Origin of the sequence: Chitinophaga sp. 30R24 (genome assembly GCF_049056765.1) — a bacterium.
GTDB lineage: Bacteria > Bacteroidota > Bacteroidia > Chitinophagales > Chitinophagaceae > Chitinophaga.
This window is the reverse complement of sequence record NZ_JBJGXX010000008.1, coordinates 57,672-115,342: the sequence shown is the minus strand read 5'-3', so window position 1 is coordinate 115,342 and position 57,671 is coordinate 57,672. Positions and strand designations below refer to the sequence as shown.

Here is a 57,671-nt window from a genome sequence, read left to right as displayed (position 1 = left end):
TTGGCAAGTTGGTATACCAATGGCCGGAAGCCCACTCCCTGCACTATTCCATTGATATGTATATGATAGGTATGCAATGTTGAATCTGCTTAACTCATCACGAGGGTATCTTTCTTCGCTTTTGCTTTTCTTAAAACCCAGCTACACCATTCATCCAGCCCCTCATCTTTTAAACTGGAAATTGGGATCACTTCCAGGTTGGGGTTAACATCCTGTGCATCCCGGGTAACGGCATCAACAGAAAATGGTAGATAGGGTAGCAGGTCTGTTTTCGATACCAGCATCAATTCGCTGGTAAGAAACATGCGCGGATATTTTTTGGGTTTATCATCTCCTTCAGTACAGGCAAGCAAGGTTACCCGGTAATCTTCACCCAGATCAAAAGCGGCAGGGCATACCAGGTTACCAACGTTCTCAATAAATAAAACATCTACGTCTGTAAGATTGATATGGTCTAACGCCTGGAATATCATTTGCGCTTCGATATGGCACATGCCACCTGTTACAATTTGCAACGCATTAATACCAACATCTTTCATACGGATGGCATCCCTTTCTGTTTCAGGATCACCAACTAAAACGGCGATCTTTAGTTTATCGTTCAATAATTGAGCGGTTTGCTGTAGTAATGTAGTTTTACCGCTGCCAGGGGAAGAACAGATATTGATCACCAGCACATTCGGTAACCTTTCGCGAATCGCTTGGGCTACAAAATCATTTGCTTTCAAGAGATTTAACGAGGTGTTCTCACAACGTACAGACCCTACAGGGGCATTGTTTGATTTGGGCGCAGTCATTTTATTGATAAATTGTTTTAGGAATAATCAGGTTAAAGTATATTCTTCATCAGCAAATTCTACTTTGCTGATCAATAATTCTTCTCCCTGTACAATATGGTTACTGGGTTTACCACAACTACAGGCAAACTTATAGTGCAATACTTCTGTTGTTGTATTACAATCATCACAATAAATCAATATTGGTAATACTTCTACATGAAGTGAAGTGTTATGGTACACGGGCATATCTTGCAGAACAGCCTGGAATGCATTTTCCATTAAAATTGGTTGTACGTTACTCAATAGCCCCACTCTGAGGTAAATACCCCTTATCATTTGCATCTTTCCGGGAAATGTTGATTCCAGTGTTTTAAAGATATTCCTGACCAAAGAGATCTCATGCATCTTCGAGTGTGTTTATATTTAACCCAATATTGCTCATGTTTTTTTATTGATGAACGCTTGTCTGTATTTGTTTTGCTAGCTCGGCTAATAATTGTTGGTGTTTGTTTGCCTCTTGTATTAATTGTTCATCCTTTGTAAGGGTCTTAATTTCGTTCACTTTTTCTACCATGTCGTTATACCTCAACCAATTAAACGACTCCTCCGGGTTGCCTGCGTTCCAGCTTGCTTCTATATAATTCAACAACGTTGTGGCGCGTTCTTCTGGGTAAGTATCTGCAGAGCGGATTGATAAGGCTTCCCCATAATAGCTCAATGCTCTTTCAAAATTATCATGCTTTCCACCAGCAGGATATTTCGTAAATGCATTGGCGTAGTTATTACAAATCATCCCAAATTCGTAAGGGAAATCTATTTTGGTGTAATAGGCTAATGCTTCATTAAAAGAGCTGGAAGACAGGGCTGCCCATATACCTCTTTTTTTGTTTTCATCCGGCAGGGCTGCATAAATCACTCCTAATTGATGATGGATCTCTGCAAATACATCGGGTGCATCTTCTTTGCTAAAAACAGAAAGTGCTTCCTGGTATGCCTCTAATGCACTGCTGAAAAATTGCGGATTACCGCTCTGAGCCCAGTCATGAAACAAACGGCCACGGACTATTTGTGCCTGTGCCAACATTTCCGGTTGCTTTTCTTCTTTAAAGTATTGAATGGACTTATTGATGTATCCAAGCGATTCGGTATAACTACTGGTAATGGTAGCCACAGTAGCCGCATCCATCCATAATAGACCAGCAATGATTTTGTGTTCATGCCTGTCAAAAAATTGCAGGGCTTCCCACAAGCGATGCTTTAATTGTGTTATGAGCGCAACGTCATAAGATGATTGCAATTGCTTCACCGCTGCCTGGCACCACACACGTTCTATTATAAATTTAGGATATTCTCCGAGAGATTTGAATACCTGTTGATCAATCAACTGCATGGCTGCGGTGTAGTTGCCGCTATCAGTTAAAAAAGTAGCATAATATTTTGTAGTAAAAGCCTTGTAAGATGACTCGAATGCTACCTGCAAAGCATCTTCATAATGTGCGGAAATGGCAGCTGCATTTATCTCATTACTAAATTTTCCATAGTTTAATGCAACTCCTACATTATGATTAAAAATATAATTTTCAAATGGGTGGTTAAAGTTCGTTCTGCCCAAAACCTGTTCTAATGCCGCATCAGCTTCACGTGCATGTATAATGGCATATATCAGATCAAAAGCATACAGCATCGCGGGAAAATCAGTGAAATACTGTGGATATTGCTCTTCATTGCCTAACATCCCGAATACGGTCCCCAGAAAATATCTTCTATTAAAGGGGATTTCCGAATGAAAAAGAATCCCGGGACGATTATCCAGCCAGTCGGGTAAAATATGTATCCGGTTTTCATGTACATACAATGCGTTGGAAATACCGGGATGTATATCTTCGATTAATTGTGTTCCAACCAATTCGTCTAATCTGTTAACCTCCTGAATATACTCATTGATTGTTTGCTCATCTTTTGGATCTTGGTAAAAAACATATAGCAATTTGTCCTGTATACTCATAAGTGTACCTTTAAAATATGTAACGCTTCTTCTGCTAAGAAAGTAAGATCACGGTCGTTTTCTGCAATATCATTGTCCAGTAATATTTCCTGGATTGAAATGGATTTATCACCGGATAAATTTTTGCTTTTCAGCATTTGTTGCTGGACTTTGTGGATATTTTTGAATGATTCCTCGCTGGCCGGCGCCGCCAGAAAGGTTTTATCTTTTGCATAAAAAATGGTAAACACAACCATTTCTGTACGGAAGATTTTTTCCGCCAGACTTCTTTTTATACAAATATGTCCATCTTCCAGATATACCTCCTTTATTGGTATAAACGATTTTTTTTCCGGGACAGCATTCGGTGGAAAGAACATATTACCTGATTTATAAATCTTGTAGAATGGTGGCCACTAATTTATCACCTGCACTTTTTACAATGTTGCCGAGGTTCATATCTATTTTTATTTCTGAGATGGCTATCAGGTAAACTTGTATATGCCCTGCCGGAAATTCATCGCCCATCATTTTTTTTGCGTAACTCAATGCCTGGTCCCATTTCATACCATGCAAAAAAAGTAGGGGGTCGTGCTGGATTTGTGCCTGTATTTCATCAGCGGGTAAGCGGAATAAAGTTCCATCCGGCTCTCCTGAATTAATTACCCCATCTACCAGGATAATTCGGTGATGGCCTTTTAATTTGAATAATACTTCGAAAGCGGAGGTGCCCATATCAAATATACACACGTCTTCACGATCTGTCAGCTTTTGTTGCAATTCATTAGCTACATATACGCCAATAGCATCGTCACTCCTGACCGGGTTTCCAAAACCCAGTATAGCCGTCTTGATGGTATTCATATGTTGATTTACAGTTTTATATACCGGGCTATCGAAGTTGCGCTTGTTATAATTTAAAGCGGGACAGTTCTATACCTGATTTATTATCATATGCATGAACGGTACACACCAGGCAACTATCGAAAGAGCGTGCAACAGTGCCTACTTCAACCGGATCATTTTCATCTTCGATTTCAAGTCCTAGCAAGGCTGATTCTATGGCGCCGGATTTTCCATCTTCATCTTTGGGTCCCACATTCCAGGTCGTTGGCGCTACGATCTGGTAATTTTTGATTACGCCATTTTCAATGTCGATCCAGTGTGCCAATGCACCGCGTATGGCTTCTGTAGCGCCAAATCCCTGACCATCCCTTTCTTGTGGCTTGATATAGAATTCGTCATCTAACCGGATCTGTCCCAGCCATTCCTTGATATGGGTATAATAACCGATCATTTCATGCATACGTGCAAGGCTTCGTACAAAAACGCTGGGTCCAATTTTTCTCATGATGTCGCCGAAAAGCGGGTCCTGTATTTGGTGAGGCAGGTTAGCAGGGTTGGCATTCATCATCACCCTAGCTAAAGGTCCGGCTTCTGCGCACTGGCCCATATAGCGTGGCGCCTTTGCCCAGCTGTATTTTCCATTAAAATCTGATTTTTCCAGAATTTGCGATGGAGTAGGAGTGGGTATGGGTTCATTAAACGGATGTGCAGGGGCAACGTCCTTATACCAGCTGTGTTTAACGTGTTCCAATATATTACTCTGATCAAATACCTGATAATCTTTTCCATCGTAAAACCCACTCGATTGAATCACTGCCTGGTTACGGCTTTCAATCGTTGGGTGGTTGTATTTATCTTTGTGCAGGTAGGTGCCATAGGCAATATATTTTCCTAAACCCTGTCCCATTTTATTGAGGCCAAATTCGATACCCGCCCGGAGGTACAGTCCCAGGTCACTGTTGCGATGGCTTTCATTTTCGTCCAGCCATACCATCATTTCATCCCAGCTCCGGATCTGCATATACCGCTCAATGGTGCATCCCAGCCATATTGGTTCCAGCCATTCATTTTTAAACTGGTTGAGTATACTGTACGCACGTGTGATGTCTTTTAAGGTAGGTGCGCACATAACACCACCCGGAACCATATAGCTGCTATGTGGCCATTGGCCACCAAAAACGGCATATATTTCTACTGGTCGTCCGCTGGCAGTGAGTCCAATCTGGAATGACTTGCCTACATAAGCCGACCAACGTCGTACCACTTCGGCATATAATGGTTTATTAGCATATTTTTTATTGGTAAGATCTGTAGCAAAGATTGCGTAGAACCATCTGGGGGCACTTTGCAGGCTTTCGCTGGCCTGCCCAATGGCCCGCAATAACAAGGCATTCGGTGGTAGTGTTGTTTTCCAGGCCGTATCCAATGCGGAGGACGCGCAATATAGATGTGAGCCTCCGCAAATGCCGCAAGCCCTGGGAGTAACGATCAAGCCTGCCTGAGGGTCTTTGCCCTGTAAAATGATTTCGAAACCACGAAACATGGAAGCCTGTGTATTGGCACGTGTTACCACACCGTTTTCCATATATACATTTATATCAAGATCGCCTTCTACGCGACCTACCGGCGATATATTCAGTTCTTTGGTAGCCATATCAAGTTTTTATTTAGTGGGTCTAAATGTTTTTGCAGGAGATCCAAATACTTTACCAACACCGGCTTTGAAGTAGTAGCTCAATTTGCTATCACCAACAGGCACTTCTTTTGGTAAAAAACCAAGGTATTTCATGGATTTAAAAATACTTCCTTTCACCAGGTCGTGATGAGGGAATCCAGGCTCTGTACAGCCAAGACAAGGGTGGTTAGTCCTTGTTTTTGATGCTTGCCGGTTCCATAATATACGATTACAACTGGCATGCGTTAATGGGCCCCGGCAACCAACTTCATGAAAGAGGCAACCACCACGTACTCCAAAGTTGCCATCTACTTTTTCGCTGAATGCACGTGCATTTGTGCAGCCTGTTTGTACAAACTCACTAAAGAAAGTGGTAGGCCGGTTAAATCCATCTAACAGTACATCACCAATGCGGCCAGTTGAAATGGCCACCAGTATTTGTGTAATCCAATCCGGGTGCGCAGGGCAGCCTGGTATACTGATTACCGGTAGTCCGCCCTTAGAGGTATAACTTGCTCCCAGATAGCCACCCTTTTGCTTTTTATGGAATTGTAGACCAGTGCTTCCTGTAGGATTGGGTGGTACGGCGGGTATGCCTCCCCAGGAGGCACAATCTCCGATGGCAACAACGTAACCGGCTACCTTTGATAATTCACTGACCCAGTCTTTCATTGGGCGATCACAAAAGTTATTCATCGTACCGGTTCCATTTGGACCTTCTATCAGCGTTCCTTCAAATACAAGGATATCCAGTTTTGTTTTGCCGGAGATACAATCGTTCATTAAATCAGCTACCTGGTGGCCTATTTGAAGCCCCATGGATGGGTGCCAGAGGATATTTACGCCGAAATCTACCACCAACTCTACTACGGTGGGCTCCTGGGCGTTTAAGAAAGACATGGTGTTCCCGCTGCAGGCGCCACCTTGTAACCATAGTACGTTAGCCATAGCGATCGTTAGTTTAAGTAAGCGATTAGGAAATTTTTCTAATTTGTAAACAATGGTATTTAGAAATTGTTTACGGATTAGAAATTTCCTCCCAGGCTTTTTTAAATTTTTCTACCTATATAGAGCATATCTATATGCTAGGTTTTACATCATGTGAAGATAATAGCCTGCTATTCCTGAAGGATTTGTTGAAGAATGGTTTTTAATGCCCGGTTAAAAAATGTATTTTCGCTGGTAAACCTAGGCTCCTGCGATAACAGGTATTATGTGTGCTTCCAGGAATGCTTCCTTGTCATAATAAATACTATTTGGATAATGAAAAGAATGCTATCCCTCTTTTTGCTGTTATTCACGCAATTTGTTTATTCGCAAACCAATCCAATTACCGGCACTGTTGTCAATGATAAAACCGGGCAGCCGCTGGAAGGTATCACCGTGCGCTTATTGCCAGCGGGGTCGGTAGCTGTTACCAATGCACAAGGAAAATTTATCTTTAAAAGTACTACAGAAACCGGCAATAATCTGCAGTGTAGTGGTATGGGTTATCAAAACAGTACACTTACGTTAGAGGCTTTACGGCAGCAGCATGGAGTATTTAGCCTGACGCCGGAGGCCATCACCCTCAATGCTATTACGGTAGCGGGGCATACTACTGATCCTTATAAGCCCATCAGCAAAATTGATATCGCTATGCGTGGGGTAAACAATTCACAGGAAGTACTACGAATTGTGCCGGGACTTTTTATTGGGCAACACCAGGGCGGCGGTAAAGCAGAACAGATTTTTCTACGGGGCTTTGATTGTGATCATGGTACAGATATTAGTCTGCAGGTGGATGGTATGCCGGTTAATATGGTGTCACACGCACATGGGCAAGGCTTTGCAGATAGTCACTTTATTATTCCCGAAACTATAGAGGCGGTTAATTTTAAAAAGGGGCCTTACTACGCAGAGAAAGGGGATTTTGCCACTACCGGCTATGTTGATTTTCATACAAGAAATATGCTGCCTCAAAATGAAATAAAGTTGGAAGGAGGAATGTTTAATACCTATCGCGCTTTGGGCATGTTTAACTTACTGTCCAAAAAAGCCAGGGAGAAGCAACAATCATGGTATGTGGCTACAGAGTATCGCTATAGTGATAGTTATTTTGACAATCCACAACATTTCAACCGGTTCAATTTCTTTACCAAATACAATGGCAAACTATCAGATCATACCTCGCTAATCTTTACTGCTTCCACCTTTTACAGCAAATGGAACGCTTCAGGGCAAATACCGGATCGGGCGGTGGCTAATGGCGATATTGGTTTCTATGGTGCCCTTGATCCGAATGAAGGCGGTGTTACCAGTCGTACCAATGCCAATGTAGAATTGCTTACATCTTTACGCAACGGCGACCTGATAAAAAATCAATTCTTTTACACCTACTACACTTTTGATCTGCATACCAACTTTACATTCTTCCTGGTAGATTCCATCAATGGTGATGAAATTCGCCAGCGGGAAAAACGGAACCTCTTTGGTTACAAAGGAAGTTATGAGCATACAGATAATATAGGCAGCGTCAAACTCCTTACTACGGCAGGTGTTCAGGTACGTGCCGATGCCACAAATAATACAGAATTGGCGCACACCAAAGACCGGTACACGCTTTTAGATGACATTAAATTAGGGGATATTACCGAACTAAATGCGGGCGCCTATATAAGTGAAACCTTATTACTCAATGGTCATTTCACATTGAATGCTGGTTTGCGGTTCGATCAATTCTTTTATCGCTATAATAATAAACTGGCTGGGGATACTACCCTGCCCGGTGCCGGTATTTACAAGGCGCATGACCAGGTAGTTAGTCCTAAGTTGAGCCTTTACTACCAGGTAAATACCAATACCGAATTTTATCTTAGCACCGGAAAAGGTTTTCATTCCAATGATGCCCGGGGAGTAGTGGCCAGAAATGGTGTGGAGGTATTGCCAGCCGCTTATGGAGCAGACCTTGGTACTATATTTAAACCTGCGAGGAATTTACTGGTTAATGCTGCCTTGTGGTACATTTACCTGCAACAAGAATTCGTATATGGAGGTGATGGCGGCGCTGTTGAATTTAGCGGGCCAACCCGCAGAACGGGGGTGGATCTGTCTGCGCGATATCAGCCTATTCCCGCTATATATATAGATGCAGATGTAAACTACGCCCATGGCCGGTCTGTAGGTAGTCCTAAAGGCGCTGATTATATTCCGTTGGCCCCGGAATGGTCCAGTACCGGAGGTATCACTTACGTGCTTAAAAATGGACTCAATGGCAGTCTGCGTTATCGCTATCTTGCTGATCGCCCTGCTAATGAAGATTATAGTCTCACCGCCAGTGGGTATTGCGTAACTGATTTTATATTGAACTATACGAAACCTAAATACGAGATTGGATTCACTATCAATAATCTACTCAACACAAAATGGAAGGAAACCCAATTCGATACCGAAACACGGTTAAAGGGTGAAACACATTCAGTAGACGAGATTTGCTTTACACCAGGAACACCTTTCGCAGCAAAAATCAGCTTTGCGTTGTTTTTTTAAAGCAAAGTTATTATTGCGACAAATGATTTTATATTGTTATTCTGTAGGTATTGATAGGCATAGCACCAATCTCTCTATCAGGCCATGGTTTATCCCTATTGCATAGTAATGACTGGTATTTTTTTAAGTAATAAACTTATTAGTAATATTGGTTGTTTGATAAAAATATCTGTTCTCTCGCCTCTCCCCCCAAATCGTTTTACATTTCTTTCCATCATTTGTTAAAAAAATGACATCATGAAACAAAAAGAACAAGCCCCTCAAAATGAAACTTCTATTAGGAAACCGAATCTTCTTTTCATTCTTACTGATCAGGAACGCGCGCTAATGCACTTTCCGCCAGGCTGGGAAGCACAGCATCTTACAGCGATGCCGCGGCTGAGAGAACATGGGATTTCCTTTACCAACGCGTTTTGTAATACTTGCATGTGTTCTCCCAGCAGAGCTACATGGCTTACTGGTCAGTATCCGGCTGAACATGGTGTGATACTTACATTAACAGAGAATATGACTTATTCTGATGTAGAGCCCACCTTATTACCACAAACGCAGAACATGGCCCGTATGCTGTCTGCCGGCGGATATAACGTTACTTATATTGGTAAATGGCACTTATCTAAAGATGCAAATGGTAGTTTTGAAAACCTCACCACTGAAGATCTAGAACAATACGGTTTCATGGGTTGGGTACCACCAGATGCGGGAGAAGATACCGCCCCGGAACATTTTGGTGCAGGGGAAGCAAATAATGATTTGAACTATATTAACCAGGCACTGAATTTTCTCTATACTGTACAGCGTGGAGAGCAGGCACAACCATTTGCACTTTTTCTATCGCTCGTAAATCCACATGATGTGCTGGCCTTTCCCAAAACCTGGCAGGATAATTTTGATATATCTTACCTGAAAGGAGATATACAACTGCCACCTACCATCAACGAGAATTTACACGAAACATTGAAACCAACGGTACAGCAAATGCTACGTCCTTATCTGGATCTGGCGCTGGATCCGCTGCCAGACGACCGGCATAAGCTAGAATACCTCAACTTTTATGGTAATCTGATTGCGCATATAGATGCGCAAATTAATACGGTATTGGATGTATTGAACCAGGAATACGATACTAACAAAAAACTTTCGCTGGCAGAAAATACGATTGTGGTTCGTATATCTGATCATGGTGAAATGGGTTTAACACATGGTGCACTCCGGCAAAAAATGTTCAACATGTATGAAGAAACCATTAGTGTACCGATGGTGATTTCTAACCCTATTTTTTTTCCAAGAGCAGAAGTGAGTAGCCAACTCATTTCACTAGTAGATTTGATGCCAACTATCAATGGTCTGCTTAACCTGGATAATCCGCTTCAATATATTTTTAGAGGAGCCGATCTTTCTCCGGTGATCAAATCTCCGAGAACAGCACCGGAAATACAAGATGCCATCTTGTTCACTTTCGATGATTTCAGAGCGGGAAATGCTAATGCGATAAATCCGCTTCCTGCTGCAAACCGTATCCGTGGTATCAGAGAGAAAAGGTGGAAGTATGCTTACTATTTTTATGTAGCGCCACCTGAACAGGTACCTGCAAAAAGCTATCCGGTAGAATATGAAATGTACGATCTGGAAAACGACCCTCATGAAACCAATAATCTGGCAAATAAGGATAATCCAGATTATAATCATCCCTTTATTGTTGCTCAAAGGGAAAGACTACATAAAAAACTGCTGGCATTGGAAAAGGAGAAATTGGGAAGCATTCGGGATACGGTAACGGCATAACTTTTTAATATGCTACAAAGTAACAGGGGGTTAGCCAAATGGTTAGCCCCCTGTTACTTTGTAGCATATCGATGCTTTTTACTTTTACAGTTTCTTTGGTCCAGTAATCCTGCTGCCCCTAATAGAAAGGCGCCGGTACATACGGAACAAAGGATTACGCCTTTGGGGTGTTGCTCCTGCAACCAGTGCTGGAGCGGCCGGGAGGCACTGATAAAGCTGTTGTCCAATAATAAATTGGCGCTAAGGCCAGGGATCGTAGGCCCGCTAATGTCCAGTAAATGAACATCCGGAGGGAAACGTAAATATTACCTGTCTGGAGATAGAAGGGTGGATTGGCATAATTAAAATTAAGGAATTAGTTGATGCTATAAACAGTTGTAGGGTATGTACTCTTCTCCCTTTATACAAGCAGCTAACAGGTGCTTACCTGGGCTGATACGAGTTGGAAAGATTTCCGGATTGTATTATAAATAAAACGCTTGTATCATGCTTTTGATACAAGCGTTTTATTTATAAATTGTTCTTTGTTATTGCTTGATAAATTTCAATCCCCGTTGTTGTTTTAAACTATTATACACTTGCAACAGGTATAGTCCCGGAGGAAGGCTGGATATGTTGACCTGATAGATTCCTGGTGCTTTTCCGGCTATATCCAGTAGTTGTGTGCTGCGGGTTTTGCCGGAAATGTCTACAATGCTGAGTTGTTTCAGGGCTACATTGCTATATAGTTGTAATTGGTCGCCGGTTACCGGGTTGGGGGTAATGGTAACTGCCCATGTAGCCACAGTATCGATGGGGTGCGTAGCTATACTGTTAGCAAGCCTGGCGCCGGTGGCGGTGCCATATGCTTCGAGTTCGTAGATAGAATACCCGTACGCAGTTACCCGTGATGTCCCATAAATACGCAGGTAGCGTCCGGCGCCGGAAAGGCCAGTATGGTCATTTACCAGGGTGGTATTGTTGGTCACCGACTTTAAGGTGGTCCAATTACTTTGGTCGGCGGAGATTTGTACTTCATAGTTTTTACCAGCTGCCGCTTCCCAGGTGACCTTCACTTCGTTGATATTATATGTGGCGCCCAGGTCTACTGTTATAGACTGGGGATCGGAGAAGGCGCTGGACCAGCGGGTGGTGAGATTGCCATCTACAGCACTGGTGCCTGGCGTACCTACCGCTTCTACTGAGGTAACGGTTACCGGTTTATTTAATGCCAGGTTAGTGGAGGTAGGGGTACTTTCGTTTAGTTGTGTGGTATAGTATACTTCGTCGATATAAAAGCTGGCATCGTTGGCTGGTGCGTCGCCGCTAAAAGTGAAGGCTTGTGAGATGGTAGTAAGATCCAGACCGGTTAGAGTGTTTACTGGTATAATTACCTGGTGCCATTGGCCATCCCTTACCAGCCCCAGTTTTTGCTCAGCTGCTGCAAAGGAAAGGTCATATTGGCCGCTCTGTGAAATAACGCTGAACCGGAAGGAGCCCTGGTAGCTGGTTTTAAACCAAAATTTCAGGTAGCCGTTACTGAAATGAGACAGGTTGCGTATATCGTGCGATACTCCTAACCCGAACCAGTTACCGGCTGTAGCCGTATAGGCTATCACGTTACTACCTGTTTTAGGCATGGCGCCTGCAATGGTAGTGAGATTGTTCCATACATACAGGTTGGCATCTACGCCCAAGGTGAGTTTATTGGTAACAGCGGAAGTATCAGTATAAATGCCATACAGGTCCGACAAGATCTTATTATCCTTTACTGTAAAGGTAACAGGAGAAGACAACGTGCTAAGATTACCATCGTCGTAAGCTTTGGCCTGAATGGTATAGGTGCCTTGGTCAACGTTTGCCCAGGTAAAATTGTAGGGGGCTTTGTCTATAGTACCAATCAGGGTGCTGCCATTATAGAATTCTACTTTATAAATACCGCCGTCGTCGGTGATGTTGGTGGTGATGTTTACCTGGGCGGGCTTCATATAGTTAGCGCTGCCTGTTGGAGCGGTGATGCTGATGGCCGGTGCAGTATTATTAGGTTTGGTAACAAATATCCTTACCGGTTTAGATGTGGTGGTTTTATTTTGATTGTCGGTAGCCTTTGCCGTTAGTACTTGTACACCGGTGGCAGACGTATTCCAGGTATAATTGAATGGAGAAGAGGTAGTAGTGCCGATATAATTATCATTACTATAGAAAGTCACCTTACTGATAGAGCCGTTGGCATCAGTAGCATTGGTATTGATTTGTATGGCGGCAGGGGTTTTATATACGGTATCGCTGGCTGGTTTGGTAAGGCTTATTTTCGGTGCTGGATTGTCTGTAACACCGCCAGTGTAGTAGATGTTGTCCAGATAGAAATCGGCTGCTGCGGCAGGTGCATCGCCGGAGAACATAAATAATTGCGTGGTCTGTGTAAGGTCGGATAATCCAAATTCACTAATAGGTATGGTTACCTCATGCCATTGCCCATCTCTTACCAAGCCATGTTCTCCATTCTGCCTGTTGAACATTACCCAACCTTCTCCGTCGCCGGTGGCAATCCCTATTTTAAAGGGTGTTGTAGAGGTGGTTTTTAACTGGAGTTTTAAGCTACCACCTGCAAAGTTGCTCATGTTTTTGGGGTCATTGGCTATGCCCAGCCCAAACCAGTTGCCGGCATTGGCATGGAAGGCCCATACCTGTGAGCCTTCATATGGAACAGGGGCAGTGATGTTAGTAATATTATTCCAAAGATATAATTGTGCGGCTGTACCAAAGGTAACTTTGTCATTTACAACGGTGTTGTCTGTAAAAATGCCGTAATTGCCTTCTGGTTCATCATCGGTGCCATAGGTCAGGTATTCGTTTTGAGCAACGTCCTGGTAGAGTCGGATATAGTCTACCTGTAACTGTCCGGGTAGTGGAGCGGTAATGCCGCCTGTGGTTAAAATGCCAGGATAGTTGCCGCCTACTGCAAGGTTGAGTACAATGTAAAAAGGATGTTGAAAGGCATCTAATCCATTGCCGCCGGTGGTATTAATGGTGTAGTAAGGAGCATTGTCCAGGAATATAGTAATGGAGGTAGGGTTCCATTCCATTCTGTAGAGATGGAAATCATCGCTGAGGTCTGCTGCTGTACTGGTATCTTTGCCATAAGAGGCGTGGCCGGTATAGCCGCCTGGATTGTCTGTCCACCAGTGTACGGTGGCATTTACCAGCTTATTGGCTTTATTGGCGCTAATGGCGGAGGCAGAGCCCATCTCCAGGATGTCTATTTCGCCATTATGGGGCCAGGTACCACCGGTGGCGCCCAGCATCCAGAAAGCTGGCCATAGGCCGTTGCCTACTTTAGGAACTTTGATCCTGGCTTCTAATGCACCATAGCGGAAGTTAACCCTGCCGCTGGTTTTAATACGGCCGGAAGTAAAAGATTTACCGCCCATGTTTTCACGTCTTGCTTCAATTACCAGGTGGCCGCTTTCCAGGCGAACATTTTCGGTACGGTTGGTATAATATTCCAGCTCCTGGTTACCCCAACCGCAATTGCCGTTACTGCAGCCGTCTCCGGTTTCGTAAGCCCATACTGCGGGATTTAAGGTGGTGGCATTAAAATTCTCTTCCCATACCAATACACGTTGGGCGTGGGACAATAGGGGCAATAAAGCTAGCATTAGCCCTAAGCAGGCTATCTTTATTGTTTTGTAAAAAAAGATAGGGTAGTTGTTTGTTTTCATAATGGAATTTTTATGCTTCATGTAATTCAAGACGGGTACAATGTTATAATAGGTTGAAGTGCTAACAGTGGCTCGGATGCAGATCTTCTGAATGCGAAGTTCGAAATTGGTACTGAAGCTACATAGCGTAACTGCGCCGGATAGATATTTTTATAGCGCACGAAATAAGCCTCTCTATCATGGGTTTGCAGAGGTAACTGTTGCCGTATTTTCCTCTATCCGGCTGCACCGTTCCGGAAATATCATGTGATCGTAAAATGGAGGTATATTTGCGGCGGTAGATTCATCTGTTTTAAAAATACTATTGTGATATGGCAAAAAATATCTCATTACCGCGAATACATCAGTCTAATTTCAACTTTTTAGATACGCTTAATAAAAATAATAACCGGGAGTGGTTTAATGCCCACAAAGCTATATTTCAACAGGAGCAGCAGGAGATAGAAAATTTTGCAGAGGCATTATTAGGGGAGTTGAGTACGCACGATCTGATAGAAACGCCTTCTGGTAAAAAAAGCTTATACCGGATCTATAGGGATACCCGTTTCTCCAGCAATAAAACTCCTTATAAAACGCATTGGAGCGGTAGTTTCAAACGGGCTACTAAGCAACGCAGGGGAGGGTATTATTTCCAGATAGAACCGGGTAAAAGTTTTATTGCCGGCGGTTTCTGGGGGCCGTCGCCACAAGATTTGAAACGCATCCGCGATGATATTGCTTTTGATGCAGCGCCACTACGGAAAATATTGAACAGTAAATTGTTTAAAACTACGTTTGGTACATTGGAAGGAGAACAGTTAAAAACTGCGCCCAAAGGCTTTGAGGCAAATCATGAAGCAATAGATCTGCTGCGTTACAAGCAATTCCTGTTGATAAGGTCATTTTCAGATGAGGAGGTGTTGAGTGAAAGTTTTCTAAAAGAAGCCAACCGCACTTTTCAGGCGATGCGCCCATTTTTCGATTATATGAGTGAGGTGTTGAGTACAAACACCAATGGAGAGTAAGCCAGCGCTAGGTGGGATTGCTTGCTTTAGCAGCTTAAATTGCTTTCTTCGGAAGCGTAGAATGACTGCATAAAAACGCCCATCTTCAAAGATGGGCGTTCCGGTTACCTGGTGATGGCACTTATTTTAGCAGGCACAGTACGATTGAAGATAAGTGATAGGTGAAGGGCAGTCTGTAACGTAAGAGTTAGGACAGGTCAGGGTGTCCTGGCAAGGCTTACCAGTGGCGCGGCCTTTAATTTCTAGTTGGTCTGCCTGGTTCAATTTGGAAACAACAATTTTGTTCAATTGCAATTTGGCTTGAGATGTCTTTTTCATACTTGTTTTTTTAGGGTGTGATTTTAAAAAATGAAAAGGATTGAATTGAGCTACGGATCTAAATTTGGGCTATGTTGACATTCTGGTTACCGATAAATGAGCATGCTTGTTGGTTGATGAGGATTTCGCATGCGGGGATCGTTGTACGAATAGGTTACTGCAAACTTAATAAAGTTTGATGGGGCGCACAAGGAAATAATTCGGCTGGATAAGTAAGGGAGAAAGACAAATTGATAATCAAATATAGGTATTACAAAGGCGCATGTATCCGGGGATGCATGCGCCTTTGTAATGGAGGCTATAAGTTAAACCCGAGGCTCAACTGCCATTGCCATCTATTGGTGCCGGGCAGGCTGGTAGCGGGTACATTGCCTGTTGCAATGGAAGCGTTCTGGTACCAGTAGTCGGCCTTCACAAAAGTGTTGAGCTGCCGTATCGGAAACTGATATAACGCTTCCGCCTGAATGGTAGTAACGGTGGCATTATAATAGTAATAATCACGAAATATCACCGCCTTGGTAAAAGCCGGTTGCTGTGCCGGTTGAGTAATATCGGCAGATATAGGCTGTTGTAAACTGCCTTTTAAGAGCAATTTTAGTAACGAACTACGGGGGGGCATAGGCACATACCAGGCCACCAGCGCGCCTACAGTGGCGTATTGGTATTCGGCGGTTTGCCCTGCAGAACCATCGGCGCGGAACTGGTCAGAAACACTGCCCTCCAGGCCAACTTCGTACTGTAGTCTTTGTGCTTTATAGTGGGCGAACATTGGCTGTACTTTTAATTGCTCAAAAGCATATACGTAGTTATTGCCTGCTAATAAGGTATTGTAATCTTTGTCTTGTTGGTGGATATAATTCACCAGGGCACTCCAGCGTTGTTTGCCGCGTTTATATTGCCAATAGGCGTCTGCCGACCATTCATTTTCATAGAAATAACCATAGGTAAGCACATTTTCGCCTACGTCAAATCCTTTCTGGAAAAAGCTGGAATTAGCATGGGTATAACCACCTTTTAGTGTAAGGCTGCCAATAGGGAGCTGTCCGTCATATAAGCCGTGGAGCTTCCATCCTTTGGTATTGCTGGCGATATTGGTGTTGCCGGTTTTTAATTCCACGTAACCATAGCCATCCTGCAAATAATTAATATATTCCGGTTGCGTTAAACTGTATTGGTAATCTTTGTTACGGTATTCCAGGTTGGTGTCAGTACTTTTCCGGATAATACCTCCGGCCACGCCTATTTTGTGTTTGGGTAGCAGATGGTAAATAAGGCTTGCATCTGTAGCCAGGTGATAGGTGAAGTATTCAGAACGAGGGTCGTTGCCTCTCCAGCCATCATTACTGCTATACGAAATACCTGCTGCTGCCGTGAATTTGTCTTTAAGGAAAGACCGGCTCACAGTGCCCTGTAATTGATAGCTGATTACCTGCCAGTTACCTTTTTTTCCTGCATAGAAATAATAGGGAGCAGGATTGTTTAAGTCGTCTCGTAGGGTGTAGCCTACGCTGTCTTTGGTGGTACTGAGATAAGTAAAAGCGCCGCTGACGAGCCATTTTTTCAATTGGCGGGTGCCGGCGGTATTAAAGAACAATTCACGTTGTTTGGCAGCATCCTGGGCCAGGGCATAGCCACCATCTTTTACCCGGTAGCCGGCTTCTACGATAGCGTATTGGCTAAAGGGACGGAGCGGCTGACTAATTACATCTTGGGAAAAAAAATGATAGCGCTGCTGGAACTGTTGTGAATGCACATCCACCGCAGTATCCTGTGCCTGCACGCGCAACGGCCACCAGGCGCTGGAGCAAATGAGCATTATTGTATAAAAAACAGATCGCATGATATGGTTGGTGCTGTGGCAACAGGTAATGGTTACCTGTTGCCGGTTACCTCATTTAATTTTTAAATGCCTTCGGTAAAGCCCGTGGCAGATAATCAAAATCATTGGTAGAATTATTGGTATCCATCAGAATGATCCTGCCACCTACTGTTTTAGCCGTTTTACGGATAGAAGCTTCGGAAGAATATTGTCCATCCGGTACATTGGTTGCGCCGGCATCCAGGGTAGTGGTGAGCTTTTTGGCTACACGCTGACTGGAAGTAGGACTTGGATTTTGTATCTGTACGGCGTCCAGTATTTCGCTGGAAGGAATCTGATAATACACGGTGGTGGCACTGGTAACGGTGGTAGCCGTTGGGTCAGGGAACTTTTTGTAGGTAGTGGCATCGGGTGGATTTGCACCAGTTTTGGTTAACTCGGGTAAATAGGCTTTTGTTTTGAAAATAGCAACTGCCTCCCGGCCTGGGCTGTCAAATATCAAGTCCCTGTTACTGCTTGCATCTACTACTACCATGTTTGGTACGTTCAGGTTATCTACATCGGTAGCAAGCGCATTGTTGATCACATTGCCCAGGTATATTTCAAAATCGGCCCCGCTAAGGTCTATTGTGAGGGTAGGATCTTTTACGCTGATGGCATTTCCATCTGTTCCAACAAACGGTGCTTTATGGTTTTGCGCGGTAGCTGCAATCACAAAACTGGCGCCCGGTTGCACTGGATATTGCTTACCATTGCCTGGCACGCGGAATATCGTTTTGGCATACACGTAGTTGCGGTTGGCGGCATCTCCGCTTGGACTCATGCCAATGGATTTGCTCCAGTCGTATTGTTTGTATAATTCATCAGACGCATTGCTGATGAAGATGCCCTTGCCCAGGTCGGTGCTGGCCAGGCCGGTATTGTTACCTGCCAGTTGGGTAAAGTATAAGCTGTCTGCATACAACACTTCGTTGGAGTTGTTGTAAATTTCTATAAACTGGTCGCGGTATACAGCGCCATTAGTAGTATTGCTACCGGCATAGTACACTTGCTTGATCACCCAGTCACCTATCTTACCCAATTGCAATTTCAGTGATAAGGTATTATTGGTGGTAGTATTTAATGTAAGGCCAGTAAGGGCGGCGTTGAATACTACAGAGTCTTTATCGATAGCTAAGCCGGTAATGTTTTGGTATTGCGCTTTGGAAATGGAGATGGTAGCCTGCACATCGTACACGCCTGCGCTGATGCCATTAAAAATACCTAACCCATCTTTGTCTGTAGCGGCTGTAAGTTTAAATCCGGTGATGGTGTTTTTTACCGTTATTGATATACCTGCCTTTGGAAAGTCATAGTTGCCGCCAGTGGTATCATAAGCAGCTTTCACAATCACGTTAATAGGCGGTACGGAAGGTCCCAGATCACTCTTTTTACAAGCTGTTACCCAGAGCAGGGCAATGGTTAAAACAGCGGCTATAGGTTGTATACGTTTCATGTATATATTTTTTGCTTATTAATTATTTAATGGAGAAAATTAGCTCTGCGCCATAGGCTGGTTGGCCATTATAATAGGCGGTACCACTGGTAAGTTTCTCTTTAGGTCTGATGTTGAATACATTGTAAGCATTAAAGGAGAAGCGCAGGTAATCGCCAATTTCCTTGCTCAACCGCGCATGCATATTAGGATATACGAAGGCTGGTTGTGTGGTTACTTTGTTACCATTAGCGTCTTTCTTTGTGAGATGGGCGTATTCCGGTAGCTGTGCTTGCTCGGGCGTGAGCGGGAAATACTCCAGTTGTTTGGTATAATACCCGATCGGATATACGCTGGATGGCATCAGTTCAGAGCGGTTCAGCCAGAACAGTTCCCCGGTGAGCATAATTGCCATCCGCAGGGAAGGGATGTGGGTAGTGCTCACCAGCGTGGTTTTCACGTTAGCCGATTTTGTTTCGGTGTTGTTAAACAGGCCGTACAAGGGTACCAGGTCGTAGCGCGGATTTTCGGGTACGTACATTTGCGGTACGTTCGTTTTTACGCTGCTGCGGTAATAGGCAGTACCTATGTTGAAAGAAGTTTGTATTGCCTGGATCTTTTTGATTCCGATCATCAGCTCCAGCCCATCGGAACGGTTGTAGCTACCATTGGCCATTCTATTGTACCCGGGTAGATAATAAGAATAGGTGCCATTCGGCGTATAGGAAGGCTTCCCGTCTGCTACAGGCATTACGGTATAATTAGGTAGTTCCAGCGGCACAACGGTATAAAGCGTGGTGAAGCCATTATCTGCAGTGCGGTTAAAATAATAGAGGGAAGCCTGCAATGGGCCGGCATCCAGGTTCATACCTGTTTCAAAAGTTTTGCTGCGGTATGGCTTTATATCCAGGTCTTCCAGCGGTATCACCTTCGTATAGGCGAGGTACAGGCTCTGGTTGGCGGAGCCGTTGTATGCGCTTATCAGCGGAATATCTATATATACATTACCAGGGCTTACCTGTGATAAAGCCGGTGCTTTGGTGGCTATTCCATAAGCGATGTTCCAGTTAAGTTGTTTACTTACCTTATAGCTGGCGCTTAAACGCGGGGAGAGTGTATAGTATTTGTTCTGGATATCTTCTCTGAATCCCAGGTTCAGGTTCAGCGGGCGGTTCAGCACTTTGGTGGCCAGGCTGTTTTCAATATAAATACCGCCATTGCTGAGTACTGGCAGGTCGTTGTAGGGGCGGATACGATCGTTCTTTTTCTCGCTGTTATGGAAACGGGGGCGGGAAGGATCAATCAGTATGCCTGGGCCTTTGTTGGCGCTATAGCTGTAATTAACCCCCACGGTTAATTTATAGGTGCCCACCTTAGACAGTTTGAATATACTGTTGGTTTCCAGCCTGGCAGCGGCATTTACCGGCTCGCCAATAATATGTTTTACTGAGAGGTAATAGCCAGGGGTAAAATAACCTTCATGAATACCGGTTTCCATAGCATCGATGATCCCAAGAAAAGTGTTGGAATTCAAGTACCGCTGCTCATACGACTCCTGTCTGCCCCAACTGTAGTTTCCCTGCAGCTGTATGTTGTACAGCCAAGGCTTTTTTACCAGCCATTCGCTGCGGTTGTTGATAGTAAACGAGCGGTTGCTGAACTTCGCCATTTGTTCAGTGCCCAGGTCCGGGTCTTGTTTGGTTTGGTCGATAGTGGCGTTACCATCAAGGCTCAGTGTATTTTTAAAGTGAAACAAGCCCTTAGGCTGATAGGTCCATAAAACGCTGCCGGCTATGCGCTGATAACCTTTTAGTTTATCGCGGGGATCATCCTGACTATTCAGATAATCGAAACTAACGTTTACAACGCCGATAGCAGGGGAGAGCGCGTAACCTTTGTTGATGCCTATATTACGGGTGGCTTCATTGGTGCGTACCGTAACGCGCAGGGGGGTAAGGCCTGCCTGCCTGTTTACCACTACCAGTCCGGTAGTATATTCGCCATACCTGGCAGAGGCAACGCCGGATACTACTTCAATGTTCTCAATATTCTCGGCGGGAATGGTGCGTAGGTCCAGGCCATTGTTAGCCTGCATAGCATTCTCGTAACTTCTGTATAAAGTGCCATTACGCCAGCTACGGTCCTTTATGACGCCATTTTCCGGATTCGAAATATTATTGGCAGAGAATAATCCGCGGCCGGGGTTCATGGCTTGCATGTTGGCATCGTTGGAAACAACGCCGCCATCTACTACCACAGAAATACCAAATGCATTGTTCAGGGCTTCCACCGTGTTGCTGGAAACAGCGCTGCGCAGGGTAAGCGCCTGCATTCCCTGTACGGATACATTGGGCTTCATGATCGTTTGACCAGGCAGGTAGTCTAATACATTAGCCAGGCTCAACGCCTGCGTTTGCTCAATCGCTTCGCGGTCGAACAGGATAGAGGAATTGGAAGCCGATGTTTTTTTCCGGATACCATTCACTTCTACATCCGGCAGTTTCAGGTTATCGTCTTTTAAAATAAAAACCGGTAATATGCCGGAAGTATTCATAGCCACTTCCCTGGTCAATGTTTGTTTGCCTACATAACTTACCCGTAAAGTGAGCGTTTGGCTTAAATACAGGGCTGGGGGAACCGTTAGTGTAAAGCTTCCGTCAATAATTGTATAGGTTCTGATATCTTCCGCCGTCAGTGAAACGGTGGCATATGGCAGTGGTTTACCCTTACTATCAGTTACTTTTCCCTTCAATGTTATTTGCTGAGCAAATGCTTTTGGCATCAGGCCTGTCAACAGTACATACATACCAACCGTTAGTACTAAAGCCTTTATAATTGTTCCCATATGTATTCGCAGATCTTTCTCTTCTAGTAAAGAAAATAGTGCGCAAAGGTGTGTAAACCTGATAAGTTATCCAATCGCAATCGGGAAAATTATTTACGCAAAAAGGAATAATTCAAAAAATGGAAGGGTAGTGGGGGATATTTTGGGGGGGTAAATACGTTTTAGGTAAATAAAAACGGGGATGTTGCTGAGCTATAGCAACATCCCCGTAGGGGCGTTAAGGATATTATCAGGGATTAGACCAGGTCTTTTCCCCTTTTTTCATGCTTTCCAGTTTTTCTTCCACAATTTCTTGACCGATCTGCTTCTGTTGCAGGAGTTTTTCCAGGATCTGGATGGCATCCTGTTGCCGGCCGGTTTTATACAACAGGTCGGAATAGGTGAACACGCTGCTTAGATCGCCCTTGTCTAAGGCCATTTTACTCCAATCGAGTGCTGTGGCCAGACATGTTTTATCGGGGCAGTCATCGAATACCCTGTTTGCAATGGCATTCATCTCATAGGGTTCAATATCATCTGGGTAGGCGCCAATATATGCTCTCATCGCGGTATTCAGCTGTTGCCAGTTCTTTGTTGCCAGGAAATATGTTACATGCAGTCTGGCGAAGATTTCCTTGTCATAGCCAGGATATTTTTTTGCCAAACTGGCAGCTTTCTTTTTCCAATCTACTGGTTGGCCAGCCGGTAGATTATCTTCTGCTAAAGCAATATCCTGTATCAGGCGGGCTGTTTTCCCTTTCCCCAGTATTTTGTCTATGCCCTTGCCATGTGTCAGCAAAAATGGAAAAGTATTGTCTTTACTGTGCTCGGTGAGCGTGTAAATGAATTGGAGATTTTTTGCTGTAAACGTATCTTTTTGAGCAGCCAGGTAGGCAGCGGCCAATTGGGGTTCGTGGACGCCATCATCATTATGTTTGGCCATCAGTGCCAGCTGGTAAATATCTTCCGGATTGGTGAGGTGCCCGGCATTGAATTGCTCCAGCAAGGTATAATATTGGGTGGCAGGATTTAATGCTTCGGCAGATTTTCCTACAAATGCCGTTGGATCAAAGATAGCACCAATGATCCGGTGTACCAGTTTGCCATCAGGCGAAAAGTACAGGAATGTGGGATAGATGTGCACGCCGTATTCCTTGGCAATTTTCTCCGCATCGGCATAGAGCAGCTTTACATCTGGGTTGTCTGCCGCTGCTTTATCCATTTGCATCTTTACGTTGATAAAATGTTCGTTGAAGAAGGTACCGGTCGTATCTTGCGGAAATACCAGTTGCACCATCAGTTTACAGGGACCACACCAGGTAGTAAAGCAGTCCATGAAAATAAATTTATTTTCTGCCTTTGCTTTTGCTTTGATCTCTTTCCAGGTAAGTCCATGTTCAAAATGAATGCCTTTTTCCTGGGCTTTTATGGCAATAGGTAACAATAGCAGCAGTAATATGCTGCTTGTAATAATCTTTCTCATGTGTGGCTATTTTATCTTACTTAATGATAACCTTTGTTCTGTGATAATTTCGAATTGGTGCTGACCGCCGATTGAGGTATGGGATACAGTACGTCTGTATCTTGCCATCCGGCTGGTTTTTCGGTGCCTATAATGGCAGTGCTCCGGTTGGTTCTCTTCAGGTCGAGCCAACGGTGTCCCCATTCGCAAAACAGTTCTACCTGTCTTTCATGCTCAATAGCTAATAACAAAGAATTTTTATCAGTGGCAGTAGTGCCGGTTAAGCCGGCGCGCAGCCGGATTACATCCAGGTCTTCTTTGGCCTGGCTGGTATTGTTTTGTTGCGCCCTGGCTTCGGCCCTGATCAGGTATTGCTCTGCGAGCCGCAATACCATCTCAAACTCTGCATTGTTGTTGGTTCTTGATTTATACTTATAAGGATAGAGGTAAGCAGACCCCAATACGGTAATGCTGTTGATCCATTTGCTTTTACGGGTGTCGCCTAGCTCAAAGGCATTGTATAGGATATTATTGATGGCATAGTTTGGCACCGCATCGGCACTGATAGGCACCATGTTACTGGCAAAATAAGTATAGCCATACACGTTTGTGTAGAATTGCCAGATCCCCTCTTGGCTGTTGGCCAGGAACACATCGTTGGGATCAGGCACTATGCTGTATATGCCCGTTTGTACGATCACGTTGGTCGCCTCAGATTCAGCCTGTGCCCACATGCCACGGTACAGGTATACCCTGGCAAGTAAGGCTGAGGCTACATAACTGTTCACCCGGGTACGGTTGCCTCCAGACCAGCTATAATCTCTTGGGAGTGCGTCGCGCGCTGCGGCAAGGTCGTTGGTGATCTGCGTATATACCTGATCTGTGGTGGCAGCCGGCGCCTGGTTAATATCGCTGATGTTGCTGTTGGTCAGCAAAGGCACGCTGCCAAAATAGTTGACCAGGTAAAAGTGGCAAAAAGCCCGTATCACTTTTGCCTCTGCGGTCAGTTGCTGTTTGAGCGAAGGAGAAAGGGTAGTTGATGCTTGTACACCATCTATGATGCTGTTAGCCAGATAAATAACGTTATAAGAACTGGCCCACAAGTCACTCACATCGCTATTACTGGGCGCCAGGCTGTTGTTATAGAAGTCGTCGAATGTATTTTGCACCGGAATGATTTCATCCGCCGATTTGGCTGGCAATAGGCTTATGCGGAAGCTATATATGCCTGTACCGTAGCCGCTGCCATTGTATAATTGGGAGTACATTCCATTTACGGCGGCTACAGCAGTGGCAGAATCCGCAAAAATGGTGGTGCTGGGCAGTTGATCGCTCGGTTTTTCTACGTCGATCAGTTTTGAACAACTGCTTAAAAACGCCAGCACTGTTAGTAAAAGCACGATATTTAATTGAACCCGTATCTTCATAATCTTAATGTTTAATAGGAGAATTGAATACCTGCAATCACCATTTTTAAGGTAGGCAGGGTAGGTGTGCTTAATGGTGAAACATATGGATTGTTGGAAACCCCTGGAGTAATATTAGTTTCCGGATCAAAGCCACGGTATTTGGTGAACGTGATCAGGTTTTGTCCTCTCAGGTATACCCGGCAACTGGCCATCCTCAACATTTTTCTCCATTGATCGGGCAACGTATAGGATAAAGAAATGTTTTTTAACCTAATGAACGATGCATCGGTAAGTTTGCCATCTGAGCTCAGGAAGTAATTAATATAAGAATTATACGAAGGGGAAGATGCCTGGGAAGCTGGCGTAAAAGGACTGTTCAGCACATCTCTATACTGGTTGGATAATAAGCCAGGAAAAGCGGTGACTGCATAGTTCTGTTGTTTCACAAAGTTAAACAGCATATCCAGCTGGAATTGCTTGAAACGTATGGAGTTGCTGATCCCGCCGTAATATTTAGGGTCTCTGCTACCGGCTACAATATAGTCGCCTTGCCCATTGGCAAATAGACCGGGAGTAATCACCCCGTCTTTGTTCACATCTTCTACGGTGGCCTGTCCGTCTTTAAAACCGGTTAAGTGGTATAGCCCAATCATGTTTAATGATTGCCCTATCACGTAAGTATTGGCATAGGAAGAATTTGCCAGGCCAGGGAAAGACAGCAGTTTATTTTTATAGGCAGAAATATTAAAAGAGAGGTTCCAGCTGAAGTTTTTATGGTCTATTGGCGCGCCTTTCACTTCGATTTCAACTCCCTGGCTTTGCACGAGGGCATTTAAGTTGGCAGTGTAAGACGAAAAGCCGGATTGGGGGGAAAGGGTGTAATTAGCGAGCATGTTACCGGTACGGTTGCGGTACCAGGCACCGGTAAACTGTAACTGGTTGTGAAGAAAGCCCAGATCCATGGCAGCTTCGAGCTTATTACTCCTTTCCCAGCTAAAATCGGGATTGGCTACCCCTGTAGGTACAAAGCTGGAAGTGGGGCCATAGGTGACCGGTGAAATGCTGTAGGTGCTTAAATAGGCATAGTTAGGGATTTGGTCGTTGCCCACTGTGCCATAGCTAGCCCTTAACTTTCCGTAGCTTAACCAATTTTGGTGCTGTAAGAAGCTTTCGTCAGAAAATATCCATGCTGCGCCAAGGGAACCGAAATTACCAAACCGTTTATTCGGGCCGAAACGGGAAGAACCATCCCTTCTGAAGGTGCCGTTTAATACGTATTTATCTTTCCAGGTATAGCTTAACCGGCTTAAAACAGAGGCGTATTTATATTCTGCGGTGGTGCTGGTATTAACATAGATCGTTCCTGCGGCGCCGTAACTATCCATGAGCGCCTCTGTTGGAAAGTCTGCAGCGATTACAAAGTAAGGTTGGTTATATTTCGACTGCTGCCAGGAACCACCTACAATGGCGTCTAGCTTGCCTGCTCCAAGGGTAGTATGGTAGTTGATCTGCGGCTCTACAAGATAGTTTTTGGTGCTATTACTGCTATAATACCCTGTGCCAGTATTCTGATAGACTGGATTATAGGTGCTGCCAGGGTACAATATTTTTTGATCCAGTTCTATTTTATTTTCTCCTACATTAACTTTTACCTGTAAATTTTGCAAAATGTTGTAACTAAGGGAAGCATTCAGCAACATGCTTTCTGTGTTGGTTTTAAAAGACTGTTTCAATAACGCCATTGGGTTAGAAAAGCCACCGCCCCAATACAATTGCCCATGGTCATCATACATTGGGTAGTTGTTGGGATAAGTGGTGCTAACGTTGGTGAGGTCTGGGCCATAAATGAGGTTGTTGTCTGTACTGTAGATCGCACTCATGTTCACTTTAAATCTCCCGTCTGCAGAAGTATGGTCTACCTTCATATTTACATTGGCTCGTTGGTAGCGGGAGTCACTTGGTGTTACCATCGTTTCATGGTGATAAGTACCTCCCAATAAAAAGGTGGTCAGTTTATCGCCGCCGGAAATAGCGGCGTTCACTTCTGAGAGCTGTGAGGTACCGCCAATCAACATCTTCTCGTAATTAACGTTGTCTGTTTGGCTCCATAACAGTAGGTCGGGCGCATTGTCGGCAGTAGGTATAATGTTGTCGTTGGCAAATGCTTTACGACGGATATCCACGTACTCCTGCGTGTTGAGCAGAGGTAATAGCCGGGTTACTTTACCTGCACCGGTAAAACCATTTACGTTGAGGTGTGTTTTTCCTGTTTTCCCTTTTTTAGTGGTGATCAGAATCACTCCGTTAGCACCTCGCGAACCATAGATGGCGGTGGCATCTGCATCTTTGAGGATATTAATACTTTCAATATCCTGCGGGTTGATCATCGTTAAAGGATCGCTGCCTCCGTTGGGCGTTCCCCCGGCTTGGCTGCCTCCGCCAAAATTTTGTTGGTCTACAGGGTTGCTGTCGAACGGAATACCGTCAATAATATATAAGGGATTGCTACGCGCCTTGATAGAACTGGCCCCTCTGATCTGTACATTCACGGGGGAGCCGGGCATGCCGGAAGATTGTTGGATATATAACCCAGGTACTACGCCTTCCAGTGCAAGCATTGCGTCATTCACTGGTTGCCTTTCGATGGTGGCTGCTTTTACAGTGGATACGCTGCCGGTATTTAAGCGGTTGGTAGTAGTATAATATCCTTTTACCACGGTTTCTTCCAGTACACTGGAAGAAGGCTTCATAGACACGGTGAGGTTTAAATGGTTATCCTTTACGGATATGGAAGTAATATATCTTTCAAAGCCCAGGTACGTTACTTCCAATGTATATACGGTGGCATGGGGAACGTGACTGAAAACAAATAAGCCGTCGGCGTCTGTGCTGAAATGGAAGGGAGTACCTTTAAGCGCCACATTGGCGCCTGGTAAAGGATTGCCTTTGGAGTCGAGCACATGCCCCCGGATGATAATGGACGTATCTTGGCTGAGAGTGGGCGCACTGTTGGATGGAAGTACTTTCCGCGACAAGAAAATCGTTTTGTTGTTGATGGTATATTTAAGCGGACTATCTTTAAAAAGCGCTTGCAGAAACTGTTCCAAAGGAAGATTGTGCGCCTGAATCGTAACCGGTAGAACGCCCTTGACCACATTTTCGGTATATACAAAAGCGTAACCGGTTTGCTGTTCTACGGCAGTCATTACTTTTTCCAGGGGAACAGCAGTCCCGGAAAAGTTGACGGTTTGTGACATGCCCTTTGCGCTCAGGCTCAGAAAAGCGACGGTCAATAATACTGTTGTTAGCTTCATGGCTAATCCGATTTTGGTAATGTAGTGGTTGCTCCCACGGGCTGACCAGCCACAAAAAGTAGTTTTTTGCATACTTTCGCAGGTATTTGGTTGAATAATAAATAAGTCCTTCCCGACTTTTGTTTTTCTAACTTACGCAGACGCCCCACCGGAGATGTTCCACCATCTTCGGCTTTTGGATTGGATAAGTATAAGTTGTTAACTGCTGGCTATAGGCAGTGTTGCTGCCGGTGATCAGTTACCGGTTACTATAAGCGTTCTGCCTTCTCGTTTAATGTTGATACCTAGGTCCGAAAAATATTGTAATACATCCGACAGGTTGACCCGTTTATCCAGCCGGCCCTCAAAGGTGACGGCAGGAATTTTTCCTTCATACTTTACATCTACATTATACCATCGTTCTAATTGCTTCATGACGTTTTCCAGGGTAGCATCCTGCAGATTAAAAAATCCGTTTTTCCAGGCCATTACCTGGTTCAGGTCTACGGTTTTAATTACCTGGATGTTAGACTGGCTATTGGCTATAATTTGGGCCTGTTGCCCGGGTAGTAAGATGACTGCTTGTTGCCCTGTGCCGGCCGCTACTTTTACGCTGCCTTCGAGTAAGGTGGTTTGCAGCACGCCTTCATCGGCATAACTGTTCACATTAAAGCTGGTTCCTAGTACGATAACGTTTGATTGCCCGTTTACGTCTACTATAAAAGGTTGTTCTTCATTTTTGGTTACTTCAAAGTATACTTCTCCCGTGATCTTAACGGCTCTCTCTTTGCGGTTAAAGGTTACCGGATAGGTAATAGATGAGGCGGCATTAAGCCATACCTTTGTTCCTTCCGGAAGAGTGAGCTGATATTGTCCGCCCCGGGGAGTAGACATGGTGTTGAGTATGGTTGCCCCTTGTGCCCTGCCTGTTTCCGTATAAATAATTTGTCCGTTTGTTCGTTTTACTATCTGTGCATTGCCTTGCTGTACAAGCTGCCCGTTGCTGGCGCTATCAAGTGTGATAGTACTGCCGTCTCCCAGGGTAAGCACTGCGCTGTTGCCTCCTGGTTGTATATCTGCTGTTAATGGTGCAGGGGAAGATGCCTGCGTTTTTATTGTTCTCTTACTGGTGGCCCAGAAATAACTACTGGCGCCAAAAAGCATGACTACGGCGGCCCATTGCCATTTGCGAAGAAACGGCATCCGTCGCAACGGTATATCCGTTTTCCGCGAAGGCAGCGATTGGCCTGCCAGGAAAATGTTATTGAGTACCTCTTGACGGAGGTCTTCCGGCACTATTACCGGTGGTTTTTCACTATCACGGAGGGTTGCCCCTAATAATTCCAGTACCTGCTGTTCATAAGCAGGATGTTGCAGAAGGGTGCGTAATTCAGCCCTTTCTTCTTCGGTAGCCTGTGCATCCAGGCACTTTTGATATAAATATTGAAGTTTTTCTGCTGACATAAACTGGTTTACATATGATATGACACCGCCTGTAAATCATTTGGGTTACAGGAAGGTTAAATTTTTATAAATAAATTATAAATAAATGATCAACAAAAACAGTAACAGTGGATGATCGAGGTAGGTAAGCAGGAATGCCCGGATGGTGCGCATGGCCCGTTCCAAGTGTTTTTTTACTGTTTCCTGGGATAGTTTCAGCGCTTTGGCAGCATCTTCCCGGCTATGGCCTTGTAATTTAATGAGCCTGAAAACGGCTGCCTGTTGTTCGGAGAGTTGTTGCATGCCTTGCCGGAGTACTTCGGCATACTGTTTTTCCTGTAGCAGGTTCTCAATGTCATCTACATCCGCCGGTGCTATATTTTGGGAGTAATGTTGTTCCCGCATTTTGAGCCGGTCCTGTTTTCTCAGCTCATTTAAAATAACCCGCCTGGTAACTACTACCAGGTAACCATGGAAATTATCAATGGTTCCCAATGCATCCCTGTTTAACCAGATCTTGAGAAATACTTCCTGCAGTACATCATCTGCCACGCTGTAAGAGCGGGTAAGGCTCCAGGTAAGGGAATAAAGAGCGTCTTTGTAGTGATCAAATAAAGTTGTAAAAGCTGCTTCGTTTCCGGCAGCTATTTGTTCCAACAATGCTCTTTCATGTGCTAAAGAATGACTCAAAGGTATAATATTGACAATCCACTGTAAACATAATAAAATCATTTGATCATTGTGCATGGAATTCCCTGCAGTTAAGGGAGCAGTAAGGCGGCCTGAATGGTGGCATAATAAGAGTAGGAACTTTTTATTTTGGTACGCTGTGTATCGTTAATGAGCAAGAGGTAAGTACCTTTAAAATATTTATGTATTTCAATGATCTTTAATTTGTTAACAATAAAGCTCCGGTGCACCCGTACAAACTCAGGCGGAAGCAGCTCCTGCAGGTAGCTGAGTGAATAATCCGTTAGCCAGGCGCCCGTTTGTGTATGGAGATACACATATTTATCTTTTGCTTCAAAATAACAAATATCAGATACCTGTACCAGCTGTATTTTGTTGCCTGTTTTTACAGGCAAAGTGCTGATGGAACGAATACCTGGTTGTTCATCCAGCAGTATTTTTATTTTCTGCAACATATTGGTTCCGTCTGCCAGTCGTTCTGTTACTCTTTTGATAGTAATGTCCAGTCGTTCGACCTCTACGGGTTTTAGCAAATAATCAAGGGAGTTTTGCTCAAAGGCTTTAACGGCATATGCTTCATAAGCGGTTACAAATACAATCAGTGGCGTGTAGTGCAGTTGTTGGAGTACCTCGAAGCCATTATAGGCAGGCATCTGTATGTCGAGGAAAACAAGGTCAGGGCGTTGTTGATGTATAAAGTCAATCGCTGTTTTCCCATTTTTGGCCTCGCCTACTATCTTAATGGCCGGATAGTTTTGCAACGCTTTTTTTAAACGGTGCAATGCTATATTTTCGTCGTCTACCAGCAATGTTTTAATTTCTTTTGGGAAGGGTAAGCTGCACATATTTATGGGATGTGTTGTTAAACTCAATATTGAAATCACTTGTATATAGCAGTTGTAGCTTACTGATCACCAGGTGTAAACCAAGCCCGTTGCCAGGCTTGTCTGGAAATGCTGGTCCGGGGTCTGCAATGGTGATCAATATATTTTCTTCTTGCAACATGATGCGTACTTCAATGGAGCCATTGCCGGTTATGGCTTCTATACCATGTTTTACGGCATTTTCCACAAGTGGTTGCAATATAAATGAAGGAATGGATAATGATAGTGTTGAGGGATCTGCTGTTATTGTGTATTGCATCCTGCTGTCATAACGTATCTGTTGCATCTGCAGATAAGTACGAACAATGTCCAGTTCATCTGCTATAGCGTGAAAGGTAGCGCTGTCGTTCTTTAAGGTGAACCGGAAAAATTTAGATAGCAATAATACCAACTGTTCAGCTTTCCCTGGATCTAATGGGATAAGGCCGGCAATGGCGTTATGTACATTGTACAAAAAATGCGGATTAATCTTGGCCCGCAGTAGCGCTAACTCGAAAGCTGTTTGCTGTTGTTCCAGTTGTAATATCCGGTATTGCTGCTGGAGCAGTTGATTGCCTAACATGCTTTTCCATTCTTCACTCACGTAAATGGGTATACCAATTATTAATACAATCAGTATGTTAAGTGCGTAAATATCGGTGCCATGCAGTAGCCGGTAAGGTGGGGTAGCTGGCAGCAATGATAACATAAAAGTAGTTAGTTCTGTTCCTGCCAGTGCTGCTAGTATCAATGCGCTGATCATAACGCCAATCCTGATACCTGGAGAATGGATGGAGGCAGTGAAGAAACGCCTGGAATAGATGGTTAGCATCATGAGTGCGCCAATATTAACATTCGACAGCAACGACATTAGGATACGCACCGGCCGATGGTCGTAAGTGAAATACAGGTACACCCCAAAAGACGATCCAATCAATACACAAATCAGCAATACATTGATAGCTTTGCGCATATTCAATTTGTTTTAGAAGGTGCATACCGGCCAATAGTTATAAAGATAATAATAATGTAGCTGAAACCAATAACAACGGGTAGCAGTTGACTGTATGGTTTGTATTGAGGAAGCACAGTGCCGCTGAAAGCAGCAGTAAGGCCGCTGAGGGCGCTGATCATTTTGTAGACATGTTCGTATATACCGGCCTTCTTGCGTATGCTGGCTGGTAGTATCCATTTAAGGAGGTCATATGCCGTTACCAGTAACAAAGCCCCTATCGTGGAATAGGTAATAACAGGCGACCAATATAACCCCGACGCATGTAGGTAGTACAGATAATAAACAGCGGATAAGATCACTACCGCTGACGCCAGGCTATCTGGTATATCCGGTTTTCTGCCTCGTTGCCGTATTGCCCGTATGCCGCTAAAGCAATTATAACCACTCAATAGGGTGATCACCAGCAGGAAATTATTGCGCTTGAACACAAATACGCCTAGCAAACCAGTGGTGATGACTACGGCGACGAACCATATAAAGTACCGTCCCAGCCGGATATGTTGGATGCTGCCCTTGGGTACCGCCAGGGCACCTATACCTGTAAGCAGTGCCAGGCTGCCTGCTATCACGTGGGTAGCAATGTTAAAAGGATGTATTGTTTCCATACTATTGATTTGTAACAGTAAATCAACAGTGTTGCCCGGTAACACAAAAGCATATTCCGTTGAAATAGGATATTAGCCTGACAGAATAGGACATATTGTTGCTATTATTTACCCGGCGTGGCAGTTGCCTGCAACAGGAAATCATATAAATTCTTTTCTGCAGGTATATCCAGTTTTTTCCGTAACCGGTACCGGCTGGTTTCTACACCTCTTGCAGAAATGCCCATGGACTGGGCTATTTCTTTGGTGGTGAGATTGATTCGTAGGTAGGCACATAGCTTCAGGTCGGTGGTACTGAGTTTGGGAAATTGTTTTTTTAGGGATAACAGAAAGTTATTGTGTACTTCATCGAAGTGCCGGGAAAAATGTTCCCAATCTTCTTCATTATTTTCTGCTTCTTCAAACAATCGCAATACTTTTTTAAAGTTGGGCATTTGCGCCGGCTCACTGGTTTTATTGATGCTTTCCAATAAAGTTTCTTTTATATGCGACAATATCTTCCCCTTCTGGACAATGTTCATGGCGGCTGTAGCCAGTTCTTTGTTTTTATGCAGCACATCATCCTGAAGTTTTTCATTACGTAGTTTGACCAATTGCATTTCATTGCGTTCCAGTTCCAGTTGATGGCGGATGATGAGTTGTTCCTGTTCTTTTCTGTGCTGTAATTGCTGTGTAGCCAGACGCTGCTGTTGTCTGCAATAAATGTAATACAAGAAGACGACTAACAGCAATAAATACACGATTCGTGCGAAGGTAGTCTGGTACCAGGCTGGCCATATAATGAATTGGAAGGCGGCAGCAGCAGAGGTATGTCCGAGGTTATCCCTGGCGTATACTTTAAAAGTATAATGCCCGGGTAATAGGTTGGTATACTCTTTCTCTGTTTTAGAAGACCATTCAGAGGGCTGTGCGTCGTTGCCCACCAATTGATAGCTATAGGTGACATTATCGCTTTGGTCTGCGCCAGGGGAAGCATACTCAAAATGGTAGTTGCTATAATAGTAGGGTAGTTGTATGGGATGAGCCGGTGTGCTGCTACTATAGCCGCCAGCCAGTATGCTGTCTTTTTTACCGCCGGCCAGTACTTTTCCCAGCAATACGGTGGGGCGGCTGGTCGACTGGGTATATTTTGTATAGTTGAGGTGAAAAATACCTTTGTCTCCACCAATAAAAATATTTTGGGAATCATAAGGATAAATGAATTCAAATCCGCTGATGATCCTGCCGGTTAATTCAGGAAAATAAGTGATGGTATGGCGTTTGATATCTGCCACGCCAGTTTTTTTGTCTGATATAAACCAGATATTTCCGTGTTGGTCTTCTTTCATATACTGTATGGCGGTCTGTTGGAACAATGACGCATATTTGGGGGAAGGGCTAAAGCGTTGCCGGATGCGGTCGAATTCATATATGCCTTGTTGCGTGGCGGCCAACATCTGCCCTTGTATATAAAATACATAGTTGTTATAATCGGAAGGCAGTCCGTCTTTGGCCGTAAATAATTTGAACTGCAGGGAGGTATCAGGGAGTAGGGTAATATGGTAAATGCCCCGGTAAGGGTGGGAGGTCCACACCTGATGTGCATTGTCTGGCGCCAGGAATCGCAGAGACTCATACAAGCCAGGAATATGTGATTTTATTGCGACCGGACTACTTTCCAGGTTCATATAGGCTAAACCGTTATAACAACCTGTGAGCATGCTTTTGGTCATTGGCAGGTAGCTCCAGCAGCCAATATCTTTTAATAGTGGGATAGCTTTCCCGTGGCTGATTTCGAAAGTGCCTTCATGGTGCCCCATGAGTAGCCGCCCGTAGGCCACAGAGAGATGCCATACCTGTCCTTTGGTATTGGCTACGGGTTGGAAATAACCTTTAGAGAGACTGATATCAGAAACGCTGTCTAGTCCGGAAGCATATAAGCCGTCGCTGGTGCCGATGTAAAGGGTACGCTGATGTACCAGGGCAGCATAGGAGCCCAGCAGGTTGCGGTGGTCTGGTGTAATGTGCCGGATGGCGGCATTATATTGGAGCTGGTCTATACCATTGTCCAGCGCCAGCCAGATATGTTGCCGCCGGTCGCTGAATATCCTCAGTACATTGTTGTTTTGCAGTCCTTCGTCGCGGGTAAACTGCTGTACAATAGCACCCGTGTAGCCGTTCACGATATAGCAGCCCCTGGAGAAAGTGCCCACTGCCAATTGGGAAGGATTGATGCGCACTGCACAATAGATGCGGTTACTGCGGAAAGCTGTATCTGCCTCGGTATGTAGCGGGAGTAATTGCCCGCGAACGATATGGAATAGTCCATCTTTAAGGGTGGCTACCAGGAGGGTGTCTTGCCGGGATTCTATGATAGCGGTGATCAGTTTATTTCCCAGATTAGTACAGATAGGCTGCCACTGGCCATTTTCCAGTTTCAGTAACCCTTCCCGCCGGTCTTGTGCAAAGAGGCCGCCGCTGGTGGCTCCCAGTATTTTCCATTCTACAGGGGCATTAAATACTTTCACTTGCTGGTGGTCGTAATCAAATATTTTGTTGTTGCTTCTAAAAAATACATGGTGTTGATAAAACACAATGTTCCATATATCGGCAAACTGTTGCCGGTCGGGAATAATATTTTTGAGGGAAGTATACTGCAGTATTCCCCGTTGGTTTGCCTGGTAGTAACCGAATTCGTCCTGGGCGCCTATATAAATGCGTTGGTCTGCGTCTATTTTTACAGACCGTAACCGGGTATTGTTAGGTACTGGCAATAAGTTCCAGGTGTTGCCATTGAATGTGATCAATCCTTCATTGTTGGCAAAGTACAGGATGCCATTTTGGTCGGTGTCAATATCCCAGGTTTGCCCGTTTCCCTGGTATTTTGTTTTGTCGTAGTTGATGATGGCTGGCAGGCCGATCGTGTTTTGTGAATGTAGGGAACTCCATGGCAATAAGGTAATCAGGAAGAAAAGATATTTGCTGCAAGACATATGGTTTGTTTAAAACGTGGGGGTGGATGTGCTAGATTTTTATTGTTAATCAATTTTTTGTGCTGCAATGAAGTAGAAAAGACGTATGTCCGTATAGGTAATTATTCGATCTGAATACAGACATTAGTGGTACTAGAAAAATTTATAAAAAGATAAGTATTGCCCGGCAAATTTTTATCAAACTGCTTTAAAATATCATCACCCCGCTTTTTTCACATTAATAATTGTAAATTCCATGAAAGAAAAATTCTTCTGCATGGGGGCGTTGCTGCTAGTATTGTTAACTTCTTGCACAAAGACCTCCGAAAAAAAAGATACCCTCCAACCCATCAACGGAACAAAAAATGCCGTAGTAGCGGCCGCCGCTGCTTATACACTCATCTGGTCAGATGAATTTAACGGTAGCAGCGTTAATACCAACAACTGGACATTTGAAACCGGCCCGGGAGTAAACAACGAAAAGGAATATTACCAGGCCTCCAATGCTACTGTAAGCAATGGTAATCTGGTAATTACCGCTAAAAAACAAACCGTAAACGGTTGGCCCTATACTTCTGCACGTATGAATACTGCAGGACATTTTACTACCCAATACGGCCGTATAGAAGCCCGTATTAAGCTTACTTCCGGACAAGGTTTATGGCCGGCATTCTGGATGCTGGGCAACAACATTGGCTCCGTGGGCTGGCCTAAATGCGGGGAAATAGATATCATGGAGCGTGTTAATACCAGCAATACTATTTATGGCACGATCCATTGGGATGCCAATGGGCATGTATCCTATGGTGGTACTACTACTACTACGCCAGACGATTACCACGTATATGCGGTAGAGTGGGATGCCAATGGTATCCGCTGGTATGTAGATGATAACCAGTACGCTACTGCTAATATTCAAAATAATATCAACAGCACAGAAGAATTCCATAATCCCTTCTTCATTATTCTTAATCTGGCAGTAGCCGGCGATTTCCCTGGTCAAACAGTAGATGAGAGTAAGCTGCCTGCCAGCATGTACGTAGATTACGTAAGGGTATATGCTATTTCAGCCGGCGGCGGTGGTGGTACAGCGCCAATTGGGTCTACTATTACCCTTAAAGGATTTAATAATGCTTATGTGAGCGGTGAAAACGGTACTCAGGCCATGACCTGCACCCGCACTACTGCACAGGCATGGGAACAATTTACGGTAGAAGACGCTGGTGGAGGAAAAATTGCCCTGAAATCGCAAGGTAAATACGTGTCTTCCGAAAATGGCGTTAACCCGATCACCTGCAGCCGTACTACTATAAGCGACTGGGAAAAATGGGACTGGTTAGTGAATGCAGATGGTACCGTATCCTTCCGTGGTAATAACGGACGTTACATTTCCTGTGAAAACGGTACCCAGGCCATGACCTGTAATCGTACTACCATTTCTGGATGGGAAGCTTTTCACGTGCAATAATATAATCTGTTAGGGAATATAATCTGTTAGGGGTGATGACCAGCCGGCTGTTTTCTCAGCCGGCTTTTTTATGCCTGAGCCGCCCCTACCAGGGAAAAAAATCCTGTTGAAGACGAAAAAGGTGCATTGGTCGTTTTCGTGGGGGAGACTACATTTGAGCTGTCAACGAATTACAGTAATCATGCTATAAATGCAACATAATGAAAGCACAATTCATTTTACGTAAAATAGCAGGCTTGTTTTGCTTACTGGTGATCACCGTGGCCGTGCAGGCACAGGTAACCGATCCTTCCAATGATCCACATATCGATAAACAGGTGCAAGCCTTTTTGAAAGCGCTTAATTCAGGAAATGGCAAACCAATTGAACAGCTTTCTCCAGCCGATGCAAGGGCTGTTCTGGTAAATGCGCAATCTTCCGTAAAAGTGGATTTATCAGGTATTACCGTTACAGAGAAAACTATCAGCGAAGATGGTATGACGATTAAACTGAATATTGTGAAGCCTGCTAATGAGAAAGGCGTTTTACCGGTATTCATGTTTTTTCATGGCGGCGGATGGGTATTAGGCGATTTTCCTACCCATGAACGGCTGGTCCGCGACTTGGTGGTGGAATCCGGATTGGCGGCAGTTTTTGTAAACTATACGCCTTCGCCGGAAGCCCGCTACCCCGTAGCGATTAACCAGGCATATGCCGCTACCAAATGGGTAGCTGCCCACGGTAATGAAATCGGTGTAAATGGAAAAGATCTCGCAGTAGTGGGAAATAGCGTGGGCGGTAATATGGCGGCTGTAGTTGCATTGATGGCAAAAGACAAAAAAGGCCCGCATATAAAGTTACAGGTCCTTTTTTGGCCCGTTACTGACGCAAACTTTGAAACAGGCTCTTACCATCAGTATGCTGAAAAAAGGTTTCTTACCCGGAATATGATGATATGGTTTTGGAACAATTATGCTCCAGACGCAAATAAACGTAAAGAAATATATGCTTCCCCGCTGCAAGCCAGCATTGAACAACTGAAAGGGCTTCCTCCTGCATTGGTAGAAGTGGCAGAAAATGACGTGCTGCGCGATGAGGGAGAAGCATACGCAAGGAAGATGGATCAGGCTGGCGTAAAGGTAGTTTCAGTGCGGTATAACGGCATGATCCATGACTGGGGGATGTTAAATGCCCTGGCTACTGTGCCTGGTACCCGCGCATGTATCATGCTGTCTGCAGCAGCATTAAAGAAGGCTTTGAAATAATAATAGCAGCGACCCTATAAATAGGGGTTTCTGCGCTGCAATCTGAATTTTTGCGGTGAAACGTCCACATGTTTTGAAAAGAAACGTATGAAATAGGATATATCCTCGTACCCGAGTTTATATCCTATTTCTTTTACGCTTAGTAGAGTATATGAAAGCAACTGCTTGGCTTCAAGTAAAATTCTGTTTTTAATGATTTGATTGGGGGTAGCGTTGAAGTATTTAGTCATGCATTTATTGAGCGATTTAGCAGAGATGTGCAGTAGTTCAGCGTATTCCGCTACCGTGTGGTAATGTGTGTAATGTATATCCACCAGTTGGTTGAATTTTTTCCAGAACTCAGTGTATTTGTTAGCGGGTTGGTTAACGCACAAATAGGTTTCCTGCGCTATCCTGATGCATTTTATGGTCAGCTGTTTTATAAGTGCATATAACATGCCTTCCATGGCCGGCCCTTTGTGTTCCAGTTCCGATTGTATTTCCAGAAAAATCGTTTGTATGCCGGGTGAAATTCCTTCCGGAAGAAATATAGGGTGTTCAAATGGAGGGTGGTCATATATGTCCTGAGGGTAAAAATGTGGGTTGTAGAAGATGATATTACCGTTGCAGCTGCTATTGAATTGATGGGACAGTCCTGCATTGATAAAAAAAAGAGCATCCTGCTGCGGTTCAAATTTTTTGCAATCGATACTGATGCTTCCGCCAGCAGCAATGAAGGCAATTTTTATGAAATCATCCAGCTCTCTGCTGTGAAGCTGCTCCATGGCAGCAGGTTGAATGGGAATGAATCCTACCTTTTCCATGACAAGAGACTTTTGCGTTGCTGGCTAAACCGTAGCCGGCAATGTAATTTACCTTAAAAAAGTACACTTGTATATATATTATCTTGTTTGTATGTGATTAAGTTAGATGGGTTAGTATTATTAGTATATGCAACCTCCCCTGTCATATAGCCAGCTACGTTAGTTTGCAAAAAACAAATACGCTGTAATCATACCCCGATATCAGGCCCGGATTGAACTAAACAGATAGCTGGTTGTTTAGTTAGTTGTGTTTATGGTAGATGCTTTCACGAGGAATATCCGGATTGATCGTTCTGTAGGTCTTCCCTCCGGAAAAATACACCTAATGATGATGAAACAATTGCACATTTATCTTTTTGTGGCAACGGTGGCAGGTATAAGCGCCTGTAACCATAAACATGGCAACAGCGCACCGGAAGATAGTGAGCCCGTGCCGGTGATAACCATGAAGATCGAAAAGAGAATGGTGGAGGATCAAATATCCATTAGTGGCAACATTGAAGGGGATAAAACGGTACGTTTGGGATTCCAGGTAGCGGGGAAAATAAACTATATCGCCGCCAGCGAAGGGCAACAGGTTGCCAAAGGAATACTGTTATCCAGCCTCGAACCTACCAACTACAGTATCGCCAGGGATATGGCGCAGGCACAACTTAACCAGGCTAAAGATGAATATGCTAGATTGAAGATCATGCACGACCGCCAAAGCCTCAGTGAAAGCGATTTTGCAAAAATCACGCATACACTGGAACAGGCGGAAGCCCAGCAAAAACTACAAACTAAAAATCTGGCGGATACCCGTTTATATTCCCCTATCACCGGCGTATTGCTTCGCAAAAATGCAGAGGTAGGAGAGATAGTAGGTACGGGAACGCCTGTATTTGTATTGTCTGATATCAGTACTGTAAAAGTAAACGCTTATATCCCCGAAAATGAACTACATAAGATACGGATCGGACAGGAGGCCAGCGTATATATTTCCTCTGTTAACAATTCCTTCAACGGAAAAATTATAGAGGTAGGATCAGCGGCAGATCCTACTTCACGGGCTTTTACCGTGAAGATACAGATTCCTAACCCTCAATTGCTTATCAGGCCAGGTATGATTGCAGAGGTGAAAATAGATCCTGGCGGCGACCGGACCTTACTGACTGTGCCAACAGAAGCAGTCTTGAAAAATCTGAATAACCAGAACATCGTATATGTGGCCGACTTGGATAAGAAGAGGGCGTACGTCCGTAAGGTAAGTATCGGACAGTTTACAGATAATTATATCGAAATACTTTCAGGACTCAATCCTGGTGAAATTATTGTTACCGCTGGGCAGAACAAACTTACCGACGGCGCTCCCATCACGGAAAATAAATAGAAGGGTAGCATTCAACGAACTTAACATATTGTAAGATGAACTTTGTACAAGCGTCTTTAAAATATAAACAGGTTACGCTTTCTGTACTTTTCCTGCTATTTGCGCTGGGCGTAAATTCATTGCTCACGATGCCCCGGCGGGAAGATCCCAGGATAACAGTGCGCCAGGGGCTGATCATCGCCTATTTTCCTGGCGCTAACTCCGAACAGGTAGAAGACCAGGTTACCAGAAAGCTGGAACAATACCTGTTCCAGTACGCAGAGATCAACAAGGCCAAAACTTATTCTACTTCCAGCGATGGCATGGTGGTAGTCAACGTAGAATTAGGAGAACATGTAAAGGAGCCGGATATTTTCTGGAACAAACTAAGGCACCAGCTATTGATAGCAAAGGAAATGGACCTGCCCAAAGGCGTACAAGGCCCCATCGTGGATTCAGACTTCGGCGATACGGAAGCGCTGGTAATCGGTGTTATGAGCAATAATGCCAGTTATTTGCAAATGAAAGATTACGTCCGCAAATTGGAAGATGCGATCCGTACCCTGCCGGCTACGTCTAAGCTTAAACGGATAGGCGAACAAAAAGAGCAGATCACTGTGAGCTCCAACTCTGAGAAGTTATCTCAGTACGGGATCAGCATCGGGCAGGTGATGAAGATATTACAGAGCCAAAATAATATCAGCGCTACGGGGGATTTAAAAACAGGCTACAATAAGGCGCCACTTTATACGGAAGGCTATTATACTTCCGAAAATGAAATCGCTAATCAGATAGTAGGCACTTCCCAAACAGGGGAGATCGTTCATTTGGGAGATGTGGCCACCTTAACCCGGTCTTATGAAGACCCTACGTCTATTACCACGGTGAACGGCAATAAGGCGATGATGCTGGCCATTCAGATGCTGGAAGGAAATAATATTGTGAAATACGGCGCCGCTGTACAGGAGAAGGTACGGCAGGTACAGGCGCTATTGCCGGCAGATGTGAAGATCGCCACCATTGTGAACCAGCCGAGGATGGTGGATCTAAATGTATCGCACTTTATACGGGAGTTTTTCCTGGCCATTATTTCGGTAATTGTGGTGATTATATTGCTATTGCCTTTCCGCATTGCTATGGTAGCTGCAATGGCAATTCCTATGACGGTTTCCATCACCTTTGCCCTCATGCATACCTTTGGCATAGAATTGCACCAGGTGTCTTTGGCCGCGTTGATCGTAGTATTGGGAATGGTTGTGGATGATGCCATTGTGATAGCCGACAATTACGTAGAGCTGCTCGATGAAGGAACAGACCGGTGGACGGCCGCCTGGCGCAGCGCCAGCGATCTGGTGATACCAGTACTGACGGCTACTATTACCATCATCGCTTCTTTTATGCCCATGATCTTCCTGACCGGGGCGGTAGGGGAGTTCATCAAAGCATTGCCACTCACCGTGGCTATTGCCCTCGGCTCTTCTTTTTTAGTGGCGATGGTGCTTACGCCTATGTTGTGTTATACGTTTATCCATCAGGGTTTGCATCGTCAGAATGGCCATTCAGATAGCCCTACGCCCAAACGGTCGCTGCTCGACCGCATGCAGCAACGCTACGACGTGACCCTGAAATGGTGCGTAGCCCATCCTGTGCTCACTGTAACCGGTAGCCTTTGCACTATCCTGCTGGCAGGATTATTATATTTCAAAGGGATCAGGGAACAGTTTTTTCCAGCGGCAGAAAGGAATCAATTGGTAGTGGAATTGTGGATGCCTACCGGCGCCCGTCTCGAAAAAACAAAAAACGCCATCCTGAAAGCGCAGGCCGTAATCCAGGCCGATAAACGGGTAGTCTCTTTCGCCACCTTTATTGGCGCCAGCGCTCCCCGTTTCTATTATAATTTCTCCCCTGAGGTGCCAGTACCTAACTATGCGCAAATATTAGTGAATACCACTAATGAAGCTACCACCAATGCGCTGTATGCAGACCTGTACAAAATAGTGGACACACTAGTCCCAGAAGGCACAGTGCAGGTAAAGTTAATGCAACAAGGACAACCCCTCAAGTCGCCGGTAGAAGTACGTATCATTGGTGATAATATTCAGCGGTTGGAGGAAATTGCTGCCAGGGTGGAAGCAATTATAAAGAAAAAACCCGGCAGTAAGCTGGTGCGCAACGATTATAAGGAGGCCTACTATGGCATAAGTATACAACTAAATGAAGATGCCAGCAGGTTAGGGTTTACAACAACCAGCATTTCCCAGTCAATTTATACCGGCTTTGCCGGCGCCCCCGTTTCTACTATGTATGAAGGAAATGAACCAGTAGACATTGTATTGAGGTTAGATGAGCAGAAGCGGCGGTCTACTAACGATCTCATTAATACTTATGTACAATCGCCGGTAACTGAAGCTACTGTACCGTTAAGACAGTTGGCTACTCTCAGCCCGCAGTGGTATCCAGGAAATATTGTAAGGCGCAACGGAGTGCGTACCCTTACTGTGCAAAGCGAAACCAGCACGGGTACCCTGCCCTCTGAACTATTAGCTGCCATACGGCCCGATATTGCTAAAATTCCCTTGCCAGTAGGCTATTATATTGAATATGGGGGAGAATATGCTAACCAGGAAGAAACATTCGGGCAAATGATACAGGTATTGGGCATCAGCCTGGTAGCTATTTTTCTGGTGCTGTTGGTACAGTTCCGGAACCTGAAGGAAGTGGTAATAGTGATGTTAACGATCCCGCTGAGTCTTTTTGGCGCTATGCTGGGATTGTTTATTACCGGCAATAATTTCAGCTTTACTGCATTTGTAGGATTGATTAGCTTATCCGGCATTGTAGTGCGCAATGCCATTATACTATTAGACCATACCAATGAACTGATTAGGCTCCATGGCATGGATTGTAAAACAGCTGCATTGGAATCAGGGAAACGGCGTTTGCGGCCGATTTTCCTAACTGCTATGGCGGCTGCTATAGGAGTACTTCCTATGATCCTGTCTGGTTCTCCGATGTGGAGTCCTTTGGCCAGTGTAATTGCTGTGGGGGTGATATGGAGCATGCTGATGGCATTGCTTACAGTACCCGTGCTGTATACTATGTGGATGAAACCACCCAGAGAGAAAACACCATTGGCTAACCCTCAACAACATACACTATGAAAGCGAGGATATTCCTGTTATGGGCGTTGTGGTGGGGTGGTAATTACCTCTATGCCCAGCAACCGGTATTTAGCCTGGATCAGGCGATAGATACGGCGCTGGCCAACAACCGGCAGCTGAAAATAAAATCATTGCAGGTAACAGAAAAAGAAGCTAAAGTAAGGGAAGATAGGATCAGGGCCTATCCATCGTTTGCTATCAATAGCGCTTATCTTTATAATGCAAATATTGCCGAGCTCTCTATTCCCCAGGGATCGTTGGGGGTGTTGCCTTTACCCACCGGTAATGTTCCACTGCCTGATAAAACGTTGGATATCAATTTGGGTAATCATAGTACTTTTCTTGCTGGCGCTGGTATCTATCAACCCATTACCCAACTCTCCAAAATAAAAACAGGCATACAGTTATCGCGTACGGAGGTAGCTATCTCCAGGCAGGAAAGGAATAAGGCGGCTATTCAGATCCGGAAGTCGGTAGAATCAGTATTTTATGGCATATTGATCACCCGGAAGCAAGAAGAAGAAGAACAGGCAAAAATAGCCCTGGCCGCGATTAAGTTATATGATGTGCAAAGCGCGCTGTTATCCGGTAAAACAATTGAAGTGAATGAAGCGGGGCTGAAAGCTAACCTGGCCGATGAGCAACAGCACCTGCTCAAGTTACAGATACAGGAAGAAGATTACCTGGCAGATTTTAGGTACCTGGTACAGGTAGACAGTGCAGATGTTCGTCCGTTGGAGGCAGATGAAGCACCGCCTGTTAATATAAAGGATATAGCTGAATTGCAGTCGATGGCTGCGGCCAACAACGCGGATATCCAGATGGCGGTATTAACGCATGCAAAAAGTGAATTAGGTATCAAGGCGGCTAAACAGAGCTATCGACCGGATGTTGGCATAGTGGCTGGATATTCGTATCTAAAAGGAAATGTCGTATTCCCGGAAAGTAACCCGTATGCAGGTGTGCTGTTTATCTGGAATATCCAACAATTGTTCAGCAATAAGCAGGTGTTGAACCAGCGTAATTTAGCGGAGCAGGAGGCAGCGCTTTCAGTAGCATTAGCTACTGAAAGCGTGAATAAAGATATCGCAGCAGTCTGCCGGAAAATCAATCAGGCATTGCGTTTGGTAGCAGTGGCACAAAAAGCCTATCAATATCGAAAGGAAGCACTGAAAGTAGAAGAAGATAAAAAGGCGGCGGGGTTAAACATCGCATCCGATATACTGAATGCCAAAGCTTCGCTGGCACAGGCAGCAGCGGATCTTTATGCTGCACAGCTCAACTACCGGTTGTCATTGTCTGATATGAAATACCTCACAGAAAAGTAAGTGCGTAACCATTAGTTCTATGCTTTCCTGCAGCATCACGTAAAACCAGTCTGCCCAACAACCTAACCAGTTAGCAAGCAATTCTAGTTGTGGACATATTTGCCCCTTAAAATGTACTACAGATATTTAACAGGCGTCAACCTTGTTGAAGAATAATGAGGCAGCATCAAAAGTAATTTTTACCTGATTTTATTCGGGTACCTGATGGAGATAAATCTCGTTTACTTCAAATTACTTTTGATACCTCCTCATTTTTTGTAAGCGGATTTAATGACTGAATTCTGTAAGTATCTTGTTGGTGAAGGCGCATTTGATCAACATGGCTGTATTACGGGCTTTTAGTTTTCCAAGTAGGTTGCGGCGATGACTATCTACCGTGTCTGTACTGATAAATAGTTTTTCAGCAATTTCATGATTGGTATGTCCGTTGGCAATGAGTGATAATACTTCCTTTTCCCTTTTGGTGATATGCGGTTGTGGCTTATCATTTTTAACGGATACTGTTTCCAGTGCTGAAGAGAGAAAAGTATGTCCGGCATATACAGTTTCGATAGCGGCTAACAGTTCTTCTTTGTCGGCGTTTTTGATCAGGCAGCCAGCTGCTCCGTGTGCCAGCATAGGAGATATGTTTAGGTCGTTTTTGCTATAGCTGAGCGCTAGTATTTTAATATGAGGATACAGTTGTTTGATAGTAGCGCATAAATTGGCACCATTATTATCTGGCAGGGCGGTATCCAATAATACTACATCTACTGCATGGTGGGCAAGTACATGGAGGCAGGAGGCGCCAGTACGGGATTCGCCTATTATCTCCAAATTATCTTCCAGGCTTAATAGCGATTTCAATCCTTCCAGTATCAATGGATGATCGTCTACAAAAAATAATCGGATCATGGTTTTCAGGTTTGTTGTATTACAGGTATGCAATTCGTTGGCACGACCATATCGGGTTTATCTGATGTAATAAAAATCGGGCGTTTATTTACTTTAGTCCTGTAATATAATAAAAAAACAAGGGAGTAATCATCGCAATGATCATTTAGTAGATAAGCATGGAAGCATTCCAGGCTGGTTTAATCTCTTCCTCCAGGAAGCTGATCAGTGCGAGCCCAATCCCTGTAATGCCTTCGAGCATATTATAACTCGCTATATATTCCGGATGGGAGTAGAATTTATAGCCTGCAGGGCCATCTGTCCAGGTATTCATTTGAAGGGTAATGTGCCACCATTCATCTGCACTTTGCTGCAGTAATACGTCGTTGGTATGGATGGCTGCCTGTTGCAGGATGTGTGCAATGCCTGCGCTGCCATGGCATAAGCAGGCGTCATGTACAGCCCCGTTTCTACGGTTGCGGTGCTGTGCGATGTGGCGGAATATATCATGTGCATATGCTTTGTAGGCTGCTTGCGACAAACGTTCCCCTACACCCCATAACATAGTGGCAATACCCAGATCGCCATAGCACCAGCCTAACCGGCTTTGTGCCTGGCCAGCATTTATTCCCAGTTCATCTACAATGACCGGAAATAAGGAGTTGTCTGGTGCGGATGATGCTTTCCTGGTACTCCACAGCCAATCAATGCTTTGTGTTATTAATGGCGATACGGTTGTTCTGGCAATACCATTTTCATATATGCGTGCCAGTATGGCAATGATGGAAGGTACGCCATGTGCTAATCCGAGGTTGAACAAGTGGTGGGTAGGTGCTTCCTGGCTTATGCTGGAGAAATGATCTTTCCAGGCAATACCGGTAGTAAGCGGAAACGATTGCGAAGCCAGTTGTTGCACCAGCTGCGCTAATTGTGTTTGGGCGATAGGAGCTGGTAAGCGGTGCAGGAAATACAAGGCTACACCTAGGCCCTGATGGAGGAAGTCCGTTCTACCTTCACGGATTTCTGTTTCCATAAAGGCAGCCAGCAATTGGTCTACTTCCGCGAAGGCATCATCCAGGTCTGTTTGCGCGATGAGTTCCAGTTCGGCCAGGTGTAGCAAGGTCCAGCCAATGCCTGCAATGCCGCTGCAGTGAGAGCCGTTAAGCCCCTCTTCAGATAACGCTTGTAAGCTTCTCTGCACAATGTGATAGGTGCGCTCTAAGTATATTTCATTGCTAGTGAGCTGGTAATAGTAAGCGTAAAATAAGGCGCTCCCGGTGTAGCCTCCCAGTAAGCCGGCATATTTATTTTCGGAGGTGAACTGATCCAGTTCTTTACAGATCTGTTGCAGGACTTGTACGGCCGTTTTTTTATCGTTCATATGCTGATGCGCATTGTGAATTAAAAATGGCAAAACATGTACATACAGGTACATGTTTTGCCAGCATATCGAGTTGTGAATGATTACAAAGACATACGCCGTGTACGTCTGTTCATAGAAAACTGTTGCCGTTTATTTTGTACAGCAATATAATTTATCTTAGAACCGGCAAACGTCTTCACTGCAGCGGGTATTACCCTGGCTCATACATGTAATCTTAATGGAAATTGAGTTGCCCAATATGTTGATGAACGCCTCATTGTCCAAATGCTTTTTACCGAGATGAGCTACTTTGATTTTACCGAGGCTCAGTTTTTTTTCAGCCGTTTTTTTCATTAAGAACAATTTTGATGATTAGAAACAGGTGTCTTTTGAAATAGGAGGTTGGCATTTGGCAAAAAGGCTGCAACCTGTATAGGTTGGGGCTTTCATGTCGATGTTGTCTTTACTGCTGCTTAATTTGGCAACTTTTACCTTGTTTAAGGTAAGCTTTTTTTCATTTGTTTTTCTCATAACCATTGTTTGTGTTGATTAAAAAAGATCTTTCAATGCAGACAGAGTTGACCGGTATATTTGAGGATGTCAGAATATAAAAACAGGTTTCATTCATTGCAGGACCTGGCATAAAAGTAGGAAGAAAGAAAAATAGAAAAGACCACGTAAAAACGTGATTTTTTAAGTAGATGTTTAAACGTATATTTTACCTGTTTTACGGGATATTCATTCCCTCTGTAAAAAATTACCTTCATTTTTTAATGACGTGAATGAACCATGATCAGCACAGAAAATTTTTATGTAGTAAGGATACCTCTATTGCCTGTTGATTTTACGGACCAACTGCAGCAGCTTACGCCACAAACCATGGCGCCGGCCATGAAGAATATTTTTAAAGATGCCAGCTTGCAGAATGCTATTTATATAGCGTCTCCGGAGCTGTACCAGGAATTATCAAAATGGCAGCAAGGGGTATTCTTGCAAGAGAAAGATATTCATAAATTATCTGCCGCTTTGTATCGCTATCTGCTGCGGATGAGCAGCAGGTGCACGCCTTATGGTCTTTTTGCCGGCTGCGCTACCGGCGCGCCTGGCCAGCATACCCATATTGCATTACAGCCCGTTACTGCACACTATCAGCATTGCCGGCTAGATATGAATTATGTGGCAGAACTGGCAGCAGCGATTACAGCGATACCTGCTATAAGGGAACAATTGGCCTTTTTTCCTAATAATGCTATATACAGATCAGGTAACCGTTACAGATATGCTGCTTATAATATTAAGAATAAATTCAGGAACTATTATCTCACTGCAGTAAATGCCAGCGCTTATTTAACGGTTATTTTGGAGAGGGCGGCAGGTGGTGCCACGTTAATGGATCTACGTAATAGTATTGTCAGCGAAACAGAAAATATTACCGTAGAAGAAGCAGGGGTATTTGTAGAAGAATTGATCCAGCAGCAATTATTGGTGAGTGAACTTGAGCCTACTGTAACCGGTGAAGAGTTCTTTACCTATTTTGTGGACCGCCTCGCGGCATTGGAGCACAGCGGGGAAATAGTGGCTTTGCTGCGGCAAATCCAATCTTTATTACAAACGCCGGGTATTGATAGCTATATCAGGATACACCAGATTGTAAAATCGATGCTGCAGGAAACCAGTAGTAAAGACCTGCTGCAAACAGATCTTTTTTTGGCGACTACCGGTAATCAGATTAGCCGCCAGGTAATAGACGATCTCATTGCGCAAACAGCGCAGTTATTGAAGCTGGCCCGTTCTGGTTTCAGTAATGATTTACAAGATTTTTGTACCGCTTTTAACGCCCGGTACGAAGAACAGGAGATACCGTTAACCTGGGCACTGGATGTGGAAAGTGGTATTGGCTACGGTGGTCGGGCAGGAGGCTCAGACCATGCACCCCTGGTGGATGATTTACGGATAACGCCAAAAAATAAACATGAAACTATTGTTCGCAGTAAGTGGCTCGATTTTCAGCAAGAGCAGTTGAAAGCCTGCTTACAGGCTCAGGAGATGGAAATAAATATCAGTGAAATACAGCTGGAAGCACTCAAAGAACCGGATACGCCTGTGTTGCCTGCCAGCATGTACCTAATGGGAAAATTGATGGGTAGCAGCGCCACGGCAATAGACGAAGGGGATTACCTGTTTGATATGAGCGGCTGTAGTGGCCCTTCTGCGGCAAATCTGCTGGGTCGGTTCTGTCATGGCGATGAGCGCTTGCACCAGCAGGTGCAAACTATGCTAAGGGCAGAAGAAGCACAAGCACCGGAGCGGATCTTTGCGGAAATCGTTCACCTGCCAGAGTCCAGAACAGGAAATATTTTACTGCGACCACGATTACGACCCTACGAAATTGTATACCTGGCTAACAGTCATACGCCGGCAGAATACCAGCTACCGGTAACAGACCTCATGGTAAGCGTCCGGCAAGGACGGGTAGTATTGCGATCTGCGAAACTCAATAAGATAATTGTACCGAGGCTAAGTACAGCGCATAATTTCCGGAATGGGCTGCCTGTTTACCGTTTCCTGTGTGATTTGCAGTTCCAGGAGTATAACACTGGGTTTTCGTGGCATTGGCAATTGCCAACGCCGCAAGATTTCCTTCCCAGGGTGAAGTTTGGTAAAATAATACTTAGTAAATGCACCTGGCTGCTTCGTAAAAAGGATTTCCCCCAGCTGAAGGATAGGAGCGCCTTTGCTGCTGTTCGTCGGCAACGAAAGCTGCCTCGTTATGTGGTGATCGTAGAAGGAGATAATGAATTGTTGATAGACCTTGACAATGAAGCCTCTTTACAATTGCTGTTGGATGCCCTGCAAAAGTCGGAGCAACTTACTTTACAGGAATTTTTGCAAACCCCCGACCGCTGTTGGATAGAAGGTCCTGCTGGCAAGCACGCTAATGAATTGATATTACCACTGCGCCATATGGCTGCCAGAGTGGCTTCGCCTGCGCAGCCCGTTCCGGAAAACCGGATACCACAACGGCAATTTATCACGGGCAGCGAATGGTTATATGTGAAATTATATTGCGGTACACGCAGTGCAGAAGACGTATTGAAGGCAGTGATACGGCCGCTAACCCGGAGATGGATTGATGAGCAGGTAATTGACCACTGGTTTTTTATCCGTTATACAGATCCTGAACATCATATAAGGGTAAGGTTTCACCAGGGCGTTCATCCGGATTTCTGGAAAACGGTGCTGGAACAGTTATATGAAAATGTTGGGCAATTTGAAGGAAACGCACTGATACATCGTATACAAACAGATACCTATGAACGGGAATTGGAACGGTATGGCCTGTCAACAATGGCCCTAAGCGAGCATATCTTTTATTATGATAGTGAATGCGTGTTAGATCTGATCAATCTATTGGATGAAGATAGCGGGGAAACGTATCGTTGGATGCTGGGGCTCAGAGGTATTGATTCCCTATTGGACGCTTTTGATTATACGCTGGAGGAGAAAGCTAAGTACTTAAAATACCTGCAGCAGGGATTTTTTCAGGAGTTTGGAGGTGATAAGCCGTTGTTAGTGCAATTGAACGATAAATACCGGCAGGAAACTCGGCAGATATATAATATTTTAAATCCGGCGGTAGACAAGGAAAACGGTGTTGAAGAGGGAGTTGCCCTGTTGGAACAGCGCACCGCCCGAATCCGGCAGGCGGTAGCAAAGGAGCCGCCTTTTCAAAAAGATCAGCTACTGGGCAGCTATATCCATATGTTTTTGAATAGGTTACTATTGTCTAACCAACGGAAGCATGAGTTGGTAATGTACCATTTCCTAAGCCGGTATTACGAATCCAGGATGGCTATATTAAGGCAAAATAACCAGACAGACAGAACCATATCGGACAATTGAATAATTGGTGTATATATAAAAGATAGATAAACTGCTGCTTGTATAGTAGTCGCTATAAGCGCATTGGACTTGTATAATTATGTCTTTTTTCGTAATTTTGGTCATTATGGTAAGAGAACAATTGTACGAGCCGTATTCAATATCTGTTGAAACGATGATTGAATACCCGAAGAGAGTAAGGCAAATCGCCTTTTTTGAATTGGTATTTGTGCTGAATGGGACCGGCAGTCATTGCGTGAATGATAATACATTTGCCTATCGCCCTTGCGATATGTTTTTGTTGAGCCCGGATGACCTGCATGATTTTAAAATTGATACAACAACGGAGTTTTTCTTTCTTCGCTTTAACGATATTTATTTAAAGTCCAATGGGGTTGTTAAAGATAATATCCAGCGGCTGGAATATTTGCTTTATAGTGCCAAACAAGTGCCGGGTTCGGTGGTAAGAAACGTAACCGATAAGCCGTTGGTAAAATCATTGGTAGAGGCTATTATCCGTGAGTCTGTTAACCGTGATACGTGTTGGGACAAGTTAACGTTGGCATTGATCAATGCCTTAGTGGTAATTGTTGCTAGAAATATAGAAAAGTATTTGCCGGAACAATTTACCCAGGAAGATAAAGAAGAAAGGGCATTGGATATTCTCCAATACATCCAGTCCAATATTTATGAGCCAGAATTGATCAAGGCAGAGAATGTAAGTAAGCAGTTTGGTATTTCCATTACCTATCTGGGGCGTTATTTTAAGAAGCAAACCGGAAAAACAATGCAGGATTATATCGCTAATTATAAGATCAAGCTGATCGAGAACCGGCTATTATATAGTTCCATGCGTATGTCTGAGATTGTAGAGGAGCTGGGGTTTTCAGATGAAAGCCATTTAAATAAATTTTTCAAAAAGCATAAAGGCGTAAATCCGTCTGAGTTCAGGAAAAGCTGACTCCTATAATGTAATGTTGAATAGTATGATATTGATAAAGTGGCCGCTCTGGCCACTTTTTTTATGCCCCTTTCACCTATTTATGGTAATGTCTGCTAAAATTGTACAGTTTTGCGTTTATAATGACAAATTTGTACAAAATAAGAGAAAGAATATACAATGGTTGTTTCATTACTTAATCCGAATTTTGTGTCCGACTAACAAAAATAAATAACCGGAGGCGGTACATGGGAAGTAAAGCACGCATACAACGATTAAAAGAGAATACCAGGAGTAATATCCTGAAGGCAGCTCTGCACATCGTGAAGCAAGAAGGGTGGCCAGCCTTAAGCATGAGGAGGATAGCCGAGGAGATAGATTATACCGCCCCCGTTATTTATGAATACTTCACTGGCAAAGAGTCTTTGATGGCCGAATTATCTAATACTGGATATCAATTGCTTGTTTCGCAGATAATAGCGGCAAAAGAAGGCGTAATAAACGCTATAGACCAATGGCAGGCCATGTGGTTGGCTTACTGGCAGTTTGCCTTCGCAGAGAAAGAACTTTACCAGGCCATGTTTGGTATGGAGGTACATTGCAGTAGCTCACAGGAAGTAAACAGAAAGTCAGATGAAGTAGCCGCTTTATTTATGGGCGTTATCAAGGATTTGACGAATGGTAAGAATATAACGGATGAGCAGATATGCACCCGGTATTTAATGTGTTGGTCCGTTATACATGGGCTTATCAGTATTAACCTAGTGAATAAAGTAAAAGCAGTGGAAATAAATCAGCACGTATTACATGAAGCTATTCAGGGAGTAATCACTTCCATCATCAAATAATTTTTTGGTCAATTATTTAACAGTGATAGATAATCTAACATGATTATCTAATCAGGCAAATCATGTTATTCATTTAATAAATCATAAATAGAAAACTACATTTATTACATCTATGGAGGCAAATTCAATAACGGTAACAGCTGAAGTAAATAAACAATCAGTACCGGCAAACAAAAGTATTATTTATATCCTTGCGTTGGGTGTATTTGGTATTATCACTACCGAATTTGGGGTGATCGGGATCTTACCACAGATCGCTGAGCATTTTCACGTAACGATTGCCCAGGCGGGCTGGCTTTTGAGCGCCTTTGCATTAACGATTGCTTTTACTGGTCCGTTTATCACCCTTGCGGCAGCAGGCGTGAACCGGAAAATAGCACTTGCTTTTGTATTGGTGGTTTTCATTATTTCGAACTTGCTGTCTGCAGTGGCGCCGAGCTTTTGGATATTGCTTTTTGCCAGGGTATTGCCGGCATTTTTTCATCCCATTTTCTTTTCAGTGGCTATGGCTACTGCAGCGCTTTCCGCAAGACCAGGCGAGGCTCCTAAAGCAGTATCTATTGTGTTTTCAGGTGTGAGTATAGGAACTGTGCTCGGTGTACCCGTAACAGTATTCTTTGCAGACCTGTTCGATTGGCATGCTGCCTTTGTGGTTTGCTCTGTGTTAAACCTGTTGGCATTAACCTTCCTGCTGAAATTTCTGCCTTCTATGCCAGTGAAACGTAAAGCGTCTTTCGGCAGTCAGGTGAATATTTTAAAACAGGCGAAGATCTGGTGGAACATTGCTACCGCTACGCTGATCATCGCGGGAATGAGTACCAGTTATGGCTATATGGCAGAGTACCTGAAAGAGATTATACATATGGATGGAAAAGCCATCAGCTTGACAATGTTCCTTTTTGGCGCCGCCGGCGTAATCGGTAACCTGTTAGTAGGCCGGTTGCTGAGCCGGGATATGAAACGTACTGTGTTTACTTTCTTCGCGGCATTAATGATCATACAAGCGTTATTGTTTGTAGTGAGCGGCTATTATTATGCAGCCTTCCTGGTAACAATTGTATGGGGCCTTATTCATACAGGTGGTTTTTTACTGGGACAAACATTGATCACCAGCGCAGCGCCGGAAGCGCCGGAATTTGGCAGCAGCATTTTTGTGTCGGCCGGTAACCTGGGCTTTTCCCTGGGCTCCATCATTGGTGGTGCGGCTATCGATTTGGTTGGCGTTGCAAAACTACCGGTAATCAGTATAGGTGTATTGTTAGTAGCGTTATTGATCAACGTGATATCACATACATCTAGCCGTACTAATTAATAAAATAAAATTAATCACACTAATAAATAAGATGAATCATTTTATGAAACAGCTAACATTTTCAACGATTATATTGATAGCAGCCCTTCTGGCAGCATGTTCTTCCGGAACGCCTGCTGCTACCACTACTACAGCTCCATCGCTGCCGGTGGCCACAGTTACCACAGCTACAGCAGAAGTCTATAATGAATATCCTGCTACAATAGAAGGTACAGCAGAAGTGGAAATACGCCCGCAAGTAGGCGGCATACTGGAGAAGATATATGTGGATGAAGGTGCGTATGTAACTGCCGGACAACCGTTGTTCAAAATCAACGATAAAGTATACCGCGAACAGTTCAATAACGCAAATGCCGGTTTACTGGCAGCACAGGCAGCTGCAGCAAATGCGCAGTTGGAAATCGATAAATTGAAACCACTGGTGCAAAATAAAGTAGTGTCAGACCTGCAACTGAAAACTGTAGAGTCAGATTACAATATGGCACAAGCAAGGGTGAAACAAGCCGAAGCTACCCTGGCAGATGCGCAGATCAATATGGGCTATACCACTATTAAAGCGCCATCTTCCGGTTACATTGGCCGGCTCAATAAAAAGGTAGGTAGCCTCCTCGCTGTAACAGATGCCCAGGAGCTAACCACTTTATCTGATATCAAAGAAGTACACGTGTATTTCTCTTTAAGTGAAAAGGAATTCTCTCTCTTAAAAGAGCAATTGCCAGGAAATACTATTGAAGAGAAATTCAGAAAAGCAAAACCAGTATCCCTGGGTTTGGCAGGAAATACAGTATATCCTGAAACCGGCCGGTTGGACATGGTGAACGGTTCATTCGATAAGAATAGCGGCGCAATTACGATCAGGGCCAGCTTCCCGAACGACCATGGCTTATTGCGCTCCGGTAACACTGGTAAAATAAAGCTGAGTTTTATCCAGGATAACGTTATGGCCATTCCTCAATCAGCTACTACTGCTATACAAGATAAAATATTTGTGTTTGCGTTGGGAGATAGTAGTAAAGTACGTAAGCAGCTGGTGGGCATTGCCGGAAAATCTGGTAATAGTTATTTAGTGAAGGATGGTTTGAAGAATGGTGATAAGATTGTGCTGGAAGGCATTGAAGGTTTGCAGGATGGCACCGTGATCCAGGCGGCAGCTGTTGCTAAGCCAGTGGCACAGGCAAGTAAATAATAAATAAAGTTCCCGGCGATGCCGGAAAAGTATTGGCTGGGCGCCTGCAAATATGATGTAGACGCCTGGTCCGGGGGATCTTTTGTCTCTCTTGTAATGACATTAAATTAAAAATATCATGTTTAAGCGATTTATAGAACGACCGGTATTGGCCACCGTGGTGTCCATTATGTTGGTCATACTCGGAATTGTAGGCCTTACGGGCCTGCCTATACAAATGTTTCCGGATATTGCGCCTCCTACTGTACAGGTAAAGGCCTTTTATCCAGGCGCTAATGCCGAAACCATTCTCCGCGCCGTGGCGCCTCCTATGGAGGAAGCAATCAATGGGGTGGAAGATATGATCTACATGAGCTCTTCTGCTACCAACGACGGCTCCTTGGTGATCAGCGTATACTTTAAGCTGGGAACCAATCCCGACCAGGCAGCAGTGAATGTACAGAACAGAGTGTCTTCTGCTACCGGTCTTTTGCCGCCGGAAGTAGTGCAGGCAGGTATTACTACCAAAAAGGCGCAAAATGGATTGATTATGGGGGTGAACGTGTATAGTGAAGATGAAAAGCTATTCGACAAAACGTTCATCGCCAACTATGCCCAGATCAATATCCTGCCTGAAATACGGAGGGTACCAGGCGTGGGCGAAGTGAGGATCATTGGCGCCAGCAAAGATTATTCTATGCGCGTATGGTTAAACCCCGCTCAGATGGCTGACTATCATTTAACGCCTGATGATGTTGCTGCTGCTATCCGCAGCAGGAACTTGGAAGCGGCTCCCGGCCGTTTTGGGGAAGGCAGCGATGTAGCCTTCGAATATGTGATCAAATACAAGGGTAAAAATAGTGATCCACAGGATTATGAAAATATGATCATCCGCCGTAACGACGATGGTACTGTATTAAGACTTAAAGACGTGGCACGGGTAGAATTAGGCGCTTACACCTATGGTACTTTCAATACCTTAAGTGGTGCAGATCCTAACTTCAACGATAAACCGGCGATCACTGTTGAAATCCTGCAATTGCCTAACTCCAATGCACGTGATATCCAGGTGCAAATAGAAAAGTTAATGCAGAAGGCCTCTAAAAGTTTTCCTAAGGGGCTTAAACAGCAAACAATCTGGTATTCCAAACATTTATTGGACCAGTCTATAGAACAAGTGATACATACATTGGTAGAAGCATTTATACTGGTGTTCATCGTTGTGTTCATTTTCTTACAGGATTTCCGGTCTACCCTGATTCCTGCTATAGCCGTACCCGTAGCCTTGATTGGAACGTTCTTTTTCATGTCGGCATTTGGGTTCTCTATTAACCTGCTTACGCTGTTTGCACTGGTGTTGGCCATCGGTATTGTGGTGGATGATGCCATTGTGGTGGTGGAGGCCGTCCATGCCAAAATAGAACATAAGAAACTAACGGCGCGGTATGCGACCTTATCGGCCATGCATGAAATTACGCCGGCCATTATTTCGATTACGCTTGTGATGGCGGCTGTATTCCTGCCGGTTGGTTTTATGAAAGGGTCTGCCGGTGTGTTTTACAGGCAGTTTGCCTTTACATTGGCTATCGCCATTTTCATTTCGGCAATCAATGCGTTAACGTTAAGTCCTGCTTTGGCGGCCTTATTCCTGAAAGGCGTACATCCTTCTGATGCAACCGGTCATAAAAGTGGGTTTAAACAACGGTTCTTTACTGCATTTAACGTAGGCTTCGAGAATGTTACCCATAAGTATATAGGTGGTCTTAAATGGCTCATTAAACATAAATTTGTAAGTCTTGCCGGTTTGGCATTGGTGATAGTAGTGACAGGTGTCCTGGTCAATAAAACACGTACAGGTTTCATTCCTTCGGAAGACCAGAACTTTGCCGCAGTATCCATTACCCTTCCGCCAGGATCATCCCAGGAAAGGGCCATGGAAGTAGTAAAACAGGTGAACGAACTTCTGGTACCTATGGAGTCTATGAAGAGCTTTACCCAGATCTCCGGTTTGAATATCTTTACCGGGGCTACCAGTCCTTCTTCTGCAGTAGCATTTTATGTACCTAAAGACAATCGTGGTAAACTCAAGGACCTCAACGATATCATGAGCGAAATGCGTAAGCGTTTGGCTGTGGTTAAAGGGGCTAATATCATTGTATTTACATTGCCTACTGTACCCGGATTTGGTAACGTAGATGGTCTCGACTTCGTATTGCAGGACCGTACCGGTGGTAGGTTGGACCAATTTAGCGGTATCGCTACCAAGTTCCTCACGGAATTGAATAAACGAAAAGAAATTGCGTTGGCATATACTGCTTTCCGGGCCGACTATCCACAGTTGGAAATGGTGATCGATGAAGAAAAAGCTGCCCAGTTAAGGGTAGAAGTAAAAGATGTGGTGCAAACCATGCAGACTTACTACGGTAGTCAGCAGGTATCCGACTTTAACCGTTTCGGTAAATACTATC

The 57,671-nt window shown here is 44.3% G+C and carries 41 protein-coding genes and 1 pseudogene (2 of these 42 cut by a window edge); 14 read left to right on the top strand and 28 right to left on the bottom strand.

Annotation, left to right across the window (positions count from 1 at the left end):
• The 8 genes in view from hypF to ACDQ55_RS16340 are tightly spaced (at most 46 nt apart) and all read right to left on the bottom strand, a layout consistent with a single transcriptional unit that may run on beyond the window.
• On the bottom strand, nt 1–77 hold the 5' portion of the coding sequence (hypF, locus tag ACDQ55_RS16375; protein ID WP_420982530.1) for a carbamoyltransferase HypF. Its footprint begins 2,275 nt before the window's first position; the window shows 77 of its 2,352 coding nt (coding positions 1–77); its start codon is at nt 75–77; its stop codon lies off the left edge, out of view.
• A gap of 12 nt (nt 78–89) precedes the next feature.
• Nucleotides 90–797: a hydrogenase nickel incorporation protein HypB gene (hypB, locus tag ACDQ55_RS16370; RefSeq protein ID WP_420982529.1), complete on the bottom strand. Its 708-nt coding sequence runs from the start codon at nt 795–797 to the stop codon at nt 90–92.
• Between the two features lie 27 nt (nt 798–824).
• Nucleotides 825–1,184, bottom strand: coding sequence for a hydrogenase maturation nickel metallochaperone HypA (locus ACDQ55_RS16365; protein WP_420982528.1), 360 nt, complete (start codon nt 1,182–1,184; stop codon nt 825–827).
• Nucleotides 1,185–1,227: 43 nt separating this feature from the next.
• A complete protein-coding gene (locus ACDQ55_RS16360; RefSeq protein ID WP_420982527.1) occupies nt 1,228–2,784 on the bottom strand; it encodes a hypothetical protein in 1,557 nt (518 codons plus the stop codon).
• Nucleotides 2,781–3,143 (bottom strand): hypothetical protein, encoded by a 363-nt coding sequence (locus tag ACDQ55_RS16355; protein ID WP_420982526.1) that lies wholly within the window; start codon nt 3,141–3,143, stop codon nt 2,781–2,783. Before ACDQ55_RS16355 ends, ACDQ55_RS16360 begins: the two co-directional genes overlap by 4 nt.
• Nucleotides 3,144–3,153: 10 nt before the next feature.
• Nucleotides 3,154–3,627 carry a hydrogenase maturation protease gene (locus ACDQ55_RS16350; RefSeq protein WP_420982525.1) on the bottom strand — a complete coding sequence of 158 codons (474 nt, stop codon included), beginning with the start codon at nt 3,625–3,627 and terminating at the stop codon, nt 3,154–3,156.
• A 46-nt stretch (nt 3,628–3,673) separates the two neighbouring features.
• Nucleotides 3,674–5,263: a nickel-dependent hydrogenase large subunit gene (locus ACDQ55_RS16345; protein WP_420982524.1), complete on the bottom strand. Its 1,590-nt coding sequence runs from the start codon at nt 5,261–5,263 to the stop codon at nt 3,674–3,676.
• A 9-nt stretch (nt 5,264–5,272) separates the two neighbouring features.
• On the bottom strand, nt 5,273–6,232 hold the full coding sequence (locus tag ACDQ55_RS16340) for a hypothetical protein (protein WP_420982523.1): 960 nt from the start codon (nt 6,230–6,232) through the stop codon (nt 5,273–5,275).
• A gap of 315 nt (nt 6,233–6,547) precedes the next feature.
• Between ACDQ55_RS16340 and ACDQ55_RS16335 the strand changes: the two genes are divergently transcribed.
• Complete coding sequence (locus ACDQ55_RS16335) at nt 6,548–8,812, top strand: TonB-dependent receptor (RefSeq protein ID WP_420982522.1); 2,265 nt, start codon at nt 6,548–6,550, stop codon at nt 8,810–8,812.
• 237 nt (nt 8,813–9,049) lie between these two features.
• Nucleotides 9,050–10,597, top strand: a complete 1,548-nt coding sequence (locus ACDQ55_RS16330) for a sulfatase-like hydrolase/transferase (protein WP_420982521.1) — start codon at nt 9,050–9,052, stop codon at nt 10,595–10,597.
• A 527-nt stretch (nt 10,598–11,124) separates the two neighbouring features.
• On the opposite strand, the gene ACDQ55_RS16325 is transcribed toward ACDQ55_RS16330, so the two are convergent.
• Nucleotides 11,125–14,298 (bottom strand): Ig-like domain-containing protein, encoded by a 3,174-nt coding sequence (locus ACDQ55_RS16325; RefSeq protein ID WP_420982520.1) that lies wholly within the window; start codon nt 14,296–14,298, stop codon nt 11,125–11,127.
• A 311-nt stretch (nt 14,299–14,609) separates the two neighbouring features.
• On the opposite strand from ACDQ55_RS16325, the gene ACDQ55_RS16320 reads away from it, so the two are divergent.
• Complete coding sequence (locus tag ACDQ55_RS16320) at nt 14,610–15,302, top strand: DUF2461 domain-containing protein (protein ID WP_420982519.1); 693 nt, start codon at nt 14,610–14,612, stop codon at nt 15,300–15,302.
• A 126-nt stretch (nt 15,303–15,428) separates the two neighbouring features.
• Here ACDQ55_RS16320 and ACDQ55_RS16315 read toward each other — a convergent pair whose 3' ends face one another.
• From ACDQ55_RS16315 to ACDQ55_RS16250, 14 genes and pseudogenes are all read right to left on the bottom strand, one after another.
• The gene (locus ACDQ55_RS16315; RefSeq protein ID WP_420982518.1) at nt 15,429–15,620 is read right to left on the bottom strand and encodes a class I lanthipeptide; all 192 of its coding nucleotides are present in this window, start codon (nt 15,618–15,620) and stop codon (nt 15,429–15,431) included.
• Between the two features lie 298 nt (nt 15,621–15,918).
• Nucleotides 15,919–17,460, bottom strand: coding sequence for a DUF6850 family outer membrane beta-barrel protein (locus ACDQ55_RS16310; protein ID WP_420982517.1), 1,542 nt, complete (start codon nt 17,458–17,460; stop codon nt 15,919–15,921).
• Between the two features lie 55 nt (nt 17,461–17,515).
• The gene (locus ACDQ55_RS16305; protein WP_420982516.1) at nt 17,516–18,934 is read right to left on the bottom strand and encodes a DUF4876 domain-containing protein; all 1,419 of its coding nucleotides are present in this window, start codon (nt 18,932–18,934) and stop codon (nt 17,516–17,518) included.
• Nucleotides 18,935–18,956: 22 nt separating this feature from the next.
• Nucleotides 18,957–21,758, bottom strand: a complete 2,802-nt coding sequence (locus tag ACDQ55_RS16300) for a TonB-dependent receptor (protein ID WP_420982515.1) — start codon at nt 21,756–21,758, stop codon at nt 18,957–18,959.
• 229 nt (nt 21,759–21,987) lie between these two features.
• Nucleotides 21,988–23,220 carry a thioredoxin family protein gene (locus ACDQ55_RS16295; protein WP_420982514.1) on the bottom strand — a complete coding sequence of 411 codons (1,233 nt, stop codon included), beginning with the start codon at nt 23,218–23,220 and terminating at the stop codon, nt 21,988–21,990.
• A 20-nt stretch (nt 23,221–23,240) separates the two neighbouring features.
• Nucleotides 23,241–23,750, bottom strand: a complete 510-nt coding sequence (locus tag ACDQ55_RS16290; RefSeq protein WP_420982578.1) for a RagB/SusD family nutrient uptake outer membrane protein — start codon at nt 23,748–23,750, stop codon at nt 23,241–23,243.
• A 204-nt stretch (nt 23,751–23,954) separates the two neighbouring features.
• Nucleotides 23,955–24,626 (bottom strand): annotated as a pseudogene (locus tag ACDQ55_RS16285) (RagB/SusD family nutrient uptake outer membrane protein); the annotation flags it as partial.
• Between the two features lie 11 nt (nt 24,627–24,637).
• Entirely contained in the window at nt 24,638–27,922 is a 3,285-nt protein-coding gene (locus ACDQ55_RS16280; RefSeq protein ID WP_420982513.1) for a SusC/RagA family TonB-linked outer membrane protein, read from the bottom strand.
• A 234-nt stretch (nt 27,923–28,156) separates the two neighbouring features.
• Nucleotides 28,157–29,365 (bottom strand): FecR domain-containing protein, encoded by a 1,209-nt coding sequence (locus ACDQ55_RS16275; RefSeq protein WP_420982512.1) that lies wholly within the window; start codon nt 29,363–29,365, stop codon nt 28,157–28,159.
• A 75-nt stretch (nt 29,366–29,440) separates the two neighbouring features.
• Complete coding sequence (locus tag ACDQ55_RS16270; RefSeq protein WP_420982511.1) at nt 29,441–30,034, bottom strand: RNA polymerase sigma factor; 594 nt, start codon at nt 30,032–30,034, stop codon at nt 29,441–29,443.
• Nucleotides 30,035–30,105: 71 nt separating this feature from the next.
• Nucleotides 30,106–30,879 (bottom strand): LytR/AlgR family response regulator transcription factor, encoded by a 774-nt coding sequence (locus ACDQ55_RS16265; protein WP_420982510.1) that lies wholly within the window; start codon nt 30,877–30,879, stop codon nt 30,106–30,108.
• Complete coding sequence (locus ACDQ55_RS16260; protein WP_420982509.1) at nt 30,848–31,870, bottom strand: sensor histidine kinase; 1,023 nt, start codon at nt 31,868–31,870, stop codon at nt 30,848–30,850. Before ACDQ55_RS16260 ends, ACDQ55_RS16265 begins: the two co-directional genes overlap by 32 nt.
• A gap of 2 nt (nt 31,871–31,872) precedes the next feature.
• The gene (locus ACDQ55_RS16255) at nt 31,873–32,517 is read right to left on the bottom strand and encodes a hypothetical protein (protein WP_420982508.1); all 645 of its coding nucleotides are present in this window, start codon (nt 32,515–32,517) and stop codon (nt 31,873–31,875) included.
• Nucleotides 32,518–32,621: 104 nt separating this feature from the next.
• Nucleotides 32,622–35,489: a triple tyrosine motif-containing protein gene (locus tag ACDQ55_RS16250; protein WP_420982507.1), complete on the bottom strand. Its 2,868-nt coding sequence runs from the start codon at nt 35,487–35,489 to the stop codon at nt 32,622–32,624.
• A gap of 235 nt (nt 35,490–35,724) precedes the next feature.
• On the opposite strand from ACDQ55_RS16250, the gene ACDQ55_RS16245 reads away from it, so the two are divergent.
• Both ACDQ55_RS16245 and ACDQ55_RS16240 read left to right on the top strand, forming a co-directional pair.
• Nucleotides 35,725–36,936 carry a family 16 glycosylhydrolase gene (locus tag ACDQ55_RS16245; protein WP_420982506.1) on the top strand — a complete coding sequence of 404 codons (1,212 nt, stop codon included), beginning with the start codon at nt 35,725–35,727 and terminating at the stop codon, nt 36,934–36,936.
• 200 nt (nt 36,937–37,136) lie between these two features.
• The gene (locus tag ACDQ55_RS16240) at nt 37,137–38,180 is read left to right on the top strand and encodes an alpha/beta hydrolase (RefSeq protein WP_420982505.1); all 1,044 of its coding nucleotides are present in this window, start codon (nt 37,137–37,139) and stop codon (nt 38,178–38,180) included.
• A 14-nt stretch (nt 38,181–38,194) separates the two neighbouring features.
• Here ACDQ55_RS16240 and ACDQ55_RS16235 read toward each other — a convergent pair whose 3' ends face one another.
• Nucleotides 38,195–38,983, bottom strand: coding sequence for a helix-turn-helix domain-containing protein (locus ACDQ55_RS16235; RefSeq protein WP_420982504.1), 789 nt, complete (start codon nt 38,981–38,983; stop codon nt 38,195–38,197).
• Between the two features lie 325 nt (nt 38,984–39,308).
• On the opposite strand from ACDQ55_RS16235, the gene ACDQ55_RS16230 reads away from it, so the two are divergent.
• The 3 genes from ACDQ55_RS16230 to ACDQ55_RS16220 are packed head-to-tail and all read left to right on the top strand — an operon-like array spanning nt 39,309 to nt 44,820.
• Nucleotides 39,309–40,352, top strand: a complete 1,044-nt coding sequence (locus tag ACDQ55_RS16230; protein ID WP_420982503.1) for an efflux RND transporter periplasmic adaptor subunit — start codon at nt 39,309–39,311, stop codon at nt 40,350–40,352.
• Nucleotides 40,353–40,387: 35 nt separating this feature from the next.
• Complete coding sequence (locus ACDQ55_RS16225; protein ID WP_420982502.1) at nt 40,388–43,492, top strand: efflux RND transporter permease subunit; 3,105 nt, start codon at nt 40,388–40,390, stop codon at nt 43,490–43,492.
• On the top strand, nt 43,489–44,820 hold the full coding sequence (locus ACDQ55_RS16220; RefSeq protein ID WP_420982501.1) for a TolC family protein: 1,332 nt from the start codon (nt 43,489–43,491) through the stop codon (nt 44,818–44,820). The genes ACDQ55_RS16225 and ACDQ55_RS16220 overlap by 4 nt, the downstream gene beginning before the upstream one ends.
• Before the next feature lie 267 nt (nt 44,821–45,087).
• Here ACDQ55_RS16220 and ACDQ55_RS16215 read toward each other — a convergent pair whose 3' ends face one another.
• The 4 genes from ACDQ55_RS16215 to ACDQ55_RS16200 all read right to left on the bottom strand — a co-directional run bounded on the left by ACDQ55_RS16215 (nt 45,088) and on the right by ACDQ55_RS16200 (nt 47,587).
• Nucleotides 45,088–45,714, bottom strand: coding sequence for a response regulator (locus ACDQ55_RS16215; protein WP_420982500.1), 627 nt, complete (start codon nt 45,712–45,714; stop codon nt 45,088–45,090).
• Between the two features lie 145 nt (nt 45,715–45,859).
• Entirely contained in the window at nt 45,860–47,074 is a 1,215-nt protein-coding gene (locus tag ACDQ55_RS16210) for a lanthionine synthetase C family protein (protein ID WP_420982499.1), read from the bottom strand.
• A 159-nt stretch (nt 47,075–47,233) separates the two neighbouring features.
• A complete protein-coding gene (locus ACDQ55_RS16205) occupies nt 47,234–47,410 on the bottom strand; it encodes a hypothetical protein (RefSeq protein ID WP_420982498.1) in 177 nt (58 codons plus the stop codon).
• 18 nt (nt 47,411–47,428) lie between these two features.
• Nucleotides 47,429–47,587, bottom strand: coding sequence for a hypothetical protein (locus ACDQ55_RS16200; protein WP_420982497.1), 159 nt, complete (start codon nt 47,585–47,587; stop codon nt 47,429–47,431).
• A gap of 258 nt (nt 47,588–47,845) precedes the next feature.
• Here ACDQ55_RS16200 and ACDQ55_RS16195 point away from each other — a divergent pair, with 258 nt between their 5' ends.
• The 6 genes from ACDQ55_RS16195 to ACDQ55_RS16170 form a co-directional block, all read left to right on the top strand.
• Nucleotides 47,846–50,959: a lantibiotic dehydratase gene (locus ACDQ55_RS16195; protein WP_420982496.1), complete on the top strand. Its 3,114-nt coding sequence runs from the start codon at nt 47,846–47,848 to the stop codon at nt 50,957–50,959.
• Nucleotides 50,960–51,065: 106 nt separating this feature from the next.
• Nucleotides 51,066–51,899, top strand: a complete 834-nt coding sequence (locus tag ACDQ55_RS16190; protein WP_420982495.1) for an AraC family transcriptional regulator — start codon at nt 51,066–51,068, stop codon at nt 51,897–51,899.
• A gap of 227 nt (nt 51,900–52,126) precedes the next feature.
• Nucleotides 52,127–52,726, top strand: a complete 600-nt coding sequence (locus ACDQ55_RS16185; RefSeq protein WP_420982494.1) for a TetR/AcrR family transcriptional regulator — start codon at nt 52,127–52,129, stop codon at nt 52,724–52,726.
• Nucleotides 52,727–52,838: 112 nt separating this feature from the next.
• Nucleotides 52,839–54,038, top strand: a complete 1,200-nt coding sequence (locus ACDQ55_RS16180) for an MFS transporter (protein ID WP_420982493.1) — start codon at nt 52,839–52,841, stop codon at nt 54,036–54,038.
• A 43-nt stretch (nt 54,039–54,081) separates the two neighbouring features.
• Nucleotides 54,082–55,224 carry an efflux RND transporter periplasmic adaptor subunit gene (locus tag ACDQ55_RS16175; protein ID WP_420982492.1) on the top strand — a complete coding sequence of 381 codons (1,143 nt, stop codon included), beginning with the start codon at nt 54,082–54,084 and terminating at the stop codon, nt 55,222–55,224.
• A gap of 118 nt (nt 55,225–55,342) precedes the next feature.
• Nucleotides 55,343–57,671, top strand: partial view of an efflux RND transporter permease subunit gene (locus ACDQ55_RS16170; RefSeq protein WP_420982491.1) — the 5' portion only. Its footprint extends 857 nt past the window's final position; the window shows 2,329 of its 3,186 coding nt (coding positions 1–2,329); its start codon is at nt 55,343–55,345; its stop codon lies off the right edge, out of view.

Excerpts from the sequence above, each read along its gene's own strand:
- hypB (WP_420982529.1), bottom strand. The coding sequence starts at position 797 with ATGACTGCGCCCAAATCAAACAATGCCCCTGTAGGGTCTGTACGTTGT.
- ACDQ55_RS16365 (WP_420982528.1), bottom strand. The coding sequence starts at position 1,184 with ATGCATGAGATCTCTTTGGTCAGGAATATCTTTAAAACACTGGAATCA.
- ACDQ55_RS16360 (WP_420982527.1), bottom strand. The coding sequence starts at position 2,784 with ATGAGTATACAGGACAAATTGCTATATGTTTTTTACCAAGATCCAAAA.
- ACDQ55_RS16355 (WP_420982526.1), bottom strand. The coding sequence starts at position 3,143 with ATGTTCTTTCCACCGAATGCTGTCCCGGAAAAAAAATCGTTTATACCA.
- ACDQ55_RS16350 (WP_420982525.1), bottom strand. The coding sequence starts at position 3,627 with ATGAATACCATCAAGACGGCTATACTGGGTTTTGGAAACCCGGTCAGG.
- ACDQ55_RS16345 (WP_420982524.1), bottom strand. The coding sequence starts at position 5,263 with ATGGCTACCAAAGAACTGAATATATCGCCGGTAGGTCGCGTAGAAGGC.
- ACDQ55_RS16340 (WP_420982523.1), bottom strand. The coding sequence starts at position 6,232 with ATGGCTAACGTACTATGGTTACAAGGTGGCGCCTGCAGCGGGAACACC.
- ACDQ55_RS16335 (WP_420982522.1), top strand. The coding sequence starts at position 6,548 with ATGAAAAGAATGCTATCCCTCTTTTTGCTGTTATTCACGCAATTTGTT.
- ACDQ55_RS16330 (WP_420982521.1), top strand. The coding sequence starts at position 9,050 with ATGAAACAAAAAGAACAAGCCCCTCAAAATGAAACTTCTATTAGGAAA.
- ACDQ55_RS16325 (WP_420982520.1), bottom strand. The coding sequence starts at position 14,298 with ATGAAAACAAACAACTACCCTATCTTTTTTTACAAAACAATAAAGATA.
- ACDQ55_RS16320 (WP_420982519.1), top strand. The coding sequence starts at position 14,610 with ATGGCAAAAAATATCTCATTACCGCGAATACATCAGTCTAATTTCAAC.
- ACDQ55_RS16315 (WP_420982518.1), bottom strand. The coding sequence starts at position 15,620 with ATGAAAAAGACATCTCAAGCCAAATTGCAATTGAACAAAATTGTTGTT.
- ACDQ55_RS16310 (WP_420982517.1), bottom strand. The coding sequence starts at position 17,460 with ATGCGATCTGTTTTTTATACAATAATGCTCATTTGCTCCAGCGCCTGG.
- ACDQ55_RS16305 (WP_420982516.1), bottom strand. The coding sequence starts at position 18,934 with ATGAAACGTATACAACCTATAGCCGCTGTTTTAACCATTGCCCTGCTC.
- ACDQ55_RS16300 (WP_420982515.1), bottom strand. The coding sequence starts at position 21,758 with ATGGGAACAATTATAAAGGCTTTAGTACTAACGGTTGGTATGTATGTA.
- ACDQ55_RS16295 (WP_420982514.1), bottom strand. The coding sequence starts at position 23,220 with ATGAGAAAGATTATTACAAGCAGCATATTACTGCTGCTATTGTTACCT.
- ACDQ55_RS16280 (WP_420982513.1), bottom strand. The coding sequence starts at position 27,922 with ATGAAGCTAACAACAGTATTATTGACCGTCGCTTTTCTGAGCCTGAGC.
- ACDQ55_RS16275 (WP_420982512.1), bottom strand. The coding sequence starts at position 29,365 with ATGTCAGCAGAAAAACTTCAATATTTATATCAAAAGTGCCTGGATGCA.
- ACDQ55_RS16265 (WP_420982510.1), bottom strand. The coding sequence starts at position 30,879 with ATGTGCAGCTTACCCTTCCCAAAAGAAATTAAAACATTGCTGGTAGAC.
- ACDQ55_RS16260 (WP_420982509.1), bottom strand. The coding sequence starts at position 31,870 with ATGCGCAAAGCTATCAATGTATTGCTGATTTGTGTATTGATTGGATCG.
- ACDQ55_RS16255 (WP_420982508.1), bottom strand. The coding sequence starts at position 32,517 with ATGGAAACAATACATCCTTTTAACATTGCTACCCACGTGATAGCAGGC.
- ACDQ55_RS16250 (WP_420982507.1), bottom strand. The coding sequence starts at position 35,489 with ATGTCTTGCAGCAAATATCTTTTCTTCCTGATTACCTTATTGCCATGG.
- ACDQ55_RS16245 (WP_420982506.1), top strand. The coding sequence starts at position 35,725 with ATGAAAGAAAAATTCTTCTGCATGGGGGCGTTGCTGCTAGTATTGTTA.
- ACDQ55_RS16240 (WP_420982505.1), top strand. The coding sequence starts at position 37,137 with ATGAAAGCACAATTCATTTTACGTAAAATAGCAGGCTTGTTTTGCTTA.
- ACDQ55_RS16235 (WP_420982504.1), bottom strand. The coding sequence starts at position 38,983 with ATGGAAAAGGTAGGATTCATTCCCATTCAACCTGCTGCCATGGAGCAG.
- ACDQ55_RS16230 (WP_420982503.1), top strand. The coding sequence starts at position 39,309 with ATGATGATGAAACAATTGCACATTTATCTTTTTGTGGCAACGGTGGCA.
- ACDQ55_RS16225 (WP_420982502.1), top strand. The coding sequence starts at position 40,388 with ATGAACTTTGTACAAGCGTCTTTAAAATATAAACAGGTTACGCTTTCT.
- ACDQ55_RS16220 (WP_420982501.1), top strand. The coding sequence starts at position 43,489 with ATGAAAGCGAGGATATTCCTGTTATGGGCGTTGTGGTGGGGTGGTAAT.
- ACDQ55_RS16215 (WP_420982500.1), bottom strand. The coding sequence starts at position 45,714 with ATGATCCGATTATTTTTTGTAGACGATCATCCATTGATACTGGAAGGA.
- ACDQ55_RS16210 (WP_420982499.1), bottom strand. The coding sequence starts at position 47,074 with ATGAACGATAAAAAAACGGCCGTACAAGTCCTGCAACAGATCTGTAAA.
- ACDQ55_RS16205 (WP_420982498.1), bottom strand. The coding sequence starts at position 47,410 with ATGAAAAAAACGGCTGAAAAAAAACTGAGCCTCGGTAAAATCAAAGTA.
- ACDQ55_RS16200 (WP_420982497.1), bottom strand. The coding sequence starts at position 47,587 with ATGAGAAAAACAAATGAAAAAAAGCTTACCTTAAACAAGGTAAAAGTT.
- ACDQ55_RS16195 (WP_420982496.1), top strand. The coding sequence starts at position 47,846 with ATGATCAGCACAGAAAATTTTTATGTAGTAAGGATACCTCTATTGCCT.
- ACDQ55_RS16190 (WP_420982495.1), top strand. The coding sequence starts at position 51,066 with ATGGTAAGAGAACAATTGTACGAGCCGTATTCAATATCTGTTGAAACG.
- ACDQ55_RS16185 (WP_420982494.1), top strand. The coding sequence starts at position 52,127 with ATGGGAAGTAAAGCACGCATACAACGATTAAAAGAGAATACCAGGAGT.
- ACDQ55_RS16180 (WP_420982493.1), top strand. The coding sequence starts at position 52,839 with ATGGAGGCAAATTCAATAACGGTAACAGCTGAAGTAAATAAACAATCA.
- ACDQ55_RS16175 (WP_420982492.1), top strand. The coding sequence starts at position 54,082 with ATGAAACAGCTAACATTTTCAACGATTATATTGATAGCAGCCCTTCTG.